The organism is Paenibacillus mesophilus, assembly GCF_005938385.1.
In the GTDB taxonomy this organism is placed as follows: domain Bacteria; phylum Bacillota; class Bacilli; order Paenibacillales; family NBRC-103111; genus Paenibacillus_AB; species Paenibacillus_AB mesophilus.
Map to the genome: position 1 here is coordinate 226,544 of NZ_VCRA01000006.1, position 57,671 is coordinate 284,214.

Genomic DNA, 57,671 nt, shown 5'->3' on the forward strand with positions numbered 1-57,671 from the left:
TCCAGCTTCTGCTTTGACGGGAATCCGAAGCTCTCCCCGGATGTTGTCCAATTCCTCTCTACACCCATCGCACCCCGCCAGATGAGCCTCGACCACTCTACTACTCGCCTCGCTGCACACTCGATCAGCATACAGCGGCAGCAAGTCCTTAATGACTTCGCACCGGATGTCGCTCATAACGAACTCTCCTCCTTCAACGCATCTTGAATTTTTTGCTTAGCCCGGTAAAACGTGACTCTCGCCCAGCTTTCGGTTTTCCCGAACAACTGACCGATCTGAGCGAAGGACAGCTCTCCGAACACTCTCAACGTAAACACTTCCTTGTACGGATCATTCAAGCGGTGTAAAGCTTTGTGAATCCGGAAAGCATCGTCCTTGTTCAGGACAGCTTTTTCGACATCGTCTCCGCTTGCGCGTTCGGGGGGCGGTTCCGGCTCGAACCGCTTCTGTTTCTCCACATGGGAAAAATACGTGTTTTTGGCGATTTGGCACAGCCAGACACTCATTTTGCAATGGCCTTTGAAAGAATCGATGCTTCGCAGAGCTTTGAAGAACGTTTCTTGCGTTATTTCCTCGGCAATCGTTTCATTGCGGCTCAGCGCATACACAAACAAGTAAACATCCCGGAAATACCGGTTGTATATATCCTCGAAATCCGTCACTCCCTCACTTCCTCACATCTATAAGACTGCCTGCATCCCGTTTCGTTACAACTTGGCCGCAAAAAAAATCGTCGCTTATCATTTCCTCGTCAGGCAAATATGATCGTTCGTTTATTGAACCGCGACCGTAGCTGCACTATGATAAGCGGGCAGAACCATAAATCGCGGCGCATCCAGTCTGCTCCGTGATCGTGACCGGAGGGATGCCTATGTTGAGAAAACGGCTGAGGCGCATGACCATCCTGCTGCTGCTCGCGGCACTGGCGGGGTGCGACAAACCGGAAGAACAGCCCCAGGACGCGTTCGAGGCGTATTTGTCCGATTGGCGGCAGCAAAACTTCGCGGCCATGTATGACCGGCTGACCCCGGAATCGCAAGCCAGGATCGCGAAGGAAAGCTTCGCCGAACGTTACCGGACCATTTATGACGGGATCGAGGCCAAGCAGCTTGCCGTCACGAATCCATCTCGGGAGCACACGAAACCCGGCAAAAACGAAACAGAAATCGCCTTCGACTACCATGTCGAAATGGATACCATAGCGGGGCCGATCCGATTCGACCATCGGATGAAGCTGCACAAGACGAAAGTGGATAAGCAAACCAAGTGGAAGGTCGAGTGGGATCCATCTCTCCTTTTCCCCCAGTTGGGTGAAGGCGATAAAGTCCGTGTACAAACGACCAAGGGAGAACGTGGCGAAATTGTGGACAGCAACGGCAGAGGATTGGCCGTGAACGGCGTGGGCACCCAGATCGGAGTCATTCCGGGCAAAATGGGCAGCTCAGCAGAACAGTCCAAAGTAAAGCTCGCCGACATGCTGAGAATGACGAAGAACGACATCGACAAGAAGCTGAACGCCTCCTGGGTCAAGCCGGATCTATTCGTTCCTCTTGCGTTCATCCCGGAAGAGGAAACGGGCCGGTATCTCGAAATTCCGGGTACCGACTACCAGAAGAAGAAAATCCGCGTATATCCGTATGCCGAAGCCGCCGCTCATTTGACCGGCTATATAGGGGAAATCAGCGCGGAGCAGTTGGCCAAACGAAAGGACGGGGGATATGCAGCGGGTGATTGGATCGGCCAAGCCGGCCTAGAGCAGCTGTTCGAGGATCAATTGAGAGGCAAGGACGGCGCGCGAATCGCGATTACCAGCGCCGACGGCAAAGAAAAAGCGGTTCTCGCCCAAACCGAAGCATTGCCCGGGGAAACGATCAAGCTGACGATCGACGCGGAACTGCAGCGGAGCATCTACGGCGAGTTCGGGAAAGACGCGGGGTCGGCAGCGGCCATCCGGCCCGTTTCCGGAGAAATTGTCGCTTTGGTCAGCAGCCCTTCTTACGATCCGAACGCATTCGTTCGTGGCATATCCCGCGGACAATACGATCAATGGAACAACGACCCGCAGACGCCTTTCCTGAACCGCTTCTCCAAAGGTTATGCGCCGGGGTCGTCCTTCAAAATCGTCACGGCCGCAATCGGTCTGGACACGAAAACGCTCGATCCCGCCGAACCGAAGACGATAACGGGGCTCTCCTGGACGCCGGATCGTTCTTGGGGCAGCTATTATGTCAAACGCGTACACGAAACAAGCCCGGTTCGTTTGATTGATGCGCTTGTCCATTCGGACAACATTTATTTCGCCCAAGCGGCGCTTAAGATCGGTACGAAAACTTTTACGGACGCAGCGGGAAAGTTCGGCATTGGCGAGGATCTGCCGCTCCCGTATCCTTTCAAGAAATCCCAGCTGTCGAACAAAGGCATCCGGAACGATATTCAACTTGCCGATACCGGATACGGACAAGGCGAAGTGATCATGACGTCGCTGCATGCGGCGCTCATCTTCTCGGCACTCGTCAACGACGGCAATATCGTATACCCCGTATTGACGGAAGCGGATCGCTCCAACCATTCGGGCATATGGAAACAGCGAACGATGACGCCGGAAACGGCCACCCTTCTGCGGAACGATCTGATCCAGGCGGTCAGCACCTCTGGCGGGGCCGGCCATGGCGCCTACATTCCGGGGGCATCCATCGCGGGCAAGACGGGAACGGCGGAGTTGAAACAAAGCAAAGAGGAGGACGGCAAAGAAAACGGCTGGTTCGTCGGCTTTGACGCGGCCGACCCCAAGCTGCTGCTCTCCATCATGGTCGAAGACGTGAAAGGCCGGGGAGGAAGCGGCTACGTCACGAAGAAAGTCAATCGCATCTTCCGGCAAGCGATGAACAAGCCGCTTTCCTCCGAATGAGAGAGCAACATTTCAAACATCCCCTTGTGATATAACTAATCATGAAAAGGAGATGAGCTTATGAATAAGTTGGCAGGTAAAATCGGTCTAGTAACCGGTGCAAGCCGGGGGATCGGCCGCGGCATAGCATTAAGCTTGGCCCGGAATGGAGCCTTAGTCGCCGTACACTACGGGAGGAGACGGCAGGAAGCGGAACAAGTGGTTCATACCATTGAACAAAGCGGCGGTTCCGCTTTTGCGATCGGTGCCGACTTGCAGACCGTAACCGGCATTCATGATTTATATGCGGCTTTGGATGAAGCCCTCCAGCAACGTACAGGCGATAACCGGTTCGATATTCTCGTCAATAACGCCGGAATCGGGCAAGCGGCAACGATCGAAGAGACGACGGAGCAATCTTTTGATGAAGTGATGAGCATTCATGTCAAAGCACCGCTTTTTATGATCCAGCAAGCTTTGCCGCGTCTGAACGATGATGGCCGCATCATCAACATATCGTCGGCGGCCACTCGGATAGCCCTCCCCAATATTCTCGGCTACAGCATATCGAAAGGCGCGCTCAACACACTCACTTACGTCCTGGCCCAGCATCTCGGGAGCCGCAATATTACGGTGAACGCCATATTGCCGGGCATCATCGATACCGAGATGAATGCCGGAACGCTGCAAGACCCGAATGGGCGGAAATTCGCCGCCGGCCTTTCCGCCTTCAACCGGTGGGGGCAACCTGAAGAAGTGGCGGATATCGCCGCCTTCCTCGCCTCGTCGGACAGCCGTTGGATCACCGGTCAATTGATTGATGCGAGCGGGGGGTCTCATTTGTAAGTCAAAAGTTGCCGACTCGTGCTTATCGGCAGCTTCTATCCTTTCCCCTGCCAGCGCCCCAAAAAAGCGGGACTCTTCTCTAATGCAGGGGTTTTTCTTTGTATTCTTCCAACCAATATTCATAATATGGATTAGTCCACTTGGAGCCATCATAATATTCAATTTCCTTAACACAAGCTAAGACCGTTTTTAATCCGTGAGACTCGTCTATTTCCCAGCCACTATCGCGACCAAATGTTGCTTTCGCAACGATATTAACGTTCTCAGCACTTCCAATAAACTCAAACGATGAGCTGCCGAATCTTCTCTCTATTTTTTTCGGTAATCCATTTGAATCGAATCCTAGCATCGATACTTTCATATTTTTCACAGTCTTATCCGTATTATTTTTTACTACTACTTGAATCATATCCGGATAAATGACTTTATACTTATCGCTTTGGACAACGATCCCCGCACTTGCAACAGTTACTTCTTGACTTAACTTGGCTTCCTCCATTTTCTTTTTACGTTCCGCTGCAAGTTTTTCTTCATTCTGCTTTTCGTATACTGCTTTCTTGGCAGCCACATCCGGGTCGTTGGATAAGATCGAATTGGATTCTACAAGCAAAGTAATAGCCTTCGAAAATTCTTGATTAGCCGATAATTGTTCAGCTTCATTTAGAATCGCTGTTTTATATTTCTGAGAAGAGCTCTTAATCATTTCCTGTGCATTCGTGTAATTTTTGTCTGATTCTATTACTTTTTTAAGTTCAACCAGTCCCTCTTTCAATTTATCTTTGCTTACAAATTCTTTGCCGGTTTGAAAAGCTGTTCTAGAATCGTTTAATTTGCTTATTTCCGTTTTGGCAGTACTTACATCAGATTGAAGCAATTTGGCTTTATCCATGGTATCCAGCGCTGTATTAGCTAAACTAAATGTGAGTTTCTCATCCATATAGTCCGCTTTAATACTTTCGATCCTTTTCTTGAGCAACGTTTCTGCCTCTTTTTCCCTCTCCGTGTTGCCTTTAATGCTCTTATCGTAAATCTCGATAGCTTCGGTATATTCGTTACCGGCTAAAGCATTCAAAAGCTTGCTCGTTGGACTTTTGTTAATGAATAACACGGCTGATACACCTACTATTACTATTAGCAAGCCGATACCTAGAGGAATGGCAAATTTCTTTAAGGGACTTTTGTCACTACTCTTCTTTTCTTTTTGTTTAGTTCCGCACTTGCTGCAAAAAGAGCTCCCTTCAGTTAGTTCATGTCCACATTTGACGCAATTATTCATAGCTCCACCCACCGGCATTATAATTAGGCAACCGATCCGATTGTACCATTTATTATCATTTATGGGTATATAGAACTACAAAACTATTTGAGAGGTCAGTGAAATGTTACAGTTACAGCTGACCTCTTAAGCTTTACATGGCCTAGTGACGGACAGCCGAAGTTTTCGTCTCGTCAGCCTTTGCCGCCATGCCGGGATCGTGGCTCTCGAACCTCACGACTTCCCCTGCGTTCGTGACGACCTTGATCAAGTAGATCTCTCCGGATTTCGGCACGAACGGATTTCCTTGTGCGTCGGCGAATGCGGATAGCTCGATCGCGAGCCCTCCGTCGTATTTGTCCGGAATGCGGATCGGCTTCGCCAATTTGTAGGCGTAGTCCATGATTCGCAGCTCCCGGATTTCCAGATCGCCGTACATCTCATCGACAATCTTCAGCTTCCCGCCCTTCAGCTTGACGGACAGCTGCTTGAGCGCCTTCTGCGAATAGGTCGGCTGGCTGTCCAGCTCCGGGATGACGATCTTGCCGGGATTTTGCTTGGAACGCTCCATACGGAAATCATATTCCGCCGAACCTTTCAGGAAATTGCCCGCCACAATCACATACATCGGTTGAGAAAAAGGAACGCCCCGCGCGTTCGTCAGCTCTACGATCGTCTCGCCGACCACGACGCCCTTTACGGTAGTCTTATCCCCCTTTGCGACATCGGCCCTTCCGGCGTAAAAAATTTGAAAGTACGTGCTATCCTGCCACGATTCGAAGAGCCGGTTGTGTGTTCCGCCCGTGTGACCGACGGCTCCGGTCACAATCTGCCCGCCATCCAATTCCATCTCGCGGACCGTATCGAGCGTTAAGGACGAATAGGTGACGATGTCTCCCGCATAATTCGACGGATTTTTCGCCAGATCGCCTTCGGACACGTACTTGTCGAGCTCGTCAAGCGACAGCAGAGAGCGGTCCGGGGCAAAGAACGCCGCGGCGTTTTGCTCCAGCACGTCCCTGCTCTTGGCGGGAAGGGGAAGTCCCGCTAATCCGTTCAAGGCTTTTTCGATGGTTGCCAATGTGGTTGTCGCGACCGCCGGATCTACGAAATCGTCCGCCTTAATGCCGCCCCCGATTGGAACGTTCTGCACTAGAATCGTTTGCGTGCCACTATCGAAATCGGCGAAATACCCGAACGCTTCGGCCACGGCACGGGCCGGCAAGTAGATGTGTCCGTCCACATTTTGCGCCGGGACATCCAATTCCTTGTACAGCTCTCCGTTCAGGTAGATCGCCTTGGCCCCGACGCCGAGCTTGACCGTCTTGCCACCCTTTATGGCCGTAACGCTTTGTTCGTGGCCATTCCATATAATGCTGTTGTCATTGTTCTGCACACCCAAGGAGATAAGCAGGTCGCGAAGAGGCACAAGGCTGCTTCCGTTATCGATGAACGGAATGCCGTACTGGAAAGACGAGTTCCCCGTTCACTTGCAGTTTGAGCTCATTGGCTGCGGCCGACGTTCCCGCATACAGGAACACGTTCAAAAGAATGGTGGCTAGAAGGACCGTAATTTTTTTCAAAGCCGTGATTCTCCTTTTTTTATAAATTAATAGTAAACCTCCAAACCCGCCTGCTCCTTTCCCGAAATGTAAGGCTATCGTACCCGAGGTCCTTGTACACAATTTGTCCTTGCATGAAACGGGGTAGGAATATGTCGGGGCATGTCGAATAGTAAAAATGGAGCATTTCTAAAGTCCCGCCTATATTTTCACGGTTAGACACATATTGTCTATGCCGTATTGCTACTATTGTGAAGGCAGCCGAACGGGAGGAGGTGAATTCGAAATACCGAAATTATCGGAACAGTCGAAAACGGTGCGAATGCTGCATTTATTCGAGAAGCTTTCCTCGGGCGAATGTATTCGCAAAAAAGAACTTGCCGAAGAGCTGCAAGTCAGCGAGAAAGCGGTACAACGGGATATCGAGGATTTGCGCGAATTTTTCCAGCTTCTCTATAAAGATGATGAATACAACGCTATCCGGTATGACGAGAAGAAACGAGGGTACCTCCTGTCCAAGCAGCATGAGAAATATTTGTCTAACGAAGAGATACTCGTTCTCGCCAAAGTGATTCTGGAGAGCCGGGCATTCCCATCGGAGGAAATGAAGAAAGTTTTAGATAAGCTGGTAGGTTTCGGGGCTGCCGATCAGCGCAAGCATATAACCGAAATGCTGCGGAACGAGAGATTCCACTATCGTCCGGTGAGTCATGGCCAACCGTTGTTTCGAATCATGTGGGACCTTAGCTATGCGGTCAAAGAGCGCCGTATTGCGGAAATTACATATTTGCGCGTTGGGGACGAAGCCGCGATTCAACGTCAAGTCGAGCCGCTCGGAATCATGTTCTCGGAATATTACTTTTACTTGATCGCCTTCATTCATGGAGCGGATAAACAATATCCCGCCATATACCGGCTGGATCGGATTCAAAACTATCAAGTGACGGACCGGCATTTCTATATCCCGGATCACAACCGATTCCAGGAAGGCGAGTTCCGCAAGCAAGTGCAGTTCATGCAGACCGGACATCTGATGGATGTGAAATTTCGATTCTGGGGAGCTTCTTTGGAAGCGGTGCTGGATCGCCTGCCCAATGCAACCGTGACGAAAAATAACGATGGAGCCGCGATTGTGGAAGCCAAAGTGTTCGGCAGAGGGATTACAATGTGGCTGCTGAGCCAGGCGCAATTCGTGGAAGTGTTGAAACCGGATCATCTGCGGGAGGAAATGAAGCGAACGCTTGAGGAAATGGTCGGTATTTACAGGGCCCAATAGAGCTATCGCTAACTGTCAGCGCATTCTATCCGCACATACTGAGGAGGATTATACCCATGAGTGATGCAGTACAATCCAATACTTCGCTGGATACCATACTAGTCAATGTTCTAAAAGTACCTGGAGTACGGGTAAATCGAAAAGACTTTTTATCGCAATCTTTTGCGGCATATGTAGAGCCCGAGAAGCTGCGCTCGGTCATAGAGAAAGGTCCGATCGAAGCCGGAGTAAACCTCGCCCTTATCGATAAAATAGCGGAATCGCTAGTAGGCAAACGAACGATACAAAGCACTCTTGCTTCCTTCCTCGCCGGATTGCCGGGCGGATTCGCCATGGCCGCGACGATTCCGGCGGATACGCTGCAATTTTTCGGCGTCTCCTTGCGTATTGCTCAGGAAATGGCGTATTTGTTCGGCTACAAGGATTTATGGGAAGGCAACGAAATCGATATGGAACGGGTAAAAGGAGAGCTGACGCTATTCTTGGGAGTTATGTTCGGCGTAAGCGGCTCGGCCTCCGCGTTGAAAGTCGTTTCGGCCAAGGTTTCCCAGCAAATGCTCAAGAAGCTGCCCCAAGCGGCGTTAACGAAAACCGTTTATTACCCGATTATCAAAAAAATTGCCGCCACCGTAGGCATCAAGGTGACCAAGAAGACGTTTGCGCAAGGGGTTTCCAAGGTAGTTCCTTTCGTGGGAGGTGTCGTATCGGGCGGCCTAACCTATTTTACGATGAAGCCTATGGGCAACCGTCTAAAGAAAACGTTGTACGAATCGGTTCATAATTACACCGCGGAAGATTTCGAGAAAGATTATGCAGCAGTTCAAAAAGCAGTGATCGATGTCGAGGCGGAAGTAATCGAGATAGAAGACGATCTGGACGAGGAAGAAAACGTAGCACCAGTAAATAAAGGATTCAGCGTCGCGGATGAATTGCTCAAATTCAAGCAATTGCTCGACATGGGCGTATTGACGCAAGAAGAATTCGATTTGAAGAAAGCGGAATTATTGAACATAAAGTTAAATTGATTGTTAGGAAAAGAATAAGGTTCTGGTCATCGGTCGATGGCTAGAACCTTTCTTTTTCCGTTCATATCAGGTTCATCCACGCCCGAACCCGCCCGCCTACACCTCCGGAGGCAGCTTATACAGCACATTCCCTTGCCCGTCCAGAAACTCCATCCGCGGATTGTCATGTTCGTCCACCAGCATGCGGAGCCGCGGCTTGCCTTTTTTGTCCATCAGGCAGACGAGCACCTCACCTTTCTCATTTTTCCCCATGTAAGCCCGCTGCGTACTTCCTTCCCACAACGCTTGAATTTCTTTCTGCTTGGCAGCCTCATCCATGTCGGACTCGCGAATCTGCTGCAATCTCTTGATTTGCTCGGGAAGCGGAGTTTTCGGGCGGTCTTTGATTTTAAACCCGTAGGTCGATACGCCGTTCTGATTGTCGTAAGACATCGTCACCACTTCATCCTGCTTGTACTGGTCGAAAGTAAGCGCAGCGGATGACGTGTATTCCCCGTTCTCCTTCTTCTCACTCCCGAATATCAGACCGCCGCATTCGTCGCCCTCGCCGTTATAGAACATAATGCCAGAGATCGGCCAATCTTTGCGATGTCCGGGTAAAATATCCTCGCCATCCATCATGGCTGGAGGAATGTGGTCCCGGTTAAACAAAGTCATTTTAATCGTACCGTCCTTGTCGACGATGTTCAGCTTTTCCACGTCAATCGTTTCGAATCGTTCATGCTTCAATTGCTTCGCCTCCCCAATGAAGGTGCATCCACTTATGGTAAATTGTACTAGCAATCTATCGGAGAAGCAATTGCTAGAGTCTGCTCTTCCGGCATAACACTCCTCCTTGCAACAGCTTATCCGAAGCCTCTTCTGCGTTCAGAAGGACATACATATACTGGATATATCCAAGAATACACGGAGGACGCTATGAGAAGACAAAGCTTCTTCGAAACCAAATGGGGGTTTATGACCACCGTCGCCATTCTGCTAACCTTTCTCTTCCTCACGAACCCCAGCCGTTCCGACGTCGACAAGTGGATGCACAAAAAAGAAACCGCCTCGAACTCGGACGGCTTGAGCTACTCTTATTTTAGAGGCAAATCATACGGAATGTTCTCGATTCATGAAATCAAAATAGAAGGCGACGGCTATGTTACGACTCGCACCTATATTGGGGTCTTATTCAAGCTGATTCGAGTGTAGAGCTTTATCCCTATTTTTACTTAATATAGGAACTTTCGGTTTTAGGCTGCGTCCATTAAAGTATGGAACTCAATAGTAAGGGAGTTATAAATCGATGAAACGTATGGGCAAAATAGGAGCAATCGCATCACTCGCCGTTTGCATGGCCGGATCGCTTACGATGCCGTTGACGGCGGCCGAAACCGCGCCCATTGCCGCTGAAGTAAAGTCGGGGTATAAGATCGGCGACGACGTAGGGGAGGTGTTAGATACCGATATCCAAGCTTTCGTACAAGGAAAAGCGATCCGTTCGCTGAACGTTGACGGTCACACGGCCATTATCGCCGCCGATCTCCGCCAGTATGGATTCGATGTCGTCTGGAGGCCGTCCGAACGCAAAGTAACTATTACCCATCGTCCGGGCAAAACGATGGATGCACCGGAGGTTCCCCCCACTCCCGCGCCTCAGGTGGGTACGAAACGGAAAGAAGTGCGGTATACGGACATTCGGGCCTATTACGCCGACAAGCCGATTACTTCCTACAACATTGATGGACAAACCGCCATTTTGCTGAAAGATTTACAGGATCAGGGAAGCGTCACGTGGGACGAGCAGGCCAGAAAGGTCACCTTTACCGCCGCAGACAATCCATCGCCCGGTACTTCGACCGTGGAGAACGTCCCGCTCGTCATCCATACAGGTCAAGAAATCGAGCTGAAAGACATCGCCTTCGGCAGCGAGACGATCACCTATAACGGGCAAACGATCGGAACGATCGTGAACGGCCGGCCGATGATCTCGCTCGCTTTTATGGCTCAAGCACTAGGGTACCGCTCCGTGTCGGTGAAGCCGAGAGCGATTTGTTTCGAGAACGGTTCTTACGGCGTGGAGCTTTTCCCCTACCAGGCCAGTGCAGAAATGCGGGTAGCCCTCCGATGGATCGGCGGCGGAATCGGGTACGTGGAAGTGAACGCGGCTCCTTCCAATTCGGCCGACGATGTGCTCATCGACGAACGGGATCTGAAACGGCTGTTCGGCTATGAATCGGAGTGGAATCCCGAGACGCGCAAGCTCCAGATCCGCTATATCGACTATATCGTCGACGACTATGGCTTGCCGGACGACTACCGCAACTACTATTACGACCTCGGCGCGGTCGGCTATTTGCCTCTTCAAGCCCGCGAGATGCCGCAGCTACTCGTAAGGTACAGGGGAAATCATAGTGCCACGATAACGTCCGCAAGCTTGGAAGGACAGTCGGGCACCTACCAGGACGGCGGGCGAAGCGGGTTGTCCAAATATCGGTTTCGGACCAGCTTCGAGCCTTCGCCACGTACCTCTTACGACGTCTATCTGAAAGTGGGCGAGCGAATTTTGTACAAGGGGCTGCTCGGGTTTCCCTGGTCAATACAAACGGTAGAGCCGGTCATCGGCTATCCGGAACCGTTCAGCTCCGGGAAATTAAGCCGCCTCCACTTCGACGAGCCGGTACAAGGATACGTGGAAACGAACGAGTCGGAAGTCCAATTCAGCGGAAAAGCGAGCGTTCGCGTCGGCTCATCCCTGACCGTCGTAGTCGAGAAGGAAATTTATGGAGGCGGCTATGAAACGGTGGAAATCCGCGAGGTTCCTTTCGACGGCGATCGCTTCGCCTTCCAGGTCGCCCCTCAGGACGACGACCCGCGGTTTTTGACCCGTATCACCGTCAAGAGCGTCCTGTCCAACCCAAGAGGCCAATCCTTGATCGACGCGGCCCGGTTTTATATCAAGAGACCGTTTAAACCGATAACTAGTCCGTTATAGGCTGTCCGGCAAACCATGAAGATACATCTGTTTGCAGTCCGTATTTCGTTTTAACGTTTCTATCGTTTTGGGATTGGGCCGGGTGTAGATTACGGGATAATCCACTTCGTCGTATGCCTGTCGTACCGGAAACGCCAACCTTTCATCACCAGTAGAAAATTGGGCATCGATACCGGCCTTATTCCCACGCGCATCCAGACGAATCCAGCCGGCTATGGACTTCAAATAAACAGCACTCAAAGCATGTATGCAGTACCCCGTATCCGGCGTATCGCCTATCGTGAGCCGCTGGTAACAAAAGCCGGCCGGAATCCCTTTGCTTCTTAATAGGCTGTACAACAGATTGGACTTGGCGTAACAAATCCCTTCTCCGTAGAAGAGCACTTCCGATGCTTTGCAAGTAATTCGAGAGCTCTGGATGTCCCAGGAATGAGAGATTTCATCGCGAACAAATTCATAAGCTTTTCGCACAAAGTCTTCTTCGTTCGACGACAACGAGTATAATTGCGATGCTTGATCTCTTATGGAGATGTGATTATAGTCAACTTCTTCCGATTCGGCTAAATAGTCTGCTAGATTGTTGGATTCGCATGATAGAAGCATTTGATCACCTTTTCTTATGGATTTGTTTGTGGAAAAGCATTGATTGGTCCCTTTGCGGGAACGTGGTGCACGGTTATGAAACATTATGCATAATTACGAATTAATATTCAATAGAATAAAAAAAGAAACCGCCCCAACCTCGGACGGCATCTGCCTCAATCTTACAATTTATGCTATAATAGGACAAGCACATAGAACGGCTTGCAAGGGCGGTCGGCTACCTCTCTAAGGAAGGGAGGGATGCCTATGGCGGTTAAGGATGCTTTGACGTTGATGATCAGTTTTGGTGCGCTTCTAATTGCGCTGCTGACGCTAGTTGTCGCCATCGTCGTAGCGATTAACCAAAAGAAATAGACCGCCCCTCTACCAGGTGATCGGTCTATTCCCTTGACTATTACCGAAGCCGACCGCCTTTGAAGCGGTCTACTGTGCCGGGGAGTCGTGTTGACGCACGGCTCCTCTTTAGTTTTATTATACCTGCGTTAGTTTATACATGCAATACCATCATCCGGAGCGCATTATTTCCGTTTCTCATCGATCGCTTTATTCGCCTTCTCCTCGGCATCACGCAGCGCGGTGTTGATATCGGCCGTTCCGTTCAAAACGTTGTTGCCTGCTCCGATGATTTCGAGAAGAGCGAGCCGATTGAACCGGTTCGTATACGGAAGGTCGGCCATTTTATGCTTGAATACCGCCGCCGTGTTACGGCCTTTCAGGATGGGCAGCTTCGTGCCGAACGCTTGTTGGACTTCCTTATCAAGCAGTACCGGCATTTTTCCGTTTGCCGACAAGTGCGTTTGGACTTCCTTGGACCCCATCAAATGCGAGATCGCCGCGAAAGCCTGCTCCTTATGCTTGCTTGCCTTGGACACCATAAAGTATAGAGGCTTGTTCGCACCGGCGATACCGGGCTTCTCCTTGGACTGCGGCAAGGAAGCAACGTCCCAGTTTATTTTCTGACCCTTCTGCTCCGCTCCGTCCAGAAGATTGACCATTATATTGAAGCTTTGCATCAAAGAGGCCAATGTCTGTTTCTGATAAAAATCCTCGTTCGTCAGCTTCGTATTTCCCGGTATGCTGTTGATCTCCTGAAGCAAAGCGAGCGATTTTTTCCAGTCGTCGGTTTGGAACGACGCCTTCCCCGACTTCGGGTCGAACAGCGATAGCCCCCATTGGCTGCCGGTCATCAACAGATTGATCGTGCGGAAAGCCGAATACTGAATCCCTCCGTCTTGTCGGGACAACCGTTTGAACAGTGCGATTGCGTCATCCCATGTCATATTGTCCGTCGGGTACGGGATACCGAATTTATCGAACGAATCTTTATTGTAGAACCACATCATACGATCCGAATAGACCGGAAGCGCCAGCAACTGCCCATTGCTTCCTATCGATCGGCCTCCCTCCAGCACCTGGGAATCGATCTGCTTCAGATCGACTGAGAAGCTGCGCACATACTCATTCAGGTCAGTAGGAAAATCGTAATCAAGCAGTCCGGCCAGATTCGGATGATCCGTAAAGACGATATCGGGAGTATTTCCGGCCGCCATCAAATTTTCCAGCGTGTTCGCCGCGCCTTTCGTAAAATCCACATATTCCAGCGTAATGAACGGATATTTTTTGCGGACCGGCTCGGCAAAATAAGCATCGAACTCCGCCTGCTGGAACGCGGTATTCCAGTTATTTACCCTTAGGGTGACCGGTTTCGTGTCTACTTGCTTCGGCTCCTCCGTCTTGCCCGATGCCGCCGGTTCGGCCGGCTTGGCGCCGTCCCCGGTCCTTCCCGAGCAGCTCGCCAGCATCAGGCCGGTCGCCAGCACCACGGTACTTCTCCATAACAGCTTCGATTTCATGCTTCGCCTCTCTTTCTATTGCTTATCAGGTTCCAGTTGAGCCGCTCTCCGAATTCGCGTACGTAATGTCATAGTCCGCATCGGGATTATCCAACGCTAACTCATAACGATCCTGCCCGATTACGTGAAAATTACCAGTCGGACAGGACGGGACTATTCGACTCGTGATCCGCAGTATTCCCGGACTTGCACCGGTCCGGACGGTGATCCTCGTCTCGTCCATATAGATGCGAATGTTGTCCCGGTTGGCGGGTACGGTGCCCTCGAACCACGCCAGTCCGCCCAGATGCGGCTCGATCAGGAAGCGCGCATATCCGGCCTCGAGCGGCTTGACGCCCATGAAATATTTGCCGAGCAAATAGATCGGGCCCGCTCCCCAAGCATGGCACAGGCTTTTGCCGAACGGTCTGCCGTACATCGCGTATTGGGCGCTGCCCTGAACCTCGGGATCGTACACTTCCCAGAAGCTGGTTGCCCCCCGATCCAGCATACCGCCCCAGTAACGCTCCATCTCGGATGCGACGTAAGCGTGCTCTCCGATCTCGCATAAAGCGGCCAGCTCATAGAAGCGCATATAAGGCGTGGCAATCTTGGGCACTTGATCGTTCATCAACACGTTGCTCGCAACCGATCGCTGACGTCCCGCATCCAGAAAACCAAGCAGCAGCGCAAACATGTTGGCGTACCGCGTCATATGCGGCTGCAGCCGGCCATTTATCCGGTTATGCAACAGCCCGCCCCGCTCCTCGTCCCAGAACGTGTCGAACAGTTCCCGCCGCAGCGCAGCCGCATGATCTCCCAATTCCTCCGCCGTCGCATCGTCCCCGAACATCCGCGCGAACTCCGCCGCCACTTCCAGACTTCGTGCAAATAGGACTTGCTGGAAGCTAAGCTCGCCCTCCTTGCTTATATCCGCCCAATCGACGAACACCCAATCTCCCGGCTTCCCTTCCACCATGCCTCTCTCATTGGCCCGCGACCGGCAGAAAGCGATAAGATCCAGCATCTTCGGATAAAGGGAACGGATAAATTCCAGATCGCCGGTATACCAGTAATGGTCATACAAGCTGATGATCCAGTAGAAGGAATAGTCGAGAATCGTATTCAGATGCGTCTCGATCGGGTCTTTGCCGCGCAGCGCTATCATCGTCCGGCGATTGACGGCTTCGTCGAAGAAGGAGTAATAATTGATGAGATAGCTTTGCGATGCGTCCCCCGACCACACCCATCGGTCCCGCTTAATGCCGTCAAGGAAAAACTCCCGCGTCGTCAAATGCATCGTATGGGCGGCAACATCCCAGATGCGGTTGATTCGTTCATTCGAGCAGCGGAATTGACCGCGGTATTCCACGGGCAAATATTCGTACAGCATCGAGACGCCGCCGACGGTTACGCCCGGGTCGGGGATGACGCGTACATACCGGAATGCTCGGGACAAGCCGTGGGTGTAGTCCGGCGACGCTCCGGACGTGACCTCGATCCGGTCCAGCGTATCGCATTTGGCTTCGGACAGAGCCTCTTCCAGCGACTCCCCGTAATACAGCATGACCGTGCCTTCTCCCTGCAGCCCGTGAAGCTGCACATAACCGAATGTTTCCTTGCCGAAGTCGACAAGCAGCGTACCGTCGTTAAGTGTTGTCGCTTCCGAGTGCTCCTTCCGCACCGACGGCAGCCGGTATCCCGATGGACGCTCCTCTGCCGAATGGAATTGCCCGCAGCCAGGAACAATCCAGTTCCAGTTGCCGCTCGTCACTCTCCAACTAGTATTGCTGGCTATCGTGTTCCCTTTCGTGAACAAGGCCGGCAAGCCGCTCTCGTTGACAACCGATATGACCAGCGAGTGCTTTCCTTTCGGCAGCATAAGCTTCCCGCCGCCCGAAGGCACCATCCTGCCATCGATCATGACATTGTAGCGGCCCTCTACCGTCAACGCCAGCTCTTCCTTTTCGACGATCTCATAGATGCATTGGAATTTGACGACGCAATACGGGGAATCGACCCGATAGAAGGGCGGATATACGTTTCCCCGCTCCTCCCGGCGCAAAACAACCTCGCGGTGCAGCCATATTTCAAAATCGCCCGGATACCAGATCCAGGTCGCCTCGTCATGTCCGACGGACTTCATCATGCATCTCTCCTTATGCGGTATAAGCTAATGCGCTCGTTTGCCCTATAGGGCGCCGAACGGCTGGAATATCGGATTGACGACGCCATACGTTCCCGCCGAGGTGCACACCCAGCCGACGAAACCGGTCGAGCCCGGATGGATGCACATGATTTTATCGCCTTCCCGCCAAGCGCCCGTTGTTGGCAAGCTGTCCGAATACCATGCCTTGACCCCGTTTTCGATAGCCGAGATCGGGGCCGTTCCGAATAAAATATCCGTCGACGTATGATTGTACGCTTGGTTATGCGTGAGCTCGACATTCGTGACGGTATCGAGCACACGTATGCCGTTCGGCTGCGTTCTGGCCGCGCCCGTTCTCGTATCGCAGCACAAATTGTTGACGATATTAAGCCGATTGCTGCTGCCCGATGCGAGAATACCGGTCATTTTGTTATCCAGGCATTCGTTGCCGTCGATGATTGCCCGCTGACAATGGGTCATACTGATCCCGTAGTAATTCGCGCCGCTGACTTTGTTCCCTTGAATGATGAGGTCGTTCGACGCGTAGCATTCGATGCCCGAGCCGTTCGCATTGTGCAGTTCATTGTTCGCAAACTTCATCCGTCCTCCATTGGAGGAGGTATAGATTCCGGAGCCGATCGTAGCGCCATTCGCTATGAACAGATTGCCGATGACTGAACATTCAGACGATTTACCGGAGATGTCCACGCCCCTCCCGTAATAGTTCTCGAACTGGTTGCCGATCGCCGTAACCCGAATCCCGTTCATCCGGATCGCGTACTGGGTCCCGAGATTCGGTTCCCGTTTGAAATTGCGGACGATGTTGTTGGCGAATAAGATATGCGAGGATGGTACGTCGCCGCCATTGTTCGGCTTTTCGTGCGTCTCCGCCTTGAACGCGGCAATGCCGGTCCGTTCTCCCACATTATTGGCCACTACGATGTTATGGCAGCCTCCCGATACGTCCACGCACATGCCCGAGCCGAAACCGTTCGCGAGTACGGGCTTCATCCCCAGATCGTAAAACGTGCAGCCCGTCACGACGCTGTCGACCCATTCGTTCATCCCCACGCCGTGATTGCCGGTTTGTTCGAAGTGGCAGTTCTCGATCCGAATCTGGCTGCTGATCGGATGCGGGTACGGATGCGCCGCGCTTCCATAGCTCTGAATCGCGCTGTTGAACGAGCCCCTGAAGAAGCATTCGGAGAACGAAATGTTGTCGACTTCCCGGTCCGCAGGCGGAGTAAAGTAGAACAGATGGTGGGCGTTCAGCGAAACCTCCGGATCGGTCAACCAGTTGGCGTCGGCGTTCCCGTCGAACTTGATCCCCCGCACCGTGATCCGTTTGGCGGTCGTCAGCCTGAACGGATAAAAGAACTTGAGGATGCCATTGTTAACGGCCTTGATCACGGTCCCGATTCCCGCCCCATGCAGAGTTGTGCCGGAATGATCGGCAGTCAGCAGAAATGCCGCCCGCGTCACGCTGTCATCAGTCGATACGATATAAGTGCCTTCCGGAAAATAGACGGAGCCGCCGCGACCCGCTTCGATCGCCAGCCGGATGGACGCCGTATCGTCCGTCACCCCGTCCCCTTTGGCACCGAACCATCTCACATTCAACGATCCTTCGTAAATGCGCTTGAATCTGGCGCCGACGGAAGGCGATACGAGAACGGTACCGGAGTTATCCGCCGACGAGGTATCGGCCGGGTCGTACAGGAAGATGCCTTCCCGGCCGGAATTCTTGACGAAGTACGGACGGTTTGCATCCGGATTCGCTTCGTTTCGCAGCGATTCGATTGTTGTCGTCTCGCAGCAAGCTTTTTTCCCATTACCGTATACGGCATTGGTTACCGTAGAGTCCTTTCCGTTGGAGGCGCTAACCAGTCCGGAGTTCAACAAGAATCCCGAGGCTGCCGCCATCCCTCCGAGGCCTGCCGTCGCCAGCAACGCCCTGCGGCTCATTCTCGCCGATGAAACCTCCATCTCTCGTTCTTGGACATGCACCGTTTCTTGGCTTTTTTCCGTATCCATTCGCAACATCACCTTTACTTGGATTTTTCCAAAGCAAGGAGCGTCCGCTATCGATTTTTGCCTAAATGCCATGCTCCATGGGACACCCCCGGAGAAGCTTCATGTTAGATCCGATCCTCGAGGAGGGTTTTGCTTGCATCGACCTGATTGCCGTCACGGTTCCGGTCTTCGCGAATGACTTCGAACATCTGATCGCACAATTGTTCTTCACCGATCAGATTGGCCCAGTATTCCTTCAGAAGATACTGCAGTTCGAGACGCAGCGCATCCGAGAATTGCAAATCTTTGTGGGTACGGAACGTAAACATGATTTCCCGGAACATGCTGTAACGTCCCGGTCTCTTCACCCTGCTCGCGACGGGGCTCGCCAATAAGGGACGATAGCTCGGAACCGTGAGCGTACCGGACTGAATCAGCTCCTGCGCATGCCGGGAAGCCATAAACCGCAGAAAGCGATGGGCTTCTTCCTTATGCGGGGAGTCCTTGCTTATACAGGCACCGATCGTAATGAGCAGTGTGGCAGGATCATGCTGGGTAGGAACGGGCGAAACGTCATATTCCAGGTCGGCGTTAAGAAAATCGTTCATTTGGGCGTAGTTGGTCAAAATCATGGATAATTTGCCATCCACGAACAGCTTCGTAATTTCTTTGTCGTCCTCCGACAAATAGAGTGGAGACATCGCCCGATTATGGAGAATGTCTTTGCAAATCTTCATGTTCTTCATGAGCTTGCGGCGAAGCGAATCGCTGTCCCACGGCGCCTCCCACTCGTCCCGGCCGCCGCTCTGCAGCATAAAGATCGGCCAGCGGTTCTCCGACATGGCATGGAAGCCGAAACCATAGCGACCGGCTCCGTTCGACAAGGCCGTGGCGTGCATGATCAGCTCGTCCCAACTCCAGCTCCCGTCCGGCTCCGGAACGTCGGACTCAGCGAAGTGCGCCTTGTTGTAGCACAACACGATTGGAGCGAATCCAAGCGGCTGCACGAGCAGCTTCCCCTCATGCCGGAACGGCTCCAGCAGGAACGGATGCGTGTCCTTGGGTTCCGGCAGCACCTCGAGTTGAGCGGTTAGGCCTTGTCTACCGATCTCCAGAAATTGATACACGTTGGCGCTCAACACATCCAACGGTCCGCCCCCTACGGTTATTTCCGGAATAACGCTGGTGTAGGGAACGACTTCTACACGAATGTGCGGATGCAGAAGATGGAACTCGTCAATCAAATCCTCCATCCTCAGATCGCGCATAATCGTCTGACTGCAGCCGAAGCGGATGACCGCTCGCGGTCGCAGCGGAACGATCTGGTTGCCGACACGCGGGATTTTACGGATGTATCCCTCCTTCTCCAGTACTTCCAGTCCTTTGCGAAGCGATTTGTTGCTGAGCGAGAACCGTTTCGACAAGACGATTTCAGAAGGCAAATACGACTCCGGCGGATACACGCCTTCCACAATCTCATGACGGAGAGTCGCCGTCAGCTCGTTCAGCTGTTCGTGGTACCGTTCTTTGGACGGTCTGTTTTTATGAATGACTCACCCCTCCTCTGATGTATATAATATCGTATTTATATACATCAATTGGCAATTTTCCAAATATAACTACCTCAAACTCATCATATTGCCTCATGAAATCGTTGTCAATTTAAAGTTATATACATCAATTCGGGAAAATCGTTATTTTTATACATCAAGGCAAGTTTAAGAGTGCTTGTTGGGTTGATCCGTTCCTGATCACGGTAGCCTGTTCCGATTTTCAATGATATGATGAATTTATGAAAGGTTTGGCTGAGAACACTTTAATGATCGACTCATGGAGTACAAAACATGACAGGAAACCTTCAACATTCGCATCTGCTGGACGTATTCCCCTTCCTAAGAGCTGTCCCCACTGCTGAATGGGAAGGAGCTCGAACCACGATCCAACAGTTCCCTGCCAAAACTCGCATATTCCAAAAAGAAGACGCCTCGCTCTACGCCATGTTCTTGCTTCGCGGAACCGCTCTAATTACCCTGATCGGGGAGAACGGAAGCGAATCCGTCCTTAACGTACTATCCGCCGGCGAGGTCTGTTCTCTTATGCTGCTAAGCGGACTAAGCGGACGCGATTATCCCGGCTCGATTATAGCGGAAACGGATGTCGAAGCGCTGTTCGTGTCCAAAAACAGCTTCCTCCGCTGGGTCCAAGACCACGAGTCCATCCGTCACGCGGTGTTTGGCGGCTTGCTCGATGGTACGCTCCGTATGAGCGAACGGTTGGGTGCCAGACAGACCGTGCCCGTGGAAGCTCGACTGGCAAAGGCGCTTTTGCGAGTCACATCGGAGGAACAACCTTTGTTCCAAGTCACACACCAGGAGCTTGCCGCCCAGATCGGATCTGCCCGGGAAGTCGTATCTCGCGTGCTGCAGCGGTTCCAAAGGAAAGGCTGGATAGAGGCGGTTAGAGGGCGGGTGCAGATTCTTCAACGAAGAGAACTGGAGACGCTGCTCGGTGACTAGGTCACAGAACGATAGCAAGGACTCCTGCTAAGGTAAAGATACAGGCCAAATGCCTAGTATTTATGACTTGGGAGGAGCTTCATATGATTCAACAACTTCAATCGGGTGACCCCGCCCCATTGTTTCAAGCCATCGACCATAACGGCAAGTCCGTTTCACTCGAGAATTACCGGGGGCGCAAAGTACTTCTCGCCTTCTTCCGTTTCTCCGCTTGTGCGTTATGCAACCTGCGAGTCCATCAATTCATTCAACGTTACCCGGAGTGGCAGCTTCAAGGATTAGAGATCATCGCGGTGTTCGAATCGCCCGAGAAGAACTTATCCGCTCATGTAGGCAAACAGAACGCCCCGTTCCCGCTCATTGCCGATCCCGCAACGGCTATATACGATTTGTATGGTGTCGAAACATCCGAAGACAAAGTACAAGCTACATTATCCGATCCCGATCTAAAAGCGGCCATAGCTGAAGCCGAAGCCGCCGGATTTCCATTAACGCCGGAGGAAGGCTCCAACTTCCATCGCATTCCGGCAGAGTTCCTTATCGACGAGACCGGTATACTGCGGACCGCCCATTACAGCCGCATCCTTACTGACCATCTGCCGTTTGATGCCATTGAGCATTTCATTAGGAGCGGCAAGTAGAGATAGACTATCGGGTGCTGCTTCATTCACTCTGAACATGGACAATAGGCCGTCGATGAATCGGCGGCCCTTGTTGGTGGTCAAGTTATCGCATTCCGTTATCGGAATGGGATTTCATTATTCGTTCGGCAACCATTCCTTACAGCTATCCGCCCGTATTTGCAGCTCATTATACAACACGCCTGCATGATAGCCGTCACAAACGGCATGGTGGAACTGTCCCGATAAAGGCAGCAGGATTTTGTCGTCTTGCCGAACATATTTCCCTATCGTAAAGATGGGCAGCAAATAGGTCCCCTCATTATAAATGTTCAGATTAAAGCCCGTGAAGCTGACCCACGGAATGCTGGAAATAGGGAAGGTATTTGGCGGCTCGTTAGGTTTAGCGGCAAATTCTTTTACCCTACCGTACTTCTCCATATCGTCCAGATAACGACTATAGAATTCATTGAATTCCTCGCTGTACAAAGTCCAGATGCTGGAAAACGTCTTATCCTCATCATGGAAAATGGTAAAGCTGGGGGACAAACTGTCCCAATAGCCCAACCTGCCCTCAGCATCAAAACATGTGCGAAATTCACGATGGCCGTTTACCACTGTAGTTATCATGTGGATTAGAGCCGGGTACAGCTTAATCCCCTTACTCTTAAGTTCTGCCAGCAGCAGGGTAATGTCTAGGTTTGCCGTCATGCTGTAGGTGCATCTGACACGGTCTAAATAATGTTCGAAATAAGGTTTTCTACTCCAGCTATCCATGACAATCGGATTAAAATTCATATTTATACCCTCCTAAAATGATTCCGTTTTTCGTTTTAGGAGGTTTGATCGACTGCTTTAACCATATCCTTATCACATTCCCGGTATGTTATTTTTCTTCTGCTATATAGGCTCTGTTACTTTCAAGATACATTATAGGTCATTTCTGCTATATTTGCCCTCTATTCTTTTCGTTCCTTCGCCTTCATCTCTTCCCGTATCCGGCGAAACTCTTCAAGCTGACGCGGCGAATAACGACGCTCCTCAATAATCCCCAATCGGATATTGCGGCGAAGTCGCTTTTCCAGATACGTGCACAATATTAGATTGGCGACCGCCATCACGACTACGACGGCCAGCGGCACTTCTGTAGGGATTGGCATATTAGGATGTGGCTCCTTCATGGAAAGGATGGTTAACCTTATGAAAGTTTAGGAGGTGAAAGGTTTATCTAGCCTAGAAGTTGCAGGAAGAAACGGTCACATCGGATTCCGGCATCTGATGAGCTAGGGAGATCGTCACGACACAACGTTCCTCTTCCACTGTCAATTCCTTCTTTACCACTCGATAGGAACTCCCCTCCAGAGATACCGAGTCAACAACTTCGAGAGTGAACAGCAGCTTGTCGATGTGCTTTGTAATCGTTTCCCGGATCGTGTGGTCCGGGAGAATCCAGGTAATGTTCATAGGAATGCTCCTTTACGGATTAATAAGCTGAATTTAGAAAGAATGGATATCGTTCGGAGGAAATAACTCCTCGATCTCCCGTCCAACAATTTTGGCAATTTGCAAAGCAATAGGCAAAGGTGGCCGATTCCTCCCGGTCTCGATCATGGAATACCCGCTTTTCGACTGATAACCTAGCAGTTTTGCCATTGCTTCCTGCGTCAATCCTTTAGCTCGTCGGGCTTTGCGAAGGCGATCGTTCAATGTAGTCTCCCCCCTAAAAATTCATGATTAATGGACTTTTCACAATTAGAAAATCCACTAAAGTAATTCCACTTATTTTCAAAAATTCATGATTCGTGAACTTTTAATGATAAAAAACTGCCAAAAGTTCATTTTCCGTGTACAATTGAGAAAATACGAATGAAGTACGTCTAATGAAGGACTGATTCAATTGATCGGAGTCCAATTACGCCAATTAAGAAAAGCCCGCAAAATGACCCAAAAACAATTGGCCGATAAACTTAATGTAGCTAAGTCAACCATCTCCCAATACGAGAATAATATTAACGAACCTGATCTAAAAACAGTGGTCAAACTTGCGGAATTGTTTGATGTTACGATTGACTACTTGTTAGGAAGAATTGATACCAAGTAAACTATTTGGTATTAAGAAGGCTGGAATAATTTCGAATTCCTATCATCATATTATCACAAATTCCAATAAGTAGGAACTATTTTGTGGAATATACTCTATTGATTTTTTATCGACACCTCTTATTCAGGAGGGAAAAGGGGCGTACTCTTTGAAACCCGAAGCCATATTTGGAAAAGTATTAAAATCACTCCGCACGGAGCACGGAGTGAGTCAGGAAGAATTAGCTTTTCGCGCTAATTTGGACAGATCTTATATTTCGATGCTTGAAAGAGGTATCAATCAGCCTACACTCAGTTCGCTGATAGCATTAGCTGAAGCTCTGGGCATAAGAACATCTGAACTTTTGAAGATGGTTGAAGATGAGCTTAAGAAAATAAAAGATTCTGATTAATAGCTTTCACAGGATCAATTAGACAAGTTAGCTCCAGTAGTTCGACACGTTTTCAAGTAGCGCCACAATTACGCGCTAAAGAGTAGGCGCTTTGCTCCTTACACTATCGCAAAAACCAGTTCGACTGCGTCTTTACCCCAAAAAAATTTCGATCCCTCATCCCATTCTAGAGTGCAAATGTTAACTTGAAAACAGATTTATATATTAGCTTCAAACATATTCTGGCCTATGACGACTAGACATGCACCGTATGCGGGAACATGTGGGAGTTGTTTGGATTCTGTGTTAGTTGGTTAAAACACTTGATTTACAAGGCTTTTAACCATTGCGCATTGTTTGTTTTGTTTGAGTTTTATTGCTTGTTGACGGTGTTCGTCAACAAGGCGTCAACAAATTATGCTTAATAATCTATCGTTACATAATTGCGCCATATCTAGTTCTTGAATTGACATCACATCCTTTTGGGAATACAACATCTTTATTCGTAACAATCCTACTCAGCACGCACTATTCCAAGTAACACTTTCACCTCATACTCCACCCCTTGTTCAAGGTATGATGAATTGATCGGCCTTATCTCCTTGAATTGAGATTCACAGAATACTTTAAGGGCGACATATATGATTTCGTTAATTATGATATTATTGTAGAAGGATTAATTCTAGTATACTGTAGTAACTAGGAGGGACTATGAAATTATTGGTTTTCGATGTAGAAGGAACGATTTTCAAAACAAAAATCAGACTTCCAGGAACGAAACTGGATTCCACTATATGGCAATCACTTGCTTATTCACTTGGAGCTAGCGCAATTCAAGAAGAAATCAATACTCATCTAAAATGGGAGAGGGGGCTGTACAAGAACTACTTCGAGTGGATGGAAGAAACTGTAGTTATACATAAGAAGCACAAATTATCCAGATCGGTATTCAGCAAAATAATTAATTCAGCTGAATATAATAATGGGGTAAAAGAGTTCTTTCATTGTTTAGATCGAAACAAGTACACGCCCATATTAATCTCTGGAGGCTTCCAAGAACTTGCACAACGTGCTCAAATAGATCTAAACATTAAGCATTCATTTACTGCATGTCAGTACTTTTTTAGTGATAATGGAGAACTACAATTTTATAATTTACTACCTAGTGATTTCTTGGGAAAAGTCCATTTTGTTAAACTTATGTTAAAAGAATACGGGTTGAATGAACAGGAGTGGATTTTTGTAGGAGATGGAAAAAATGATATAGAGATTGTGAAATCCGCCCCTATATCAGTAGGTTTTACACCTCATAAAGAGCTAGAGGAAATTGTAGATTATAGTATCGATAATTTTAGAACATTGCTTGATATCCTTTAGTGAAGGAAGAAATTACCATATGAGCTTTTTAAATCACTCTGAGTTAAAACAATTAATAAAAGAAACCAATTGTGTTCAGGGTAAAACGATAAATGAAGATGTTAATAAACCTTACAGTAGGGATTCAAGCATTCAATCTTGCTCGGTCGATCTTCATGTTGGTGAAATGTATATCCCAGGTACAGCAGACACTTCCTTAGGGGGAAAAGCTAATCCAAACACCGATGAAGTTATTGTAAAACCTGGTGCTTCTTTATTAGTAAGGACCGAAGAATTATTACAATTACCTAAATATATTGGTGGGGTATGTTATGCTCCAGCCAGAGATTCATTGAAGGGACTATTAATTGTTAACATTGGTCATATTGACCCAGGATTTGAAGGCAGACTTCATTATACAGTTATAAACCTTGGTAAAGAAAATATAACAATTAGAAAAAGCCAATTAATTTCAACTTTACTTTTATTTAAGCTTTCAGGTGAAACGGAATCATTTGGCAAAGAAGAGACAGTTTCATTAAATGGTAATAATATCCCGAAAACTGTAAATGACTCCTTGCCCCGTTTAGCTAGTACCTTTATGGACTTTGAAAATAAAACAAGAGACATGATTAATGCAGAAATAACAAAAGCTAACTTTAAAATCCCTATAATAATAGCAGTGTTAACTATTGCTGCAACCTTTTTGACTAGTCTAATCTTGGATTATCTTAAGAATGCGGATGAACTGCAAAAGAAGATTGAGCAGATAGACAGCAGAATTACAACCATTGAAAAAGAAAAATCGGTTGATGAAAGACTAGACAAAATCGAAGATAACCTAAACAAAAACTCTAAATAATGAAATATAAGATATTTAGAAAGACTAAAAAGTATTGCCACCTTCAAAAATTATTCTTTGTGGTGAAAATCTATACAGTTTCTAGAGAGTGGGCATTGTAAATGCTTTGGTTTATTAGCAGTACACACTGCACCTGCAAAATCGAGCACTGCGAAATTAGCCGCTCGCGTGCTCTCCATTCCCTCAAAGTGGGCCCTAATTTTAGAGGCTAACTCTTTGTCCATTCGAGGTCTAGGATTCTTTGATGTATAGCCAAAATATCTTGTAAAGAGCCGAATAACATTCGTATCGATTGGAACAACCGGCTGGTCAAATGCATAGCAGAGGACAGCATTTGCAATATAATCACCTATTCCAGGAAGCTTCCTTAACTCGTTGTAATCATTCGGAACTTTACCGTCATGCTGACTGCAAATTATCTCAGCTGTTTTTATTAGTCTTTCTGCACGGTATCTTAGCCCTATAGGAGCAATGATTTCTTCCACTGTTTTAATATTTGCCCTTGCTAGTTCGCTTAAATCAGGATATTTACGTAGCAGCTGTTCATACACTTCCTCAACTTTACGTACGTGTGTCTGCTGAAGCAGAAACTCTGCCAATAATATACTATAAGGATCCTTCGTATTTCGCCAAGGAAAGTGATGACGGCCATTCTCAGAATACCATGCCAGCAACTCCTTCCAAAAGAAAGAATCTTCACTCACTTTAATCACCATTTTTATGTTTGTCGTATTATAATCTATTCTTACCCATATTAGTAACATACATAATTTTTGAGTAAAAATTCGACCTTAATAATCAATAAAACACTCAATACCAGTTCATTTCTTGGTACTGAGTGTTTTATTGATTCCGAATCAGATGATATTACTCAGCTGCTTCGTATATTCATCTTTGAACTGCACCCAGCACGCTTCCTGCTTAGCCCATTGGGTTACATTTCGATCCCCCGCAGAGTCACGGAGGAAGAATAACGCCTTATCTGCAACAATCCGTATTACTTCATCCCATTTATCAGACAGCGCTTGTCCATTCCATACATCCAGCAGCTCTATCCTTTTTCCATAAATATGATGAAGCATAGCCACAGTATAATAAATTACATTTGCTCTATATCCTTGCAGTTGCATCGACTCCACAATATTAGTAACTTGCAAATTAATAATCGTTCTTGCTATTAGTTTTTGAAAGACTTCGATTGTAACTTCACTCAATGGAATGAGCTCATCGTTTTCATCCTTATCGTATTTCCAATACTGCTTGTTTTGCTCCATAAACCGCTTAAAGGCCTCTTCTCCACCTTTACTTGATATGTGTGGAAAACCTTCGCATGACATAAAATGTTTAGCTAAGTCAACTTTGGTAATCACCTTTTCACTTGGGTACTGCTTCTTAAATTCATTCTGTTCCTTACCACGCTTACGTCTATTCAAATCAACTGCATATTGACCTCTCGCGCGTTCAAAGTACCATTTGCTCTCTGCTTTACGTCCATCGTTAGTCGGTATCCATGTATCCCTAGAAAACTTCTCTAAGTCAGACATAAACCTAGAGTTGGCTAGCAAGTCAGAGTTATTTATTTTATTCTGTGTGTTCGCATACTTTGAAATATTTGATACCATCTCATCTTCAAGAAGCAGCTGATCTTTTTCTTGATTTGCTTCAACATGTAGAATTGTTAATTTGGCCTGAACATACACATCCGTTAAATCGACTCCACTCTTATAAGCCTGGTGGATGGATGCAGTCGTTTGGCCACCGTTAACAATTTGCCAGCCCGTCAATCCTTGAATTCGGAAAAGATTAATGTTTTCATTTATTTTCTCGATATCCCCCGCACGAGCTACACTAGAGATACCATTATTGTAGCTGACAAACATTCGCCGCTCATTTGGATCTTTTAGTGTCTTCAAAATCCCCTTATTGGTACCACCTTTCGCCTGCAGAAAGGATCTGACATTCCGCTCAACGAGTTTAGATCCCCATTGATCGTATGCTTTCGCAAGCAGCTCAGCAGGTATAAAACCTACATAACATGAAAAATAATTCTTGGTTCCTTCCTGTTGAGAATTAGGAACATACATCATTTCAAATGTCTGTCCTAATTCATTTGCAAAATCAATATGAATTGTCTGAATTCCTTGCTCAACCAAAATCATTTGAAGAATACGATCTATATCCCAAACCTGAACATTTACCGTTTCGATTCCAGGAAACGATAGCTCAATTGGTTTATTTGCATTATAGAACAAATTGGTTAAAACAAATATATTCACTTCATCAATATCACTAATGTTTTCGGATATGAGTACAGCCAATTCTCGAGCTTGAAGGGAATGATCAATTGTTTGAGCTAATGTTTTAGCATTCGTAATAAACCGTTTTGCCTGGTTGGCCAAATCAGTCAGCATTGTCATATTTATCGAAAGTAAATCGTGCTCATTTTGGTCAAAGTTATAATTTGCAACATACAAGTCAAGAACACGCTGGCTCTCATCAAACGAATATGCATTGACAGCGATTTTCTTATGTGTATCTATAAATGGAGGAATTAGAATATCAGGTTCGACGTCTCGTTCCATAAACAATAGCATTTTTTCAAGAAAAGGCACAAGATAAACGCCTGTTTTTGCTGCCCTCTCTTCTATTTCTTCAAGAAATTCCTTCAGGAATTCACTTCTTTGTCTACTTTCCAGCATTTAATAAGTCCCCCATCACAAATCAAATACCTCTTCTACTTCTCTCTCAAAATCAGTACAATGTGTAAGGTCTATACTGTAGCTAACATGGGATATTCCCTTTGGGAGATCTTCCTGTAATATTCTTGGGAAGTTCGCCGCGGCTTCATATACCTCTACTTTATCTACAAAAAAGAAATCATCGGTATAATCATTTTCTTTAAATCTTAAATCCTCAAGAAGGTCATTAAACTTTAATAACATGCGGTCTGAGCGGCTTGCAATTTTTTTGCGAACCTCATTAACAAGGGAATGTAGAGAAATGCCATGAGTTTTGCTTGGTTCTATAAAGCAAACATAGAGATATATACTAGTAACTGCATTGGTCAACCTTAACTGATTTTCGTTTGAAATTTTAATTGTCTTGTTTAACTTATTTAATGCCGTTTTAATCTCTACACCGCGTTTAGAATGCTTAAAGTCAATTCGACCACTAGTTGGACCTTCCCATTGTTCAATTATAAGTGGCGGAGAAGTTGGAAACCGGTTAAGCCAATCCTGTATATACCACAGTTCCCCAAAAAGCCCCCGTTGCTGTTCTTCGGTTAGTTTACGGTAACCGCCTTTTTGAAAAAATACACGCCATCTCTCAAGCACCTTGTATATTACCGAAAATATCGATTCATTCTGTTCCCTTAACAGCAAATGATCCACGACATTCTGCAGTACAACTTCAAATATCTCTGTACCATGTTCAGCCTCTTGCCTCAATACAAGAAAATAATGGCCCCTCAATAAAGCCACTTTTTCGTAATACTCAATTTGAATAGATAAACCTCGCCATTTTGGAAGTGCCTTAAGCTGATCTGTCTCCCAAGATTCAAAACCCAAATCAATATACAACTGCCTAGTCATACTTGCAGTATCTACACCTGCAAAAAGTATAGGATTTTCAGCCGTTAGGACCCTCAATTTGTATACTTCTTGCTGAGATTGGTTGTTTATTTCATTAATCATCTGCTCATATTCTAATTTAAGATTCAGCATTCAGCACATCTTCCTTACTATATGAGAATTCTTACTTAATAGTTTTGTTTACTTCATAAATCTTAGAATCATCTAAAACTGAATCAGGAAACGAGATTCCGATTCCAATCGGTACCATGTTCTCACAAAAGGCAAATCCTAAGTCGTCAAATACTTTTACTTTAGGGTGAAGCGGGTAAATAAGAAGCATCCCATTTTCATTTGGTCTCAGTTTTCTAATCTCTTGCTTGTCTTTCATATTCTTTATTTCAGCATGATCGAGATCAATAAATTCCTGCCGCGAAGCAACTATAGCCCGTATATCAATTTTCGCCTGTCCTTGATTGTTATACTCTTCCGCATTAACACCACGAACTACAGCTGAGCCAATCTTTAATGTCCCAAGACGTACTGGAAACTTCTCAAGACCACTCTTATCGCTTGGATCTCCTTCAACTACTGCTACGGTCCAATATAATAGCTCTCCAATATCATTAACTTGCTGAATATAATTTACAATCTTGGTGCTATCAACTTTATCAGCCCCTTGGCTGGTTTTATATTCAGATAAGAATGTTAATACTTTATCGACGCCAACTTTCTGAGCCATGTAGTAACCCGTTTTCCCCGAGCCTATACGTGTCTTTTTGAAATCGGAGGATAATTTATTTATTAAAGTCTCTGTTACTTTTATATTGCGAGAAAAAAAAGATTCCTTGTTCTCATATATACGTGTTTGCTGCAGGGTCAGCCTATAAATTACATTTGTTATAGAGGCATTTCTCATTTTTAACGGACTTGTTAATGTCATAGTTGGATGACTCAGCATTTTTACTGCGTATTCCAATGGTGTCTTTTTTGCTTTTGCCAGCCTATCAAATTCTCTCCGCAGTTCAATCATGGCAATGGCAAGATGTTCAAAATTAGAAGCAATCTCTGCGGTAGTGTAGATTCTGCATAAGTCCATATATCCTTTTCGATATCCAAACCAGCGTCCCATCTGCATTAATGTATCGTACATTAACGAATTCCTAAAATAGTAGGTTATGCTGAGTCCCTCAAGCGTAAGTCCACGTGATAGCTTGTCTCCGCCAACTGCGATTACGTTTAAACCGTCCTCTTTATATTGGTGATAGTCTAATGCATCTTTACTATTTCCATTTATTTCAAAAACACTGACTTTGTTAGAACTTTCCTTAAGCTCCTGATAAACCTCATCCCAGCTGAATTCTTTTAAGTCACCAGGCCATGCTTTGCTTGTTGGAATTATATCTCTCTCATAAAGCTCTTTAAGTGCGTTTACAATCATACTATTTTCGTTATATTGAATTTGCGTAATAATTTCTTTGAATACTTTGTCAACACCGTCTTTTACACTCGACTGAACATCTTTAAAACGCGAGGTATGAATAAGCATTGAATTATGTTTGTTCCGCTGACCTCGCAGATTTCGTACAGCGATCGTTAAAAGAAATGCCAAGATCGATTCCTCCATCTGAGGAGGAACCTCTTCAAATTTATCAGCGTCACCTTTTGTTTTAATTCCAGTAAAGACTTCTATATCCGCATCCCTTAAAGGGCGAATTAAACTTGGGCGTGGATCGTCTGCTTCTTCTTCAACATTAAAGAATTCTTCTGGACCACAGTATTCTTTAGGTTTGGGGAGCCCAACAAGAAAATCCTTTGGGTAAAGATCCTTTCCTCCATCTTCCGTTTTGGCCTCAGCACTAATTAATAAATTTGCAAAGGGCGTCGCTGTATAACCCACATAACATCTCCTGTCGAATACCTCCAATATCTGCCGTATTAGCTTATTAATAGTTTTTGGATCTTCATCCTTGGAAGTATCAACCGATGCCTGATCTGCTTCATCATCAATAATTAAAACAGGAATATCTAAACTAAATAACTTCTTCTGGTATTCGAGCTGATTTTTCAGCGACTCCAGAACAATACTATTCTTTTTAACAACCATAAGAGTTTTTTGATTCAAATTAAAAATACCGCTTGGTTCAGACGAGATATCACGTTCCACAGTAGTCCAAGAAGAAATAATATGATTAGGTGTATTTGCATAGATTTGGGCAACTCCAACCGGTTTTCCAGTCTTATCGACTCTGCTGCCAATGACTTCTTCATCTAATCTTAACTGTGTCTGGGCCCGGAGGTCATTATGTACCCCTGATAATACAATTACCAACTTATATCCAATATCGTAAGCTTTATTAATTAACCCTGTGAAGTTGGCAGTTTTCCCAGATTGCACATATCCTAAAACAAGCCCACGCTTGTCAAAAGGATAAATATCCTCTGGGTTACCCAAGGATCGCATGATTTCGTTTGTTGAATCATCAATGGAGTCAACGGCCTCTTGATCCCAATTCTTGACTCTGATTAAATAGTCTCTGTAACGGGTCCAAAAAAAAGCTCCAAAGAGTAATTTGGGGCTGTACCAATTTCTATCTTCTTCTGAACGTAATACAGGTGTTTTTATGATGTCAAAACCAACATTAAATTTCATATACATTTCTAACGACCACTGCTCAACCAAACTTTCTCCTATGTTTTGACCTTGAATAACGAGCTTCGAAAATTCTAATGCCTTCTCAGCTGCTTTCTCTTGGCTGGGCAAAACAGACTTCAAATTCATATAATTAGTCGCAAAAGTGTGTTCAAATAACTTTTTCGCCTCATTCATGACTGACATTCGCCTCTTCTATAATTGATTTCAACGTTTTGCGATTTAAACCATCAAAAGCAGGTTGAGTAACAAGTGCATCTATCAACTGCTGCATATTTTGTACAACTTGAAGTTTAATTAAGGTAGAAGCAAACTGGATCACTAACTCTTTCATGGCATCGGTAACTATTTGAATTGATTCTTCCTCTACTTTGGGTGAATCGGTTATATTACTGGGTGACCCCAACTGAACAAACTTTAAATACAAGTTAAGCAGCTTCGAAGTTTCATCATCTATTTTTTCCTGTATTTCTGATAAAATAGGGTGATTTCTATTTAATACAAATTGCTGCCCTTCATCGCTACCTGATAACTCCCAAGTATTGAGACTCCCTTTGAAGGTTTGACTAGGATGGGATCCTTGAGTCCGATAATAAAAGACATCGCGCGAAATTTTACGAACAAATCTTGCAATTGTTTCAAGTCTTGTTTTTGCATTATCTGGAGGAATAACTGCAGACTTTTTAATATCTACCTGCCAATCTTCATCTGCAGCATTTGGTAAATCGATTCGTACTCTTGCCAGTTGGGATGAAGTATCCTTTTGAAACATCCCCAACCAATCTCCATAATGCAGCAACCTATTCTCACGATATATATAAAAGCCTTGATGATCTCTCCATCCTCTGCTGCCCCCTGCCCTTTTGTATTCCATTTCATTTAAGAATGAAGCATGAGGAAGAACATAATATTTTACTTTAATTTTGTTTCCATTTATGTTTAGAACCTGTGTTTCACCTTCCAGAGTAGAAGGGTGTTTAACCATAAAAGGATCCCAGGGATCTAGCTCGTTTCCATTTAGGATAACCTGAACCTTACCGTTTTCTATTATTGAATGAAAGACAAACTCTAAGTGATGATGTATACGACGGACTTTGGCATAAAAACTGCTTTCATGTATCGTGTTTACGCCTCCCGCTCCCATAAACCGATCCAACTTATCAATACATATTACTGTGCCGCTATCTCCTTCAAAATCGCACATGAACTGCCTAACTTCATCCGGAATTGCCGTAAACAGCTGCCATTCATTGCATTGGGAGACATGATCTAGATCCCAACAGCGCTGCGCATAAATCCCATTATGTTTGGTAAGAACACTCAAGCGCTTACCTAGAGAAAATGAGGCTGTCTTCAGCCCCATACCAAATCTTCCGAGTTCATTTGGCTGCCTATCTGCACGCGGGTCTTTGGAACCAATATTCATTGCAGCTTGAAGCGTATCTTCATTCATTCCATGACCATTATCCGCAATAATTATGGCACCATCGTTTCCAAAACACTTAAATAGGAGAATGATTTTAGTCGCTTTTGCATCAAGGCTGTTATCAATCAGATCTGCTATTGCAGTCCCTGCATTATACCCTAGAGAACGAAGTGCATGGATAACAGGGGTAGCTGATGGCTGAGATATAACTATACTCATAGTGGGTACTCCTAGGTTTAAATAAATATTTCCGATTATTATATATACAGCAATATTCGACATAGAAGACCTATATCCTTTATGTAACAACGATATCCTTTTTTTCAAAATAAAAGAGCCTCCTACTCAATGAGCAGAGACTCTAAGCTTAAACGATAGCTGTTTCTTGCGGCGATATTAAATTTTTCAATGTATCTTGAACATCTACTCCCAGGTATTTTAATACCTGTTCAGCCACTGCCCTGCCCAAAAGTGGAGGGACAGCATTTCCAATCTGCTGATACTGTGAATCTTTAGAACCTTCAAAAACAAAATCATCAGGGAAAGTTTGAAGTCGCGCTGCTTCCCTAATACTTATTGCTCGATTTTTACGCGGATGTATCCACATTGACTTTCGAACATTCAAAACAGTCCCAGAAGGAGCTCGATAATCAAGTCTCAGATATACAGTATTTTGAGTTCTACCCGGATCAGAATATGTTTGTTTGTAGGATTCGTCTAGATCGTGAAAATTTTGACCTGGCTCCAGTGCTTTAAATCTTTCCAAGGCCGTATCAGTCGTTTCCGTCATAACATGGTTATGAATTGTACTAGTAGTTCCACGCAAATACTGAAGAAGCGGGTTACAACTATTAAGAAGTGGTTTATTAATAGGTCGATTCCCTTCCATTACTGTAAATGGTTCATTTTCCTCAAGATCTCCAATAGCATCCTGCACTTTATAAAACTGATCTGGATCCTTAATAATCGAATCCGGAAGGACTACAGAATTATCTCCTACGAAATCTGTTTTAACTCCGATAAGAACGAGGCGCTCTCGAAGCTGCGGCGCACCGAAATGAGCAGCATTTATGATATGATCTTCATTTATTACATAACCAAGGCTCTTAAATTTAGAGAGTAAGTAATTCATTACACCATACGTCTGCACACTAACACAAACATGCTTATGATCGAGTAAAATATCGACTATCTCAATGTTATTGAATTGAATTTCGCTCATCTTCATCAGGACTTTTTGAACTTCAATGATTTCATTTAAAATTAAAAACAAATCGTTTCGGGATGAATCGGCAAGCTCTTTACTCGATAATAAACCCCCAAGCTTCAGCCACAGTTCTTCATAAGCAGTACTCCAATAACTGTTATGCTGTTCTTTCCATTTCAACAATGTTTTCTGTAAGGCATTTTGAGCTTTTGCAATATATATATGAGCCTCTTTCTCTTTTCTACTTATATGACTTATCTTAGAAAACAAATTCTTATCATTAATTATAAATGGAGACAAATCAATGTTGTTTTCAATGCAGTTCCTTAGAAAACAAACAAGATCATAAGATAAATTATTCTGTTTTCCTAAAATAACTTTGTCAGGTATTAATTCTATTCCTAAGTCCTCCACAATCTCTTTCTGATCTTTTGATGAGTAGAAAAATTTATGTTTATCTGATTTCATAGCCTTGACGTTTTCCATTACAAAGGCATCCGGTTCCAATTCTTTTATAGCTCTGACATATTCCTTTACTAATTGATTATTAGTTGAAATGAGCTCTGACTTCTGTCGGTTTGCATTTGAAAATCCTTGACAAGGTGGCCCACCAAAAACAAGATCTATCTTCTGCCAATCATCTTTTATCTTTCGAAAGCTAACTTTTCTGATATCCTTGTGATACCCAATAGCTCTTCCATCACTCTCATGATTATAACGATTATGATTCCTTATATATGTTTTCTGGGCAGACTCATTGTTCTCCACCGCGGCCACAATTTTCACTTGACCTGTTTGTAAAAAACCTAAACTTAACCCACCAGCCCCGGAAAACAAATCGACCGCTAACAGCTTTTTACTTTCCATTGTACTCCCCACCTTTTATTCACGAACGTATGTTCTATATAAGCAGCTTAACATTTCATAGATTATTTTTCAAGTGGCATCTCGTAAATTATTAGAATACAACATTTCGAAGGAACATGCTATACAAAAATAATAATCCTACCCCTGTTTGTTGGGCAGGACTATTATTACATCAAAGTTTCGATTTTCTCTCTAATAAGTTCCTCTAAATCTTCTCGATCCAAGGTATCTAAGATTGTAACACCACCAAGCTGATTAATGTACATCATCAAGCTCCTAAAATTCTCTCTATCAATAAATGAGGACTCCTGCTCTTTCTGTTTCAGTACTGAAAGCACTGCTTTAGTTATATCTGGATTCCTTGAGAAACTTCGTTCAAGAAGACTCTGGGCAATATCCAATTTAGAAAGAAGTACTTTCGTAAGTTCAAAGGGATCTTCTCTATTTTCATCGTAAGAAACATAGCCATACCACCATAAACGCGCTATTCCATTTCGGATTAAAGCTCTATCTCGATTGGCCATAAAGAAATAACGTTCTTTAATTGCCTCTTCCGGTTTATCTTTATCTAAATACGACTCCACCGGCCATCTTTTCCTCATGTATTTCCAAAAGGTAGTGTGGGTTAAGTAAACCCATAATCTTTCATCTGTAGCTTGTAAAATTGAAAGTCCTTTCAAGGTAGTATATATTTTTTTTGTATTTTCAAAATCAAAATGGATTGTGCTGCTCTGCGGCATATGTAAATCTATATTCTCTATTCTGATTTTGGAAGGAAAGTTCCACGTGGTTGCTCCAAAATATTTATCAACCCAAACCTCCTCCCCTTTATATTTTTCGAGATTATTTATAATGTTAACTTTCAATTCCTCTAGGGAATTATCACTAATATAACTTAATTCCATAAACCCGACACCTCAGTCTTCATCCTCAAAATTAACAAGAGCTAATAGCGAAGTATTAAGCGGTTCTCCGATAAGCTTTTGAGCAACAGCTAGAGTCGAGTCCGAAAAAGTACTTTTATTATCAATATCAATTCCTAACTCTTTAAGTCTGCTTCTAATCACTCTATACCATCGGCACTCTTCAAGATCAAATTCCTGATCACCCGCGTTTTTAATTGTTTCTAATATAGATACTAACGCCGGCATTATAATTAACGAAGATAACAAAGGTTGTAGATTTTGGTTTAAAGAAATCGTTTTATAGTGTTCAAAGTTGTCTTCAGATAGCTTAATTATAATTTTGTGACCGGAAGAATCCATGTCAAATGACGGCATATTCTCGCCGCGGTTAGGCTGAACAGAAAAAATGGAAGGAATCCTTCTTAACGGATCATACTCTTTTTCTGCGAAGAACGTCCTTTCGGCGTCAATCGCTAAAACATCACCCTTTTTTACAAAAAAGGTGTGACCTTCATAATCCGGGTGAAATTCAGGTAATGAATAATGCTCTATATTTTCTGCAGCTAATATAAAAGAACAGATCTGTACTTTTCCTTCTATTGAATCGGCAGGCAGCTGAAAGGTAAAAATGGGGTCAAACGATTTAAATATTTTACGATACCGTGTTGTCGAGCATTCAAAATGAAATGCGAAGCAGGCCTTTTTCTCTTCTATAAGCTGATTGATTCCATCACTACTGGTTATACATTGTGCCTCAAAGATATAGGTGTTTTGGGTCTTGCTGCTTTTAAGTGATGCCTGAAAATCGCTATCAATGACATCGTCCGCAAAATAAGATAAGACCGGATGTGGATATTGGCGATAGTTAATTTGCATGAATCGCCACCTCCAGAGCACAGCGAAGTGAACCTTCAAGAGTAACTAATAAGTCAGATTTTTTATCTTTATAAAAAGATACCGGTCCGATTTTTCCATTTTTCCCGACATCCACACTTTCCCCAGTTTGCTGTAAAATAACCGATTTCACAGGAGCCGGCTCTCCACCTACTTCACCAATAACTTTAATTCCGATATATCCAGAGCCCTCTCCATCTGTTTGAATGGATACTTTGTAGAGTGCAGCATTAGGATCTATACAGAAAATTCGAGAGCGGACTAACCGCACGTTTTTGCTCGGTGCAGCTGAACTATTCCCCTCATTTAATTCCCTTGCCTTGGAATCTCCTGGTTGATCTTTATTACCACCTGTATCTTGTCTTTTATTATCTTCTCCGCCTGACCCCTTGCCGCTACCTTCAGTGGAGCCATCTCCACTTCCCTGCATATCTTCCTGGTCTTCAGTAGCGGCTGCAGTTTCCTGATAAACGTCAAAACTCTCGTTAATTCCAACAAATGCTGTTTGCTTCATTTTTCTATGATTAATTTCAATCTCAATATCTTTAGGAGCCACTTTTTCTCCCTCAGAACCGCTTTGTACAATTTCCTGCTGGGCTTGAGTTTCTAAAGAAGGATCATCTTTGTCTGCCAAATATTGACTTAATCCTTCTACATCCAATTCTTCTTCATCACTAACTACTGTTATTGAACGAATCTTTTCATTTATCCATCCGTAAAGTTTTCTAATAATTCCCTTAGCCTCTTCCGGATTCTCGTGTCGATCTGGCTCCCAAGCATTATGTGTTGGCGGCTCAATTTTTCTTAAAAAGTCGTTTATGCCTTCACCTTTTGCAACCATTACACCTGCAAACTTAAAGGGGGTTCGGAAGCTCCCCTTATCATATATTTTCATCCCCGTCCCTCTGACCATAGCAACCCGCTTAGGAAGGTCCTTTCCTGGGAGAATAAACAAGTCTATCTCACCAAGACCTAAAAAGTCCTTATTAGGGAAGTGGTATCGATTCGAAAGGGTATATGCTTCATAATAATAATACGAGAGGCATTCAGGGTCATTTTTTGTATACTTCTCTAATAGACCTGCTAGTGAATTAGCGTTTATGGTTGTGTCTCCGACCTTGACGATTAATTTTTCGTTTAATATAGCAATAAAGAAATTTTCAAGCACAGATTTGATTATTTTTTCTTCCCATCCGCTCTTCTCATTAAAACCAGCAACAAATATATCCGTCCCTATATCCGATCTTCTGAAAAGCGCATTTATCTCTGCTGTTGCAGTAATTGGTCTGTTTTTCTCAATTACTCCAAAATACCCAGTCCCCTGCGTCGGCTCATCATGTTCATGTAGGTGAGTTACTAACTTGGCCACACCTTGAAAGGCCTCTGCTCCAGTATTCACTTCTTTTGTACCGTAAAACACGGTTCTTAAATCAGAACATGCAAAAGGTGCATGTTTACCGATTCCGAAGGAGCCTCCTGATTGTGAATCCTTATCTGATGAACCTACCGATTTTATAAGGTTGTGCCATCCACCTCTCTGCCCTTCGTTAGCTCCTGTTAACCCTGTCGTGTTGTAATCACTAATTTTCAAAAAAGGGATTGTTTCTAGTTCCATAATTGATAGAGCATTTTCGAAAAACTGCTTGGTCCTAGCATTATCCTGCCAATACTCTCTACATGAATTAAGTATACTTATAAATCTGTCTCTTTCTGGGAAGAAATGAGCTGGTACATATACCAAGTTAAAATGAACCTCTACCGGGCCGTTGTTTTTTGTATCCTTCGCATCACAAGAGTTCTGATTAATTTCTCTTGCCAAAGAATCCAGAGGATTTCCCCGAAACGTTTCAATTCCCGCATCATTTAGCCCCGTTATCTGGCCATAATTGTTTGGTGGAAAATTCCAAGTTATCATGGTGATCTCCTTATTTTTTTGCACTATTTAACGTCTTCAGACATTGTGCTGCTAGTTTTTGTACAAGGTCAACCGTAACAGCATTTCCGATTTGCTTATATTGTTTAGCTTTTGGCATCCCTTCTGGAAATAAAAACTGGTTATCTTTAAACCCCTGCAGACGAGCACATTCTCTGGGTGTCAGTTTTCTTATACCCCAATCATCTTGTATGACAGGTACGTTGTGCCCGCCTTCACCCATATTTGCCGTAAGAGTGAAAGTACAATCTTTTTTGTTCTCTCTAACGTAGGCTCTTCTTAACAAATAAACAGAATCTTTATCTCCCCTTGCAATTTTTTCTGCAAACATTTTCCCGTACTTAGAACTCTCATCGAAATAAAAAGCAGGATCAGCTTTCATTTCTAAATCTAAAAATTCTCTAACGTCTTTTAAGCCTTCCTCATTTATTGTAGGAAAATTAAAGTTATTGTTATTAAAATAATCTCTCGAGAAGGCAACCATATAGAGTCGTTCTCTGTTTTGAGGTATCTCCGTGTGCTCTCTAGTATTAAGTATCCTTGCATTACTAAATTGCGATCGAAGGTTCCCTTTCTCATCCACTGGTGCCTTAAACCAATAACCCGCATTTTGAATCTCAACCTCTATTCTCTTAAAAGTTTGACTTTTATTATGGGATAGAAGGTTTTTTACATTCTCAAGTACAATTATCTTGGGTTTATTTCTCCCAAACTCCTTCAACAATCTTATTATTTCAAAAAAAAGTTTGCCTCTCGGATCTTCAAAGCCAAGTTTATTCCCTGCAAGAGAAAAGGATTGGCAGGGGAATCCTGCAGTAAGGATATCTACTGATTCCAAATTATCACTTATTACAGACAAGTCTTCAACGGACTTCTCATATAGCCTAGTTTCTGGGTAATTATGTTTATATGTTTGACAAGCATAAGGATCCAGCTCATTTGCCCATATCACATTAAATCCTTCGTTTTTAAAAGCTCTGCAAAAACCACCAATACCTGCAAATAAACTTCCTACTGTATATGTAATATCCTGTACCAATTCTTCCAACTCCGTAAACATAGAATAACTAATTATTTTTCTGTATATAATTCGACGAAAAGCGACTTTCTCCTTCACGTTCGGGTTTAAGTGATGGATAGCATCCTGCACCAAGTTATCTGGATCTGACGAATCATACTAATAAAAATTTGTTTGTTACTTAACGAAATGCCTGTGTTGCTTTGAGTCTATCATATAAAATGATCAATACACGAATACCCCATCATTACTGAAGGGGTCCTTGCTTTTGCTCTTTGCGCTCAAAATGATGATGCAGCCTATAAAGGCAAATTTCTTTTGTCCAGCGATACAGGATAGACCGATACTCATGAGCGAGCTCAATTCTTAGACTAAACGCCCCATCCTCGAAGCGGGTCATGCTCCCTTTAGCCGAACCCCACTTCGCCATTGGCATACGTTCAATAAGCTGGCTAACCCCGGTCTCATTATACTCCCAAAGCCGTTTCGAGTCCTTATCTGAGAAATCGATTCGTCTCCGGTACTCCTTTTCCATAAGGAAACCGTGAAAGAACGGCGCTACCTCCTTATGGAATTCATTCCGATATTCCCAGCTGTTGGATCTGCCATAAAGGTAAAGCTCTAGATAAGTAGGGATTCGTCCGAGCTCATTCTTTAGATCAAAGAAAGAACGATGCAAACGCTCGCGATGCGGTAGCTTCTTACGGCTTAATTCATCGAGCAGATTGATGACTGCCGTCTCCAGATGAAGCTCACATCCGACCGGTACAGATGGAATAAGTGATTCCTTTGCTGTTCCCTTTGCTTCCCCTTCACTTGCAAATAATCGAAGCTTCACATCTGCATTTCGGTAATAATTAATTTCCAATTGAGTCAATGATCGTACAATGCGACTTCTGCTCCGACAATCGCGGCCCCCGACCAACTTGTTGTGTGAATACCGTTAATGATTCCGTTGGACGGACGAAAAACAAGGTATCTACGCTAGGAATATCTACACCCTCATTAAACAAATCGACTGTGAATATGACTTCTAAGCTCCCTCTGGCTAAACGTGTAATCGCATCTCCCCTTGACCACCGTTCATGGTGCAACATGGGAACAACTTGAAGCCTTGAGACGTTATAATCAAGCATCACCAAAACAACTTGAATACCAATTGGCTAATGACCCAGGCTTCTATTGCCAAGTTATTAGGACTGTATTCAAATCAAAGAAAGAAGAAAATTTAAAGGAAGCGCCGTGCGAAGAGAAAAGTAATATTGCCCAAAATGCTTTTCGATTATAGAAAACCTCCCCTTAACGTTCCCGTGAGGGGGAGATGCAGGGAGCTACGCCCCACACTCGGACATATCCGAGTGTGGGTAAAAGGAAACGCCCGTCAGTAGAGAAGCATCAAAGAACAACTCGATTTCTTTAATATTTTTTCTGATGGATAGCTACCTCGGTGGGCGTCTATCTTGATTATTGCTGATCCAGAAATCCAAGTTATTCAATACACTTTTCTTGACCTGAAAAATTGCAGAAATTTCAGCAATAAAAATTGACTACTCTTTCAAATAATGCCTATTAACAATGTAATTTTCAAGCACCATTATAAAATAAGTACAGTATTCATTTATGGCTTCAAATCTTTTTGATAAATCGTCGGGGGTAAATCGTCTACCTATTTCTGAAGGGGATTGGTTTCCATGAGCTATTGAATTTCTAAACTCCACGATCTCATGAATCCTACCTCCTATTTCAGGTCTAGGAAGTATTGGGTCTTGTATCGAAAATGAATTCCAAATACTTCCAAGTTGCCTATAGCGAATATTTTTTCCATCAGTGGGTATCAGGTCATTAGCAAAAGTAATAATATTGTCATTCTGAAATAGATCAAAGAACTCCCATCTTCTCTCCCATTTTCTTTCTATGCCTGTCGTGGTCAAAGAAACAATATCACTGTTAAGAGCCATACTCAAGAATCTTGGTTTAAAATCACTTATTTTGATATTCAGGTTACTTATATATTCCAAGGTACTTGAAATACAAGAACTTATTGTATACTCATACACACCGTATAAATGAACAAAAAATAGACCCTTCATGCAAGTTACCGATGGATTTGCTGGCGTCGTTCTTCTACGGGACTCACTGAGTTTTATATACTTTATGGTATTTCTAATTTCAATAAGTCTTCTTGTTGATTCCGATTTGATGTCTTCGAACATTATCTGCCCTCAAACTTTTGCATACAATATTCAATTCTCTTTCGTACCCTTGGATTTGAATTTGTTGCTCCTGAAGTAAGCGTCTTTAGTTCATTGGAAGCTAGCCAATTCCCAATACTGTCTGTTACAATATCCCCATTTTTGATGTAAGCTAAGGCTGCTCCTACCGATACAGCTTCAAATAAATTATAAGGAGTCGTTTTAAGCCTTCTTGTTATTCCGTTTGGGACTGCTCCCGCTAGCTTAGTAAAAACTTCGTAGAATATCTTCTTATTTTTTTCAAAATCAAATTTCCCGCTCGATTCTTTCATATATTTATTTAAAAAATCAACCACACTGTGGCCAAAATTCTGGTAATTGTATAAGTATGCAAAAAAACGCAAAACAAGTTCTTCTCTCGTGCCGTCACTCTCCTTTTCCTCTGGCAATCTTACAACTGCCTTAAAGACTTCCACTTCCGAAAGTTCCTTTAAGAAATCATTGAAAGGACCACGATAAATGCAACTTCTGATCTCTTGGTCGGTAAGTTTAATACCGCCGGTATTAAGCCTCTCAAAAAGATCAAATCTGACATTTAGATCACTTTTGTCATTTAATGTTGTTATTTTCAAAGGTTTGAGCAAAAAATTTAATTTTAAAGTGTTCGGTAATTCATTAAACGTCAGGTTATTTAACTCGGTAACCTTTTCTAGGCCAGTTATCTTTAGAGGTTCTTTTAAGTTGATTTTTGACAAAGCTTCTTTTTCACCAGCAAAATGAATTATTGAACTAATTCTTTGAACACCATCAATAACTTCCCATGTTCCATCTGGATTAGTTGCCATAAACAGGTTTGGTATAGGTATTCCAAGGAAAATTGATTCAACAAGTGCAGATTGCCGTTCTGGATCCCATCTAAATTGCCGTTGGAATTCAGGGGCAATATCAATAATACCCTCAGTTACCATATTGATTATTTCTTTAACACTGAAATCGTATGAATCAAAATCAACCTTTAGTTTCTGTTCATTTAACTGATTGGTAAGGTTACTCATTCGGTACCTCCTAAATCGGTGCTCATATTGCCATCCTAACACAAAATAACCTCAGATATAACACAACTAAAAATTCATGTTCCATATTTTAGTATTATCTACGTAACATTACTTTCATCGTTTGTCCATGCTATGAGTCTATATTCAATTTTTTAAAAAGTGAACCTCGCAAAGTTCACCTTATCACTCTGTACTTTTAATCTTGTATTTCTAGCAGGTGACTGCACGCCACATGCCCGAGTGTGTAAATACTTAAGCGCACATAATGCATCGAATTTTGGTAAAAAAATGGAGCAATACGATATGCACATCCCAGTTAGCCTCCAACAATCTAAATCTATTAATTTCGTCAACAATCAGTCAACTACTAATATCTTGCCTCTGTTTCATGGAGCCATTACATCTGTACTACTCACCAAACCCGCTCCATCACTGCAATCTCAGCCCTCTGTACCATCCCTCACCAACAAAGCCACTGATTCTATGTGAACGGTATGCGGGAACATGGCTTATTTGGTTTCTGTCTGCCCGTGAAGCGAAGCGTTTGTTTTCCAGAATCAAGGACTAGCACATCTTTTAGAGCCTTGATCGGCGTCTGGATCAAGCCATTAATTTGAAAGCCCTGCACCTGGCTCCATCGTTGACCCGTGCTTTCCGGAGGCGTATCGACTGGCAGCCCTTGCTTCTCGCGGGATTGTAGCTGTTGCAGGAAGCGTGCACGTACCAACGTTACGGGCACCTCCTGCTTCTTCAGCTCCTCTATTATGTCGAGAACCGCTAGGATGAGGACCATCTTGTATGATTTTTGTTTATGGGCGAAGATGCCCTTTAAAAGTGGGGGTAGCGTCATGGCGATCACCTGGGTAGTTGGAATCAATAATCGGGACTTTCGACGTATTACCACTTGATTCGACGTTTTCCAATCGATTCCTTCTTTGGGAGGGGCTTTTCCATTCTTCGGTTGTGTGGGAGTAAACACAAGAAAAAATCCCCCTCTGCAATACCGAGAATTGGCTTCGCCGGCCAAATTCTCGAGTAAGAAGGGGGACATTCCTTTATGATCCTATGCCGAATCTCCTCGCAGCTCCCGGTAGGAGAGCGTCCACGTCCCGTCATGAGCAATGGATAAAACGTGCATGAAAGAGTGTGATTCGCTAATCATGGCAACGCCGTTGATAAACGTTTCATAAGGCGTGCGGACTTGGATTTCTGCAACCGGGTGTACATGATGATGACCGGCGCAGTGTATGAGCTGGAATGATTGCTTTGCCTCTGCAACCCGGTCGACCATCGCGTAATAACGGGCGACATCGGGCTGATGGAAGTATTTCAACGGGCCGGCCATGCCATGGTGGGAGAACAAAAGCACGAGAGATTCCGGGCAAGTCCGCATTTCATGTTCGAGCCATGCGATCGCCTCTTCCTGCAACGCTCCTTCATACGTTCCGACACGGTGTATGCCATCTTCCCCAATATTGGTATCGAGCAGCAGCAGTCGTACGCGGATCGCCCCTTTCTGCAAGCAAAGCGAGCAGTTGAACACGCTGCCGGCGACAACCGGACGTTTCGTATAACCGAGTTGTTCGACTAGAGAGAGGTAGCCGTTGTCGAGATCGTGGTTGCCGATCACAAGGTCTTTGGGCACAACAATGCGGTCCCATTCCTCTTGAAACGAGGCGAGCGGTTGAACATGATCGGTGATGTCTCCGGTACAGATGACGTAATCGGGCCGTTCCTTGTTGATCGTATCGACAGCTTGTCGCAGTTTTGGCTTGGCTGCGTAGTAATGCCGATTTCCTCGGATCGCCCCCTCCGCTTGCGGTTGTCCGGTTACCGCATCGACCAGATGCAGATCGGTCATCCAGCAGATGTGCAAGGCATCCGGTGCAAGAAAGGCGGCAGGTGATGCCGTTACGTCAGCGCGAGTTGATTCCATAGGGCCATTACCTTTCGTTTGGACTGTCGGCCGAAGCCCCTTGAAACGACAGGTCAACGTATACCGGACAATGATCGGACGCATCAAGTGCGCCTTGACTAACAATAGTCTCGTACACGAATATGCTCACTGTGCCGGCCGTGTAAAAGATATGGTCAATGGCCTCAGCGTATTTGCCTGTCGGCGCAGGGGTATTGGCAAACCTTTGCAAGGCTTCGTCCCATTCGGGGTAGGGATGGTAGGCATTCGAGTCCGATGTGCGGACGGTTGCCCCGCTCTGGGCATCGGCGAAACCATGGTCAAGCAAGTTTCGGATCGGGTCGCTCGACGCCCGGCAGTTAAAATCCCCCATGCATAATACGGGTATGCGTCGTATTTGCATGATGGCGGCGACGACATCAACGAGCTCCTTGCTGTTGTTGATTCTCGCCTCCTTGCCCGCGTCGTCTTCTGTCCAGTAGTAATGCGTGTTGCATACGGCAAAGCGACTTCCAGAGCTGTTGCACTCCAGTTCCGCCCATGTGACGGATTTGGAGTTTGAATCGTTTAAGCCGCTAAAGGAGTGGAATCCGCTGCGTTGGACCGTAAATTTATCCTTCAGGTACAATAACGGCGTATAATTGTTGCTCAATGGCCCTATATCCACATCCACCTCGGCATAATGAGAATCCAGCAAATCAAAAATATTGATCGGCTCCCGACGGACTTTGGGCGACACTTCCTGCAGCCCCAGAACATCGGGCCTATAACGAAGAAACACGTCGGCCAGATTGTCGTCCCTGTTGGCGATCGCCTTATCGCCGCAGTTGCCCCATATATTGGAGGTCATGATTCGAAAAGTCTCCGGATTGGTTCGTTCGATAAGACTCATAGCCCCACCCCCTTGTTATCTACGAAAGAAGTCAGCCGGCTGTAAATACCGGAGTTCCGCTATCGCTGACCGTCATCTTGAACCGTGTGCCGTTCGGACTGTGAATGTAGATGCCTTCGAAATTCGTCGCCCCCAATATGCTTTCTCTCGCTGTCTTGCCCTCCGCGTTATTGTCCGTAACCTGTACGTCGCTGCATGTGTTTGTGACACTGATTCCGTACTGATTCTGGTTGCCGGAAGCGGCCTTCTTCACTTTATTCCCGGCCACCCGACCGTTCTTGGCCATATTCGCCGCCAGAATGCCGCTTCGCGTGTTGTCGGTTTCGGTCGCGGGAGACTCGATGACGTTGCTTTCCACTTTGAATCCGTCGAGGCTTTGTATGAAAATCCCCGTCCTGCCGGTACGCTGTATGAAGTTGTCGTGTACATTCAGGTTTGCGGTTAAACCGTTGTACCGATAATCCGTATCCGGCTCCTCGGTGTATACCGCTTCTGTCGTCATATCGATAAACGTATTGTCGTGAACCGTACAGTTGCTTACATAAGAAAGGAGTACGCCGCGGTATTGGTTGCGCAATAGGTTGCCGCTGATCGTCACGTTGTTCGCCCATTTGATCGTGATCCCGTTGTTCGCGGCAGGTCCTTGCTCGAATACGTTGTCCGCGATCAGAACGGATTCGACTTTGGCATAGGTGGAAATGTCCTTGACGGTACCTACGCAATATATATTCGTTGTAACCGTTCCTGTGAACGTATTGCCGGCGATGATATAGTTTTTACCGGATTGCGGCAAGCCGCTTTGAACGCCGTTCGCGTCTTTGGAGCCTTCGGTGTTCGCCTGGGTATTGGACAGCATCACGCCCATCTTGCAGTTGATAAACCGATTATTCGCTACAATCATATCCGAAAATTTCAAACTGCGCACGCCGCCGTACGTCATTCCGTCGAACGTATTGCCGTATACTTTGATATCGGAGCAGTACAAGTTGTGAACGGAGGAATGATTGCCGACACCGGTCGGCCAGGCTTGCGTGCCCGTCGTTCCGCTGGCACCGAAATAGCAGTTGCTGACAATGACATTCCGGCACGGAGTTCCATCGAACACGCCAAAGTAAGGAAAACCGGCCTGAAGAAGCGGGCTGATCTGTATAGCCTCCCGCAAATTGCTCGATGGGTCAGTCTGGGGGTCCACATAGCCTACAAACCGGCAATTGTCCACCAACACATCTTCGCAGCCGTTCATATCGATCGCATGGCAGTTCGGAACGTCGCGCACCTCAAGGTCCCGGATCACGATATTTCTCCCTCGCGCCAGGGCGAAGCAGTTGCCGGGGTCCGGAAACTGCACAACGTTGCAATCCCACACGCCCCCCTCGATGATGATGTTGCCGTTCCCGTCATAGCCGGAGAAGCTGACGTTGTTCAGACCGTTGATCAGAATCGAAGAGTCGTGGCAGCGCAGTATAGTCGCACCCTTCTCCAAAGTCAGTCGCGTGTTGCCGAATAGGCGAAGCGCCGCCGTTGTCTTATAGGTGCCTCGCGGCACAATGACATGCGAGAAGCTCCCCGTTTTCGCATCATTCAATGCGTTTTGGATAGCCGTCGTATCGTCAGTCGTCCCATTCCCGACAGCTCCATAATCCTTCACATTATAAATGGGCACGGTTGTGGGTGTTGGACTTGCCGACACCGTATCGGCATCAAGCGCGTTCCAGATGGAAGCACCCGCAACGAAAGCGGCTCCCGTGATCCCGGCCGCGGCAAGCACGTCTCTTCGGGTCATTTTGTCGTTTCTGGGCGATTGCTCATACGATTTCATAAGGTCCCTCCCGGGGATAGCTCGTTAACCGCCATCCTTATTTGTTGGATGCCTGAATAATCGCTTGATTGATTTTCTCTTCCGCATTCCGAAGCGCCGTGTTGACGTCATATTTGTTATTCAAAAAGTTTTTGTATTCCGCTTCCATGATCGTCGACGCTTCGCCGGAATATTTGGAGAATTGCAGCCCCGGGGTGTACGTGCTTTTGAACATAGCTTGAATGTTCTTGCCCTTCAATAACGGGTTGTCCGCTCCGTAAGCTTGCTGGAAGCTAGGATCCTTCAGGGCGCTGACGCGGCCGGTCGAACGGACCATGGCCTTATGCACTTCGTCGGAGGACAGCACCTCGATGACTTTAGCCGCCGCCTCCTTCTGCTTGCTCGTCTTGCTGATTCCATACAGGTGGAACGAATACGGCCCCAGGTTGTTGGGCATTTCGCTAAAGCTCGGGTACTGGACCAAATCCCAGTTCAGCTTTCCATCCGCTTCCTTAAATAGCGGTGACGTCAAAATATTGTAAGTCGCCACCATCGCCAGCGTCTGGTCCTTGAAGAACGGATTCCAGAACGTTGTTTTCTGCGCATTGGCAGACACGTCGTTCAACATTTTTCCAAGCTCAAATACTCTCCTGTAGGGCTCGCCGGTTACGCTTGCCTTATTGGTCGCCGGGTCAACCGGGTTCAGCGCGTACGGCTTGGCCAGCCTTACGAATGCCTCGGGATGCAGCCCCATATACTGTACCCCGTTATCTTGACGGGTAAGGGCTTTGGCCAGCTCTATCGCCTTATCCCACGTGATGCCGTCCTTGGGGTAGGTAACGCCGAATTTATCGAAAATGTCTTTGTTGTAGAACATGGCGGCAGTCAGCACGGCGAACGGAACTCCGTATAGAGCGCCATGGGATACGCTTCGGGTTGCCTCGATCGTTCTCGGATCAAACCGGTCGAAGTTCATTTTGCTTTTGTCCAGCAACGGCGTCATGTCCTCAAAAAAACCGAGCTCTTCGTACTTGGCGAATTCGGAGTTCCCTATGGTGAACAAGTCAAACTGCTGCTTGGTGGCGATCACGTCCTGCAAAGACATCTTCGTCCTGTCTATTTTCTCTACGGTAATATACGGATACTTCTTTTTCAATGGCCCGTTGTACAAAATCTCGAGGTCCTCATCGCTCACCACCTGGATGTCATACAATTTTAAAGTTACCGGCTCCGGCGGCTTTTCCTCCTTGACGGCATCGCCGGATTTGCTTGATTGTCCTTGGCTGCAGCCTGCCGCAACTATCGCTGCGATCGAAAGTAAAGCGGTTGCTCGTACGATTCGCACTGTACCCACCTCTTGGTTTTTTATTTGCCTTGCTGAATCCCCTTTCATGCTTATTATAAAAGGAGCGCCCTCCAGACAGTCAGACATGGCTGTCCTTGTCAATGTCGAAAATCGTAATTGTTAGGATCCGTTTTTTCTACATTGTCGATAGCAATCCTCACACCTGCCCCTATTTCCGAATCGCGCAAAAAAAGCCTGACGGCTATTTCCGTCAGACTGCAGTTTCCCCCCGCCGGTTACTTCAACTCGGCGATTTCCTTCTCCACTTCCTTCGTAATCGTATCTCCGCCATGCCTTCGCCATTCCGATACGAACGTCTCGAAATAGTCGAGTGGCTTATCGCCTACTAGGATGCGCATGAAGGACTCATTCTCGAGGTTGAGCAGCTCTCCCCATTTCTCCTCCATAGTATCGGTTATTCCGTAAAACTCGTTGTACACCGGAACGTTTACCGGACTCAGCACCGCATTTCCGCCGCGGTATTGATACAGCGTATAAGCCCAGTCCTGCGGGGAGGCCGTCAGCGCACGGAAGCCTTTCAGGTAGTCTTCGAATATTTTGCGATCGGAATTCGGCAACCGCTCGGGGGACAGCTTGCCGTCAGCCGCATCCTTTAGGCGTTGAAAACGGTTCACTAGCGTATCCTCCCTTCGGAATGTCGCCTGAATCGGCCGGACGCTCCAGTTCGTTCCAGGGCTGTCCATATACACTTGGGACGTTCCCGGCACATTGTTGTCCAGATCCGCCATCACATTGATTGCTTTAATGATCGCTTCCGCATGCTTCGCCCCCTTCCTCGCCACCATGATGCGTCCGAGCGGATCGGGTTGTCTCGTATAATAGTTGCCGTCCGGCGCAACCAAATAATGCGCGTCCCATTCCGCCTGCGGATTGTTCTTCACACTATCGGCTAGCAGCTTCATCGGCGCGGATGTATATCCGGTACCAATGCCGGCCTTCCCCTTGCTGATATCCTTGGAGAACTGATCCGGCTTGACCGTGCCGAAATCCTTATCGATCAGTCCGGCTCGATACAGCTCGCTCAGCTTGCCGAGCGCTTGTTTCGTATTGTCCGTTATCGATCCGTATACGATCCGGCCATTCTCGTCCTTGATCCATATTTTTGGAAACGCTTTAAAAGCGCCGAAGTACGGGTCCAGTGAATTATTCCGGATTGTTTCCGTCAAAAAAGTCGATGTGCTCTGTATGCCGTACGTGTCATCCTTTCCGTTGCCGTCCGGATCTTGCCCGATGAACGCTCTCGCCACCCGTTCCATATCGTCGATCGTAATCGCTTCGGGCAGCTGTATCCCGACCTTCCTTAGCCAATCCTGACGAATCCACACAACCCCATCCGAATCATGCGTCGGGAGCGTAGACGGAATACCCAGCATCTTGCCGTTATGCGTCACTCTTCTCATCAGTTTGGGTCCGGAGCCTTGTATCACTTCTTTGAGCAGCGGCGAAGCGTACTGCTCGTATAGCCTTGTCATGTCCTCCAGCATATCGGCCTCCGCGAGTGTCTTGAACTGAGCTTCCGTCACTAGCAGAAAGTCCGGGATATCTTTACTGGAAATAAGCATGTTCACCCTCTGGGCATAATCCGAAAGGGGATATTCGAAGGCATGCACGAACTTGATATTGAGCATCTCTTCGAGTCTTTTGGTATAACGGTTGTCGGAGAACGAGTCGCTGGAGCCTTCCGGCCATTTGCTCTCCAGATTCGTGTAATAGCCTATGCGCAGCGTAACCGGCTCCTTGTATTTGCCATTGGAATCCGCCACATTCCGAGCTTCTGACGGCAAGGCGACAGAGACAGCCTTCTCGTCTTCCAAGCAACCCGCAGCGGAAAGCAGCACTACCCCTAGCACGAGTCCCAGCATGCCTCTCTTGACCATCATGGATTCCGCCCCCTCCCAGGAGATGATTCATGCTTTAACGCGTATCATTCGTTCGCTTTGGCTGCCCCTTTCTCCCATGCGGAAATCCGAAATTCAGAGGGAAGAAACCCGGTCTCCTCCTTGAATTGCCTGCTGAAATACCGATAATCCTGAAAGCCGCAATCGATGGCGATATCCGCAATGTGGCGATTGGACTGGATCAGCAGCAGCTTCGCGCGACCAATACGCAGTTCCTTCAAGTATTCGGGAAAGGGCTTTCCCGCAATATCCCGAAAGCATTTGCTGAAATAGCTCCGGCTCATTCGGGCTTTGGCGGCCATGGCGCTTTGCGTCACCTTGGCATCCACATTCGTTTTGATGTATTCTACCGTGTCCAATATCGACAGTAGCACATAATCCGGATAGGAGGAGCAGAGCAGCTTGTCACCGACAGCTCTGCGGAAGCGGGTAATAAAGGTCCGCCATTCCTCCCAATTGTCTACCTGTTCCGATCGGTTCAGCCACTCGTGCAAGTCGCCCATACCGATCAAGCGATTTACCTCCACAAGTAAGGAATGCATCACTTTATGGAGCTTCGGGATCGGCGGTTGAATCGTCTCCAGGCGAATGCGCAGCTGATCGAAGTCGTCGTCGCGGATGGCCCAATACAGCTTTAGCCATTCATCCATGTGCGATTGCAGCATGGTCTCATCGGAATCCAGCCAGACCGTCGCGACTCCGCGCCCTTCACTGCGCTGCTCGGCGGCCAAGTCTTTTATCCGATCGGTAATTCTCTGGAGCGCCTCTTCCAGATTGCCTGTTTCAAGCTCGGTCTTGACGATATAGTCAAGCGCGCCCAGCCTGAGCGTATCCTGGATATAATGAAAATCCTGATGACAAGTAAGGATAACGACATGGATTCCGGGGTACTGCTGACGAATACATCGCATGAGATCGAGCCCGTTCATCGCCGGCATCGTCAAATCGGTGAAAATCAGGTCCACGGACTTGTCGGCAAGCAGCTCCAGCGCTTTCCTCCCATTGCTTGCCTCGGCGACAATCCGGATTCCAAACGATTCCCAGGGTAAAGTCGTGATCAGTCCTTTGCGTACGAAATATTCGTCTTCGACGATCATCGCCTGTATCATACGGCCTCTCCTTTTCCCGTGTGAAACGGAATGCGAAAGTACATGGTCGTTCCTTCGTTCGAGGAACTATAGGCTTGTAAACGCGCGCTCTCGCCGAAATGCACCCGCAGCATCGTATCCACGTAATTCAGTCCGATGCCCATGCCTACTTGGTCCCGCGCAGAACGATCATGCTGCAGCAGCTTGCGTATTTCTTCCTCGTCCATTCCTTTCCCGTTATCCTTTACCTCGACAAGCATATTGCCGTCTTGTTCAAGAGAGATTGTCAATTGAATCAGGCCGCCGACGTCCGCCAATCCGTGATACAACGCGTTCTCGATTAAAGGCTGGAGCAGAAATCTGGGCACCTTGGCGTCCATCACTGCCGACTGGGTTTGGATTTGAACGCTAAACTCGTAGTTGTACCGGATTTGTTGCAGCGCAACATAATCGTTCAATGCATTCATTTCGAGCCTCAGCTCGACGAGATCCCCATCTCTTCCCAGATTATACCGCAGCAGCCTGATAAAAACGGTAGCCAGTCGGACGATCTCGTCTTGTCCTTTGGATTTGGCCAACCACTGAATCGTATTGAGCGTGTTGTACAAAAAATGCGGATTCATTTGATGGACCAGCTTTTCCACCTCCAAATACCGCTTCTCTTCCTCATTCAGCTTCAATTCCTTCATCAGTCGGCCGATGTGGGTTCTCATATCTTGAAACCGCTCCATCACTTCGTCAAATTCCAGAACATTCGTCTTCTGGGCGGATGGAGCCGTTTGCGAGACAGAGTCGAAATCCCCTCGCATCTTATGGATCTCGCTGTGCAGCCTCTTGAAGGGCGTGACAAGGATTCGCCAAATCCACCATCCGATGACAGCACTAACGAGCAGGCTGATAGCCGAAATGGACAGCCAATAGGCGGTCCAACGATTGATCTCGTTATGATACAGCTTCTTGTCGATAATCGCATATACGTACCAGCCCAGCTTCGAGCTCTGAGCACGGAAATAGTAGTGGTTATCAATAACCTGGTACCGTTGTTCTTCCAAGCTGCCCGGCATGACCGTGCCCAAGGGGAACAGGCTTTCGTCTTGGCTGAATACGATGCTTCCTTTCTCGTCGGTCAGCACCTGCATGGCTTCCATCCCGTATTGACGATGATTCAGCATCTGGTTGTAGATCTCCGGATCACTCTCGACATAAATATCGTACTTCGACTCCGCCAGCAAATCTGTCGGCCGGGATATCGAAAAAACAAGCTCCTGACCGCCGCTGAGCGTACGGTGCGGCGCATGGTGCGTCACCCCCTTGTCGATGGTCAGCACCGGCAAAACCTCCCGATCCCCGCTCGACTTCACCGGATAATTCTGAAATATGAAATCTTTCGTTTCCCGGTTGGCAATGTAAAACAACCCGATATCGGGATTCGTGTAGGCAACCAAATTCAAATGGTCAAACACGTTTTGGCTCAATATATATTTATCAATGGCCGTATCGGCCTTGAACAACAAATTCAAGTCGCGGTTCGTCATCTGCTGGGACACATAATTCAGGTTGCGAAACAGGATCTCCATATTCGATCTAACCTGCTGCAGACTGCTGTTTATTCCGCTGGCCGTCTTGCTGTCCAAAACCGTATAAATGCTGTAATACGACGAGACGCCCACAAGCAGGATCGGCACTATGGTGCTCACGAGCAAACCGACGAACAAACTCTTTTTCAAGGAATGCGGTTTGTTCATTGTTTTCTCCTTTAGGTGGTAGCAATAGTATAGGGAATTTCGATACGCCGTAGGCTAATTCCTGCCGTAGGGTTTGGAAAAGCATTTTCACCCGGAGACAACAAAAGCACTCGCTTAAGAGTGCTTTGCTATGATCTATACCAAACTGTATTAAGATGGTACATATATTCTCTTTAATGGAATTAAAGATTGCTTCTCAACGGGCATCTTATCGTACCATTCATTAATTAATTCAACGATTCCCGCTAGATCTATTAATTTAACACCATTATGTTGTGCCGCAGCTTTAGCCGCAGTTGTAAAACCTCCTGTAGATACAAACAAACAGCTTGCCCCGTGTGGATTTGCCCCTATGAGTTGTTGCACTTCAGGCCCCCCGCTAGCGGCATGCCTATGTTTTACTTGTACCTTGATAATCGGCTTTTCAAAACCAAAAGCATCGCGATGAGCTAATACATCTACCCCACCATCAGGACCTTTGGAACTTACTGTAACTTGATATCCCATCGCTTGAAGCAAACCGGCGATTAATTCTTGCATTTGCCATGGATCTAGTTTATCTACTAAATCTTCAATCATCGTCTTAGCTTGTTCTATAAATACTTCCTTATCAAAAGCTTCAACTTCTTCTTCATCTGTTACCAGCGATTGTGGTTCTGGCATACCATTCTGCAAGCCTAGTAGCTCACGCCCCCAATCGTCAACACGAAAGATAGTTAATATCCCACCCAATGAATTTTTCGCTCCTTGCGATAGCATATCACGGGGGACTCTCTTTTTATCCCAGGACACAGATATGACATTAGGATAGTATGGATCTATGATATCTGGTCGGTATTCATGTGCCTTAGTCACTACACCCAACAAATATTCCCTTGTTTCTTTTGAGTAAGTGATTACTCTATCGTTAACTTCTATCTCGCTAAAAAACCTCCAAACTTGACCAGCCCATGAAAGACGAGTTCCAGGTTTCTTATCTGCATAAGCTACATGAGCTCTTTCAACAAATTTTTCTTTTGATGGATATGTTTTGGGATTTCCTAATTCAGCCCATCCAATAGAGGCTACATGCTTGCTTTGCCATTGAGGAATTAGCTCGTTATTATCACCTGCACGCACCATCCACCATTTTGCCATATGTATCCTCCAATGCTGCGTTAAATGGAATTTTTTAACAACCACTTAAATGTACGATATGGATTCGATTTATCACCACTTGATTCGATGTTTTCCAATCGATTCCTTCTTTGATAGAGGACCGTCCATTCTAAGGCGGTCTGGGCTACGTCCCTTTATTTGTTTTGATTATTCGATCACTACGCTTTGATTGCCTGGCCGTACAACTTTTAATGTCCTTTCCGGCGTCGAAATATAAAGAGACTCGCTGTCAGACGTGACCACATTTCCCGGAATGCTTGTTTCGCCAAGTCGAATCGTCCCGTCCGTGTAAATGGCAGATTGTTTCAATATTCCTCCTATATAGGAACCTGTTGTGTACATAATAAATACAGCCATTGGGATCACCGTCAATGTAGTGATACTCCAGTAATATATTCCTATATCCGCCATATGGGAAAACTGCAAAGCCGTGTTGTCTTTCTTTTGTGCATTACGTCGTTCTCTCCACCTTATGTAAATCTTGTGCAGCCATTTGGACATGCCGTAAGATAACACGACGCTGGCCAGCACCGGTATCCATACGCGAGGAGATACATTCACCCCCCATACAGTTCGGCATACATATAGGAGACACAGGAGAAAGCACAATGTACCTGACCAAATCACTCCAAAACTATTGGTGTGATGTTTTCTGAGCAACTTTGCCATAGTCCATGTGCCCACTAGCAAGAACGGATAATATAGCAAGCTCTGGACCTCCTTGAAGATAAGGAGGTATACCAACATGGTTATTATGGCCCCCGCTATTGCCACTCCTAATGAATGATACAAAAATTTCATTATGCCAACGAGTAGGAGTATAGTTAATGGCCCCGTCCAGATCAGTAGTAATTTCAAGAGGACCTCGCGATTCATAATATCTTGCGTAGCAAAGAAGAGCATTAATCCGATATGCATCAAGACTACAAATAACGCAGGTATCAAAATAAGATTATGCAGCTTTGTGCCTAGCTTTTTTCTATCTCTCCACGAAACGTACAACCACCAGATGAATGCAGTGATTCCAGTAAACAAGAGTCCTACGGACAGACAGGCAAATCTATTAAAAGGTATATATTGCATTACAAGAGTGAGTATCGAAGCCTTGGCACTCCCGAAGTATAAACCATATAGCGTGATATAACCGATAATATATAGAGGAGGAAGTACTCCGATGACAAGAAATAGAAGCTTCACAAGGAACTTATCCTTAATAAATCGCATGAATAAAAAAGTAAAGACTCGTTCTATTACTTGGAATACTGCTTTCAAATGAATTTTCCAGTCTGGTATCTCCATCTTTAGCCCCCCCATAGCTGCTTGCTGACTACAATCCTTACCGCAAAGAAAGATCCAACACAACAGCCTCAACATGCATCTGATATCGGGTGGACAACTGTTCCGCCTTTTCTTGAAACCGCCTCTTGGCTTCATCGAAAGAATAGTCCGGGGCTTTCCCGGCCCGGTAATCCCACTTTTTGTCCCACTGCGGACAGTTATACCATCCAACCACGTACAATCCCTGAGAGCATTGATGCGGAATCATATATTTCTGAACCAGTTGTTCTTCCATCGCATCCTCCAGATCATCATTCCAGCAGCCTTTGACTTCGATGTACACACGCAAAGGCTTATTTCCGGAGGAAGTCGGAATTTCCAGCTTAATATCGAGTCGGGCACCGCTCTGTCCGCCTTGGGAGCGATGCACCTCCACTTCCCGATGGAGAGTGACTCCTCTTTGATCCAGATCTTTGGAGAAGTAATATTTCAGCGTATCGGACAAAGTATTCTCATCTTTCGGCGCGTACTTCAGCTCGCTGGCAGCCTTCTTCCTTACAC

At 46.0% G+C, this 57,671-nt stretch carries 53 protein-coding genes (2 of these 53 running past the window's edge); 13 read left to right on the forward strand and 40 right to left on the reverse strand.

Annotated elements, in window-relative coordinates; translation table 11 throughout:
• A protein-coding gene (locus FE783_RS13530; RefSeq protein ID WP_138879895.1) for a zf-HC2 domain-containing protein crosses the window boundary here: on the reverse strand, positions 1–177 show its start. It extends 531 nt beyond the left edge of the window; 177 of the gene's 708 nt are visible here — the first part of the coding sequence; the start codon lies at positions 175–177; its stop codon lies off the left edge, out of view.
• Entirely contained in the window at positions 174–662 is a 489-nt protein-coding gene (locus tag FE783_RS13535; protein ID WP_138879896.1) for an RNA polymerase sigma factor, read from the reverse strand. Before FE783_RS13535 ends, FE783_RS13530 begins: the two co-directional genes overlap by 4 nt.
• A gap of 209 nt (positions 663–871) precedes the next feature.
• Between FE783_RS13535 and FE783_RS13540 the strand changes: the two genes are divergently transcribed.
• Both FE783_RS13540 and FE783_RS13545 read left to right on the forward strand, forming a co-directional pair.
• Positions 872–2,908 carry a penicillin-binding transpeptidase domain-containing protein gene (locus FE783_RS13540; RefSeq protein WP_138879897.1) on the forward strand — a complete coding sequence of 679 codons (2,037 nt, stop codon included), beginning with the start codon at positions 872–874 and terminating at the stop codon, positions 2,906–2,908.
• Positions 2,909–2,968: 60 nt separating this feature from the next.
• Positions 2,969–3,733: an SDR family oxidoreductase gene (locus FE783_RS13545; protein WP_138879898.1), complete on the forward strand. Its 765-nt coding sequence runs from the start codon at positions 2,969–2,971 to the stop codon at positions 3,731–3,733.
• Between the two features lie 79 nt (positions 3,734–3,812).
• Here FE783_RS13545 and FE783_RS13550 read toward each other — a convergent pair whose 3' ends face one another.
• From FE783_RS13550 to FE783_RS37550, 3 genes are all read right to left on the reverse strand, one after another.
• The gene (locus FE783_RS13550) at positions 3,813–5,009 is read right to left on the reverse strand and encodes a DUF5780 domain-containing protein (RefSeq protein WP_158301785.1); all 1,197 of its coding nucleotides are present in this window, start codon (positions 5,007–5,009) and stop codon (positions 3,813–3,815) included.
• A 142-nt stretch (positions 5,010–5,151) separates the two neighbouring features.
• Positions 5,152–6,417, reverse strand: coding sequence for a copper amine oxidase N-terminal domain-containing protein (locus tag FE783_RS13555; RefSeq protein ID WP_158301786.1), 1,266 nt, complete (start codon positions 6,415–6,417; stop codon positions 5,152–5,154).
• 13 nt (positions 6,418–6,430) lie between these two features.
• On the reverse strand, positions 6,431–6,571 hold the full coding sequence (locus FE783_RS37550) for a hypothetical protein (protein ID WP_158301787.1): 141 nt from the start codon (positions 6,569–6,571) through the stop codon (positions 6,431–6,433).
• Positions 6,572–6,872: 301 nt separating this feature from the next.
• Between FE783_RS37550 and FE783_RS13560 the strand changes: the two genes are divergently transcribed.
• Both FE783_RS13560 and FE783_RS13565 read left to right on the forward strand, forming a co-directional pair.
• A complete protein-coding gene (locus tag FE783_RS13560; protein WP_238403051.1) occupies positions 6,873–7,826 on the forward strand; it encodes a helix-turn-helix transcriptional regulator in 954 nt (317 codons plus the stop codon).
• Between the two features lie 56 nt (positions 7,827–7,882).
• Positions 7,883–8,851, forward strand: coding sequence for an SHOCT domain-containing protein (locus tag FE783_RS13565; RefSeq protein ID WP_138879901.1), 969 nt, complete (start codon positions 7,883–7,885; stop codon positions 8,849–8,851).
• 96 nt (positions 8,852–8,947) lie between these two features.
• Here FE783_RS13565 and FE783_RS13570 read toward each other — a convergent pair whose 3' ends face one another.
• On the reverse strand, positions 8,948–9,580 hold the full coding sequence (locus tag FE783_RS13570) for a hypothetical protein (protein WP_138879902.1): 633 nt from the start codon (positions 9,578–9,580) through the stop codon (positions 8,948–8,950).
• 189 nt (positions 9,581–9,769) lie between these two features.
• On the opposite strand from FE783_RS13570, the gene FE783_RS13575 reads away from it, so the two are divergent.
• Together FE783_RS13575 and FE783_RS13580 are read left to right on the forward strand one after the other, a co-directional pair.
• Complete coding sequence (locus tag FE783_RS13575; protein ID WP_138879903.1) at positions 9,770–10,045, forward strand: hypothetical protein; 276 nt, start codon at positions 9,770–9,772, stop codon at positions 10,043–10,045.
• 94 nt (positions 10,046–10,139) lie between these two features.
• On the forward strand, positions 10,140–11,828 hold the full coding sequence (locus tag FE783_RS13580) for a hypothetical protein (protein WP_138879904.1): 1,689 nt from the start codon (positions 10,140–10,142) through the stop codon (positions 11,826–11,828).
• Here FE783_RS13580 and FE783_RS13585 read toward each other — a convergent pair.
• Positions 11,823–12,431: a transglutaminase-like domain-containing protein gene (locus FE783_RS13585; RefSeq protein WP_138879905.1), complete on the reverse strand. Its 609-nt coding sequence runs from the start codon at positions 12,429–12,431 to the stop codon at positions 11,823–11,825. The genes FE783_RS13580 and FE783_RS13585 overlap by 6 nt on opposite strands.
• 246 nt (positions 12,432–12,677) lie before the next feature.
• Between FE783_RS13585 and FE783_RS13590 the strand changes: the two genes are divergently transcribed.
• Positions 12,678–12,785, forward strand: coding sequence for a putative holin-like toxin (locus FE783_RS13590; protein ID WP_238403052.1), 108 nt, complete (start codon positions 12,678–12,680; stop codon positions 12,783–12,785).
• A 164-nt stretch (positions 12,786–12,949) separates the two neighbouring features.
• Here FE783_RS13590 and FE783_RS13595 read toward each other — a convergent pair whose 3' ends face one another.
• The 4 genes from FE783_RS13595 to FE783_RS13610 all read right to left on the reverse strand — a co-directional run bounded on the left by FE783_RS13595 (position 12,950) and on the right by FE783_RS13610 (position 19,975).
• A complete protein-coding gene (locus tag FE783_RS13595; protein ID WP_138879907.1) occupies positions 12,950–14,284 on the reverse strand; it encodes an ABC transporter substrate-binding protein in 1,335 nt (444 codons plus the stop codon).
• A 25-nt stretch (positions 14,285–14,309) separates the two neighbouring features.
• Positions 14,310–16,412, reverse strand: coding sequence for an alpha-L-rhamnosidase-related protein (locus tag FE783_RS13600; protein WP_202916185.1), 2,103 nt, complete (start codon positions 16,410–16,412; stop codon positions 14,310–14,312).
• Between the two features lie 42 nt (positions 16,413–16,454).
• Positions 16,455–18,446, reverse strand: coding sequence for a right-handed parallel beta-helix repeat-containing protein (locus tag FE783_RS13605; protein ID WP_158301788.1), 1,992 nt, complete (start codon positions 18,444–18,446; stop codon positions 16,455–16,457).
• A 104-nt stretch (positions 18,447–18,550) separates the two neighbouring features.
• Positions 18,551–19,975, reverse strand: coding sequence for an extracellular solute-binding protein (locus FE783_RS13610; RefSeq protein WP_338015851.1), 1,425 nt, complete (start codon positions 19,973–19,975; stop codon positions 18,551–18,553).
• Positions 19,976–20,269: 294 nt separating this feature from the next.
• Between FE783_RS13610 and FE783_RS13615 the strand changes: the two genes are divergently transcribed.
• Together FE783_RS13615 and FE783_RS13620 are read left to right on the forward strand one after the other, a co-directional pair.
• The gene (locus FE783_RS13615) at positions 20,270–20,941 is read left to right on the forward strand and encodes a Crp/Fnr family transcriptional regulator (protein WP_138879910.1); all 672 of its coding nucleotides are present in this window, start codon (positions 20,270–20,272) and stop codon (positions 20,939–20,941) included.
• Positions 20,942–21,024: 83 nt separating this feature from the next.
• Positions 21,025–21,582 (forward strand): peroxiredoxin family protein, encoded by a 558-nt coding sequence (locus tag FE783_RS13620; RefSeq protein WP_158301790.1) that lies wholly within the window; start codon positions 21,025–21,027, stop codon positions 21,580–21,582.
• A 117-nt stretch (positions 21,583–21,699) separates the two neighbouring features.
• On the opposite strand, the gene catA is transcribed toward FE783_RS13620, so the two are convergent.
• The 4 genes from catA to FE783_RS13640 all read right to left on the reverse strand — a co-directional run bounded on the left by catA (position 21,700) and on the right by FE783_RS13640 (position 23,268).
• Positions 21,700–22,359, reverse strand: a complete 660-nt coding sequence (gene catA / locus FE783_RS13625; RefSeq protein WP_138879912.1) for a type A chloramphenicol O-acetyltransferase — start codon at positions 22,357–22,359, stop codon at positions 21,700–21,702.
• 161 nt (positions 22,360–22,520) lie between these two features.
• Complete coding sequence (locus FE783_RS13630; protein WP_138879913.1) at positions 22,521–22,721, reverse strand: hypothetical protein; 201 nt, start codon at positions 22,719–22,721, stop codon at positions 22,521–22,523.
• Between the two features lie 73 nt (positions 22,722–22,794).
• The gene (locus FE783_RS13635; protein ID WP_138879914.1) at positions 22,795–23,025 is read right to left on the reverse strand and encodes a hypothetical protein; all 231 of its coding nucleotides are present in this window, start codon (positions 23,023–23,025) and stop codon (positions 22,795–22,797) included.
• Positions 23,026–23,058: 33 nt separating this feature from the next.
• The gene (locus FE783_RS13640) at positions 23,059–23,268 is read right to left on the reverse strand and encodes a helix-turn-helix transcriptional regulator (protein WP_158301791.1); all 210 of its coding nucleotides are present in this window, start codon (positions 23,266–23,268) and stop codon (positions 23,059–23,061) included.
• A gap of 190 nt (positions 23,269–23,458) precedes the next feature.
• On the opposite strand from FE783_RS13640, the gene FE783_RS13645 reads away from it, so the two are divergent.
• The 4 genes from FE783_RS13645 to FE783_RS13660 all read left to right on the forward strand — a co-directional run bounded on the left by FE783_RS13645 (position 23,459) and on the right by FE783_RS13660 (position 26,250).
• A complete protein-coding gene (locus FE783_RS13645; RefSeq protein WP_138879916.1) occupies positions 23,459–23,662 on the forward strand; it encodes a helix-turn-helix domain-containing protein in 204 nt (67 codons plus the stop codon).
• Between the two features lie 148 nt (positions 23,663–23,810).
• Positions 23,811–24,053, forward strand: a complete 243-nt coding sequence (locus FE783_RS13650; protein ID WP_138879917.1) for a helix-turn-helix domain-containing protein — start codon at positions 23,811–23,813, stop codon at positions 24,051–24,053.
• A 690-nt stretch (positions 24,054–24,743) separates the two neighbouring features.
• The gene (locus FE783_RS13655) at positions 24,744–25,409 is read left to right on the forward strand and encodes an HAD family hydrolase (RefSeq protein ID WP_138879918.1); all 666 of its coding nucleotides are present in this window, start codon (positions 24,744–24,746) and stop codon (positions 25,407–25,409) included.
• A 19-nt stretch (positions 25,410–25,428) separates the two neighbouring features.
• Positions 25,429–26,250, forward strand: a complete 822-nt coding sequence (locus tag FE783_RS13660; protein ID WP_138879919.1) for a dCTP deaminase domain-containing protein — start codon at positions 25,429–25,431, stop codon at positions 26,248–26,250.
• 50 nt (positions 26,251–26,300) lie between these two features.
• Here the strand turns inward: FE783_RS13660 and FE783_RS13665 are convergent, their stop codons facing one another.
• The 25 genes from FE783_RS13665 to FE783_RS13780 form a co-directional block, all read right to left on the reverse strand.
• Positions 26,301–26,966, reverse strand: coding sequence for an HhH-GPD family protein (locus tag FE783_RS13665; RefSeq protein ID WP_158301792.1), 666 nt, complete (start codon positions 26,964–26,966; stop codon positions 26,301–26,303).
• Between the two features lie 141 nt (positions 26,967–27,107).
• Positions 27,108–28,949 (reverse strand): AIPR family protein, encoded by a 1,842-nt coding sequence (locus tag FE783_RS13670; protein ID WP_138879921.1) that lies wholly within the window; start codon positions 28,947–28,949, stop codon positions 27,108–27,110.
• Between the two features lie 15 nt (positions 28,950–28,964).
• On the reverse strand, positions 28,965–29,975 hold the full coding sequence (locus tag FE783_RS13675; protein ID WP_138879922.1) for a PD-(D/E)XK motif protein: 1,011 nt from the start codon (positions 29,973–29,975) through the stop codon (positions 28,965–28,967).
• Between the two features lie 31 nt (positions 29,976–30,006).
• On the reverse strand, positions 30,007–32,652 hold the full coding sequence (locus tag FE783_RS13680) for a Z1 domain-containing protein (protein WP_338015843.1): 2,646 nt from the start codon (positions 32,650–32,652) through the stop codon (positions 30,007–30,009).
• A complete protein-coding gene (locus tag FE783_RS13685) occupies positions 32,645–34,120 on the reverse strand; it encodes an ATP-binding protein (RefSeq protein WP_138879924.1) in 1,476 nt (491 codons plus the stop codon). The genes FE783_RS13680 and FE783_RS13685 overlap by 8 nt, the downstream gene beginning before the upstream one ends.
• Positions 34,121–34,268: 148 nt before the next feature.
• Positions 34,269–35,975, reverse strand: a complete 1,707-nt coding sequence (locus tag FE783_RS13690; protein ID WP_138879925.1) for a DNA cytosine methyltransferase — start codon at positions 35,973–35,975, stop codon at positions 34,269–34,271.
• A gap of 167 nt (positions 35,976–36,142) precedes the next feature.
• Positions 36,143–36,880 carry a DUF6339 family protein gene (locus tag FE783_RS13695; protein ID WP_138879926.1) on the reverse strand — a complete coding sequence of 246 codons (738 nt, stop codon included), beginning with the start codon at positions 36,878–36,880 and terminating at the stop codon, positions 36,143–36,145.
• 12 nt (positions 36,881–36,892) lie between these two features.
• Positions 36,893–37,756, reverse strand: coding sequence for a hypothetical protein (locus tag FE783_RS13700; protein WP_138879927.1), 864 nt, complete (start codon positions 37,754–37,756; stop codon positions 36,893–36,895).
• On the reverse strand, positions 37,746–39,689 hold the full coding sequence (locus FE783_RS13705) for a hypothetical protein (RefSeq protein ID WP_138879928.1): 1,944 nt from the start codon (positions 39,687–39,689) through the stop codon (positions 37,746–37,748). The genes FE783_RS13700 and FE783_RS13705 overlap by 11 nt, the downstream gene beginning before the upstream one ends.
• Before the next feature lie 10 nt (positions 39,690–39,699).
• Positions 39,700–40,746 carry a DNA cytosine methyltransferase gene (locus FE783_RS13710; protein ID WP_202916186.1) on the reverse strand — a complete coding sequence of 349 codons (1,047 nt, stop codon included), beginning with the start codon at positions 40,744–40,746 and terminating at the stop codon, positions 39,700–39,702.
• A gap of 226 nt (positions 40,747–40,972) precedes the next feature.
• Positions 40,973–41,593, reverse strand: coding sequence for a hypothetical protein (locus tag FE783_RS13715; RefSeq protein ID WP_338015844.1), 621 nt, complete (start codon positions 41,591–41,593; stop codon positions 40,973–40,975).
• Entirely contained in the window at positions 41,583–41,861 is a 279-nt protein-coding gene (locus FE783_RS38820; protein ID WP_338015845.1) for a helicase-related protein, read from the reverse strand. The genes FE783_RS13715 and FE783_RS38820 overlap by 11 nt, the downstream gene beginning before the upstream one ends.
• Positions 41,862–42,272: 411 nt before the next feature.
• Positions 42,273–42,938, reverse strand: a complete 666-nt coding sequence (locus tag FE783_RS13720; RefSeq protein WP_138879929.1) for an MAE_28990/MAE_18760 family HEPN-like nuclease — start codon at positions 42,936–42,938, stop codon at positions 42,273–42,275.
• On the reverse strand, positions 42,938–43,972 hold the full coding sequence (locus FE783_RS13725) for a DUF262 domain-containing protein (protein WP_138879930.1): 1,035 nt from the start codon (positions 43,970–43,972) through the stop codon (positions 42,938–42,940). Before FE783_RS13725 ends, FE783_RS13720 begins: the two co-directional genes overlap by 1 nt.
• Before the next feature lie 481 nt (positions 43,973–44,453).
• A complete protein-coding gene (locus FE783_RS13730; RefSeq protein ID WP_138879931.1) occupies positions 44,454–44,951 on the reverse strand; it encodes a hypothetical protein in 498 nt (165 codons plus the stop codon).
• An 84-nt stretch (positions 44,952–45,035) separates the two neighbouring features.
• On the reverse strand, positions 45,036–45,908 hold the full coding sequence (locus tag FE783_RS13735) for a metallophosphoesterase family protein (RefSeq protein ID WP_158301793.1): 873 nt from the start codon (positions 45,906–45,908) through the stop codon (positions 45,036–45,038).
• 7 nt (positions 45,909–45,915) lie between these two features.
• Positions 45,916–46,779 carry an endonuclease/exonuclease/phosphatase family protein gene (locus tag FE783_RS13740; protein ID WP_138879933.1) on the reverse strand — a complete coding sequence of 288 codons (864 nt, stop codon included), beginning with the start codon at positions 46,777–46,779 and terminating at the stop codon, positions 45,916–45,918.
• A gap of 31 nt (positions 46,780–46,810) precedes the next feature.
• Entirely contained in the window at positions 46,811–48,598 is a 1,788-nt protein-coding gene (locus tag FE783_RS13745; RefSeq protein ID WP_138879934.1) for a NosD domain-containing protein, read from the reverse strand.
• Between the two features lie 37 nt (positions 48,599–48,635).
• Positions 48,636–49,922 carry an ABC transporter substrate-binding protein gene (locus FE783_RS13750; RefSeq protein ID WP_158301794.1) on the reverse strand — a complete coding sequence of 429 codons (1,287 nt, stop codon included), beginning with the start codon at positions 49,920–49,922 and terminating at the stop codon, positions 48,636–48,638.
• Positions 49,923–50,158: 236 nt separating this feature from the next.
• Positions 50,159–51,823, reverse strand: a complete 1,665-nt coding sequence (locus FE783_RS13755; protein WP_138879936.1) for a type 2 periplasmic-binding domain-containing protein — start codon at positions 51,821–51,823, stop codon at positions 50,159–50,161.
• A 44-nt stretch (positions 51,824–51,867) separates the two neighbouring features.
• Positions 51,868–52,950 (reverse strand): response regulator transcription factor, encoded by a 1,083-nt coding sequence (locus tag FE783_RS13760; protein ID WP_138879937.1) that lies wholly within the window; start codon positions 52,948–52,950, stop codon positions 51,868–51,870.
• A complete protein-coding gene (locus FE783_RS13765; RefSeq protein ID WP_138879938.1) occupies positions 52,947–54,674 on the reverse strand; it encodes a sensor histidine kinase in 1,728 nt (575 codons plus the stop codon). Before FE783_RS13765 ends, FE783_RS13760 begins: the two co-directional genes overlap by 4 nt.
• Positions 54,675–54,824: 150 nt before the next feature.
• Positions 54,825–55,811 carry a restriction endonuclease gene (locus FE783_RS13770; RefSeq protein WP_138879939.1) on the reverse strand — a complete coding sequence of 329 codons (987 nt, stop codon included), beginning with the start codon at positions 55,809–55,811 and terminating at the stop codon, positions 54,825–54,827.
• A gap of 168 nt (positions 55,812–55,979) precedes the next feature.
• Positions 55,980–57,131: a hypothetical protein gene (locus FE783_RS13775; RefSeq protein WP_138879940.1), complete on the reverse strand. Its 1,152-nt coding sequence runs from the start codon at positions 57,129–57,131 to the stop codon at positions 55,980–55,982.
• Positions 57,132–57,168: 37 nt separating this feature from the next.
• On the reverse strand, positions 57,169–57,671 hold the 3' portion of the coding sequence (locus FE783_RS13780) for an NACHT domain-containing protein (RefSeq protein ID WP_138879941.1). It continues 3,556 nt past the right edge of the window; only the last 503 of its 4,059 coding nucleotides appear in the window; its start codon lies off the right edge, out of view; it ends in the stop codon at positions 57,169–57,171.

Excerpts from the sequence above, each read along its gene's own strand:
- FE783_RS13700 (WP_138879927.1), bottom strand. The coding sequence starts at position 37,756 with ATGCAAATTAACTATCGCCAATATCCACATCCGGTCTTATCTTATTTT.
- FE783_RS13605 (WP_158301788.1), bottom strand. The coding sequence starts at position 18,446 with ATGGATACGGAAAAAAGCCAAGAAACGGTGCATGTCCAAGAACGAGAG.
- FE783_RS13620 (WP_158301790.1), top strand. The coding sequence starts at position 21,025 with ATGATTCAACAACTTCAATCGGGTGACCCCGCCCCATTGTTTCAAGCC.
- FE783_RS13580 (WP_138879904.1), top strand. The coding sequence starts at position 10,140 with ATGAAACGTATGGGCAAAATAGGAGCAATCGCATCACTCGCCGTTTGC.
- FE783_RS13745 (WP_138879934.1), bottom strand. The coding sequence starts at position 48,598 with ATGAAATCGTATGAGCAATCGCCCAGAAACGACAAAATGACCCGAAGA.
- catA (WP_138879912.1), bottom strand. The coding sequence starts at position 22,359 with ATGAATTTTAATCCGATTGTCATGGATAGCTGGAGTAGAAAACCTTAT.
- FE783_RS13770 (WP_138879939.1), bottom strand. The coding sequence starts at position 55,811 with ATGGCAAAATGGTGGATGGTGCGTGCAGGTGATAATAACGAGCTAATT.
- FE783_RS13755 (WP_138879936.1), bottom strand. The coding sequence starts at position 51,823 with ATGATGGTCAAGAGAGGCATGCTGGGACTCGTGCTAGGGGTAGTGCTG.
- FE783_RS13635 (WP_138879914.1), bottom strand. The coding sequence starts at position 23,025 with ATGAACATTACCTGGATTCTCCCGGACCACACGATCCGGGAAACGATT.
- FE783_RS13725 (WP_138879930.1), bottom strand. The coding sequence starts at position 43,972 with ATGAGTAACCTTACCAATCAGTTAAATGAACAGAAACTAAAGGTTGAT.
- FE783_RS13660 (WP_138879919.1), top strand. The coding sequence starts at position 25,429 with ATGAGCTTTTTAAATCACTCTGAGTTAAAACAATTAATAAAAGAAACC.
- FE783_RS13575 (WP_138879903.1), top strand. The coding sequence starts at position 9,770 with ATGAGAAGACAAAGCTTCTTCGAAACCAAATGGGGGTTTATGACCACC.
- FE783_RS13565 (WP_138879901.1), top strand. The coding sequence starts at position 7,883 with ATGAGTGATGCAGTACAATCCAATACTTCGCTGGATACCATACTAGTC.
- FE783_RS38820 (WP_338015845.1), bottom strand. The coding sequence starts at position 41,861 with ATGCTTGATTATAACGTCTCAAGGCTTCAAGTTGTTCCCATGTTGCAC.
- FE783_RS13545 (WP_138879898.1), top strand. The coding sequence starts at position 2,969 with ATGAATAAGTTGGCAGGTAAAATCGGTCTAGTAACCGGTGCAAGCCGG.
- FE783_RS13560 (WP_238403051.1), top strand. The coding sequence starts at position 6,873 with ATGCTGCATTTATTCGAGAAGCTTTCCTCGGGCGAATGTATTCGCAAA.
- FE783_RS13685 (WP_138879924.1), bottom strand. The coding sequence starts at position 34,120 with ATGAGTATAGTTATATCTCAGCCATCAGCTACCCCTGTTATCCATGCA.
- FE783_RS13630 (WP_138879913.1), bottom strand. The coding sequence starts at position 22,721 with ATGCCAATCCCTACAGAAGTGCCGCTGGCCGTCGTAGTCGTGATGGCG.
- FE783_RS13760 (WP_138879937.1), bottom strand. The coding sequence starts at position 52,950 with ATGATACAGGCGATGATCGTCGAAGACGAATATTTCGTACGCAAAGGA.
- FE783_RS13735 (WP_158301793.1), bottom strand. The coding sequence starts at position 45,908 with ATGGAATCAACTCGCGCTGACGTAACGGCATCACCTGCCGCCTTTCTT.
- FE783_RS13585 (WP_138879905.1), bottom strand. The coding sequence starts at position 12,431 with ATGCTTCTATCATGCGAATCCAACAATCTAGCAGACTATTTAGCCGAA.
- FE783_RS13695 (WP_138879926.1), bottom strand. The coding sequence starts at position 36,880 with ATGGAATTAAGTTATATTAGTGATAATTCCCTAGAGGAATTGAAAGTT.
- FE783_RS13595 (WP_138879907.1), bottom strand. The coding sequence starts at position 14,284 with ATGAAATCGAAGCTGTTATGGAGAAGTACCGTGGTGCTGGCGACCGGC.
- FE783_RS13680 (WP_338015843.1), bottom strand. The coding sequence starts at position 32,652 with ATGAATGAGGCGAAAAAGTTATTTGAACACACTTTTGCGACTAATTAT.
- FE783_RS13775 (WP_138879940.1), bottom strand. The coding sequence starts at position 57,131 with ATGGAGATACCAGACTGGAAAATTCATTTGAAAGCAGTATTCCAAGTA.
- FE783_RS13615 (WP_138879910.1), top strand. The coding sequence starts at position 20,270 with ATGACAGGAAACCTTCAACATTCGCATCTGCTGGACGTATTCCCCTTC.
- FE783_RS13600 (WP_202916185.1), bottom strand. The coding sequence starts at position 16,412 with ATGATGAAGTCCGTCGGACATGACGAGGCGACCTGGATCTGGTATCCG.
- FE783_RS13670 (WP_138879921.1), bottom strand. The coding sequence starts at position 28,949 with ATGCTGGAAAGTAGACAAAGAAGTGAATTCCTGAAGGAATTTCTTGAA.
- FE783_RS13540 (WP_138879897.1), top strand. The coding sequence starts at position 872 with ATGTTGAGAAAACGGCTGAGGCGCATGACCATCCTGCTGCTGCTCGCG.
- FE783_RS13705 (WP_138879928.1), bottom strand. The coding sequence starts at position 39,689 with ATGATAACTTGGAATTTTCCACCAAACAATTATGGCCAGATAACGGGG.
- FE783_RS13665 (WP_158301792.1), bottom strand. The coding sequence starts at position 26,966 with ATGGTGATTAAAGTGAGTGAAGATTCTTTCTTTTGGAAGGAGTTGCTG.
- FE783_RS13690 (WP_138879925.1), bottom strand. The coding sequence starts at position 35,975 with ATGGAAAGTAAAAAGCTGTTAGCGGTCGATTTGTTTTCCGGGGCTGGT.
- FE783_RS13675 (WP_138879922.1), bottom strand. The coding sequence starts at position 29,975 with ATGCTGAATCTTAAATTAGAATATGAGCAGATGATTAATGAAATAAAC.
- FE783_RS13590 (WP_238403052.1), top strand. The coding sequence starts at position 12,678 with ATGGCGGTTAAGGATGCTTTGACGTTGATGATCAGTTTTGGTGCGCTT.
- FE783_RS13655 (WP_138879918.1), top strand. The coding sequence starts at position 24,744 with ATGAAATTATTGGTTTTCGATGTAGAAGGAACGATTTTCAAAACAAAA.
- FE783_RS13720 (WP_138879929.1), bottom strand. The coding sequence starts at position 42,938 with ATGTTCGAAGACATCAAATCGGAATCAACAAGAAGACTTATTGAAATT.
- FE783_RS13740 (WP_138879933.1), bottom strand. The coding sequence starts at position 46,779 with ATGAGTCTTATCGAACGAACCAATCCGGAGACTTTTCGAATCATGACC.
- FE783_RS13550 (WP_158301785.1), bottom strand. The coding sequence starts at position 5,009 with ATGAATAATTGCGTCAAATGTGGACATGAACTAACTGAAGGGAGCTCT.
- FE783_RS13765 (WP_138879938.1), bottom strand. The coding sequence starts at position 54,674 with ATGAACAAACCGCATTCCTTGAAAAAGAGTTTGTTCGTCGGTTTGCTC.